The organism is Pseudomonas sp. FW305-28 (genome assembly GCF_017351395.1).
Lineage (GTDB): Bacteria > Pseudomonadota > Gammaproteobacteria > Pseudomonadales > Pseudomonadaceae > Aquipseudomonas > Aquipseudomonas fluorescens_AA.
The window spans coordinates 1-57,671 of record NZ_JACNDD010000010.1 but is presented as its reverse complement, the minus strand read 5'-3'; the positions used below and the strand labels follow the sequence as shown (position 1 = coordinate 57,671).

Annotated in this window: 44 protein-coding genes; 25 read left to right on the top strand and 19 right to left on the bottom strand. The window is 61.7% G+C overall.

Going from position 1 to position 57,671, the window contains the following annotated elements; genetic code table 11:
- Window positions 1-39 precede the first annotated feature (39 nt).
- Both J4E53_RS04405 and pgm read left to right on the top strand, forming a co-directional pair.
- On the top strand, window positions 40-1,437 hold the full coding sequence (locus tag J4E53_RS04405) for a PLP-dependent aminotransferase family protein (protein WP_103308103.1): 1,398 nt from the start codon (window positions 40-42) through the stop codon (window positions 1,435-1,437).
- A gap of 91 nt (window positions 1,438-1,528) precedes the next feature.
- Window positions 1,529-3,175: a phosphoglucomutase (alpha-D-glucose-1,6-bisphosphate-dependent) gene (pgm, locus tag J4E53_RS04400; protein ID WP_103308102.1), complete on the top strand. Its 1,647-nt coding sequence runs from the start codon at window positions 1,529-1,531 to the stop codon at window positions 3,173-3,175.
- Window positions 3,176-3,305: 130 nt separating this feature from the next.
- On the opposite strand, the gene J4E53_RS04395 is transcribed toward pgm, so the two are convergent.
- A complete protein-coding gene (locus tag J4E53_RS04395) occupies window positions 3,306-4,001 on the bottom strand; it encodes a pirin family protein (RefSeq protein ID WP_103308101.1) in 696 nt (231 codons plus the stop codon).
- Between the two features lie 233 nt (window positions 4,002-4,234).
- Between J4E53_RS04395 and J4E53_RS04390 the strand changes: the two genes are divergently transcribed.
- A complete protein-coding gene (locus J4E53_RS04390; RefSeq protein WP_103308100.1) occupies window positions 4,235-6,703 on the top strand; it encodes a UvrD-helicase domain-containing protein in 2,469 nt (822 codons plus the stop codon).
- A gap of 93 nt (window positions 6,704-6,796) precedes the next feature.
- Here J4E53_RS04390 and J4E53_RS04385 read toward each other — a convergent pair whose 3' ends face one another.
- Entirely contained in the window at window positions 6,797-7,075 is a 279-nt protein-coding gene (locus J4E53_RS04385) for a DUF1652 domain-containing protein (RefSeq protein WP_003201764.1), read from the bottom strand.
- A 193-nt stretch (window positions 7,076-7,268) separates the two neighbouring features.
- Window positions 7,269-8,726 (bottom strand): MFS transporter, encoded by a 1,458-nt coding sequence (locus J4E53_RS04380; protein WP_103308099.1) that lies wholly within the window; start codon window positions 8,724-8,726, stop codon window positions 7,269-7,271.
- 131 nt (window positions 8,727-8,857) lie between these two features.
- Between J4E53_RS04380 and J4E53_RS04375 the strand changes: the two genes are divergently transcribed.
- The 8 genes from J4E53_RS04375 (at window position 8,858) to J4E53_RS04340 (ending at window position 21,974) form a co-directional block, all read left to right on the top strand.
- Complete coding sequence (locus J4E53_RS04375) at window positions 8,858-9,754, top strand: LysR family transcriptional regulator (RefSeq protein ID WP_103308098.1); 897 nt, start codon at window positions 8,858-8,860, stop codon at window positions 9,752-9,754.
- Between the two features lie 340 nt (window positions 9,755-10,094).
- Window positions 10,095-11,549: a serralysin family metalloprotease gene (locus J4E53_RS04370; protein ID WP_060742413.1), complete on the top strand. Its 1,455-nt coding sequence runs from the start codon at window positions 10,095-10,097 to the stop codon at window positions 11,547-11,549.
- Between the two features lie 127 nt (window positions 11,550-11,676).
- On the top strand, window positions 11,677-12,099 hold the full coding sequence (locus J4E53_RS04365; protein ID WP_103308114.1) for an AprI/Inh family metalloprotease inhibitor: 423 nt from the start codon (window positions 11,677-11,679) through the stop codon (window positions 12,097-12,099).
- Window positions 12,100-12,240: 141 nt separating this feature from the next.
- Window positions 12,241-14,019: a type I secretion system permease/ATPase gene (locus J4E53_RS04360; protein ID WP_103308097.1), complete on the top strand. Its 1,779-nt coding sequence runs from the start codon at window positions 12,241-12,243 to the stop codon at window positions 14,017-14,019.
- The gene (locus J4E53_RS04355) at window positions 14,016-15,350 is read left to right on the top strand and encodes an HlyD family type I secretion periplasmic adaptor subunit (RefSeq protein WP_060742410.1); all 1,335 of its coding nucleotides are present in this window, start codon (window positions 14,016-14,018) and stop codon (window positions 15,348-15,350) included. The genes J4E53_RS04360 and J4E53_RS04355 overlap by 4 nt, the downstream gene beginning before the upstream one ends.
- 14 nt (window positions 15,351-15,364) lie before the next feature.
- Window positions 15,365-16,714: a TolC family outer membrane protein gene (locus tag J4E53_RS04350; RefSeq protein ID WP_060742409.1), complete on the top strand. Its 1,350-nt coding sequence runs from the start codon at window positions 15,365-15,367 to the stop codon at window positions 16,712-16,714.
- A 218-nt stretch (window positions 16,715-16,932) separates the two neighbouring features.
- A complete protein-coding gene (locus tag J4E53_RS04345; protein WP_371919203.1) occupies window positions 16,933-19,953 on the top strand; it encodes an autotransporter domain-containing protein in 3,021 nt (1,006 codons plus the stop codon).
- Between the two features lie 167 nt (window positions 19,954-20,120).
- A complete protein-coding gene (locus J4E53_RS04340) occupies window positions 20,121-21,974 on the top strand; it encodes a polyurethanase (RefSeq protein WP_103308095.1) in 1,854 nt (617 codons plus the stop codon).
- Between the two features lie 261 nt (window positions 21,975-22,235).
- Here J4E53_RS04340 and J4E53_RS04335 read toward each other — a convergent pair whose 3' ends face one another.
- On the bottom strand, window positions 22,236-22,460 hold the full coding sequence (locus tag J4E53_RS04335; protein ID WP_060743223.1) for a YgdI/YgdR family lipoprotein: 225 nt from the start codon (window positions 22,458-22,460) through the stop codon (window positions 22,236-22,238).
- 223 nt (window positions 22,461-22,683) lie between these two features.
- Between J4E53_RS04335 and J4E53_RS04330 the strand changes: the two genes are divergently transcribed.
- From J4E53_RS04330 to J4E53_RS04320, 3 genes are all read left to right on the top strand, one after another.
- Window positions 22,684-24,414, top strand: coding sequence for a VRR-NUC domain-containing protein (locus J4E53_RS04330; RefSeq protein ID WP_103308093.1), 1,731 nt, complete (start codon window positions 22,684-22,686; stop codon window positions 24,412-24,414).
- On the top strand, window positions 24,411-26,753 hold the full coding sequence (locus J4E53_RS04325) for an ATP-dependent DNA helicase (RefSeq protein ID WP_103308092.1): 2,343 nt from the start codon (window positions 24,411-24,413) through the stop codon (window positions 26,751-26,753). Before J4E53_RS04330 ends, J4E53_RS04325 begins: the two co-directional genes overlap by 4 nt.
- Window positions 26,754-26,866: 113 nt before the next feature.
- Window positions 26,867-28,795 carry a PAS domain-containing sensor histidine kinase gene (locus tag J4E53_RS04320; RefSeq protein ID WP_103308091.1) on the top strand — a complete coding sequence of 643 codons (1,929 nt, stop codon included), beginning with the start codon at window positions 26,867-26,869 and terminating at the stop codon, window positions 28,793-28,795.
- 121 nt (window positions 28,796-28,916) lie between these two features.
- Here the strand turns inward: J4E53_RS04320 and J4E53_RS04315 are convergent, their stop codons facing one another.
- Window positions 28,917-29,147 carry a hypothetical protein gene (locus tag J4E53_RS04315; RefSeq protein ID WP_060742403.1) on the bottom strand — a complete coding sequence of 77 codons (231 nt, stop codon included), beginning with the start codon at window positions 29,145-29,147 and terminating at the stop codon, window positions 28,917-28,919.
- A 153-nt stretch (window positions 29,148-29,300) separates the two neighbouring features.
- Between J4E53_RS04315 and J4E53_RS04310 the strand changes: the two genes are divergently transcribed.
- Window positions 29,301-29,837 (top strand): hypothetical protein, encoded by a 537-nt coding sequence (locus J4E53_RS04310; RefSeq protein ID WP_092199857.1) that lies wholly within the window; start codon window positions 29,301-29,303, stop codon window positions 29,835-29,837.
- A gap of 12 nt (window positions 29,838-29,849) precedes the next feature.
- Here the strand turns inward: J4E53_RS04310 and J4E53_RS04305 are convergent, their stop codons facing one another.
- Window positions 29,850-31,187, bottom strand: a complete 1,338-nt coding sequence (locus J4E53_RS04305) for a sodium:proton antiporter (protein ID WP_060742401.1) — start codon at window positions 31,185-31,187, stop codon at window positions 29,850-29,852.
- A 192-nt stretch (window positions 31,188-31,379) separates the two neighbouring features.
- Here J4E53_RS04305 and J4E53_RS04300 point away from each other — a divergent pair, with 192 nt between their 5' ends.
- Genes J4E53_RS04300 through ligD form a run of 4 tightly spaced genes read left to right on the top strand, consistent with a single transcriptional unit; the run spans window position 31,380 to window position 37,533 of the window.
- Window positions 31,380-32,765: an iron-containing redox enzyme family protein gene (locus tag J4E53_RS04300; protein WP_103308090.1), complete on the top strand. Its 1,386-nt coding sequence runs from the start codon at window positions 31,380-31,382 to the stop codon at window positions 32,763-32,765.
- A 10-nt stretch (window positions 32,766-32,775) separates the two neighbouring features.
- Window positions 32,776-33,789 (top strand): class I SAM-dependent methyltransferase, encoded by a 1,014-nt coding sequence (locus tag J4E53_RS04295; RefSeq protein ID WP_103308089.1) that lies wholly within the window; start codon window positions 32,776-32,778, stop codon window positions 33,787-33,789.
- The gene (locus tag J4E53_RS04290) at window positions 33,761-34,924 is read left to right on the top strand and encodes a carboxylate-amine ligase (protein ID WP_103308088.1); all 1,164 of its coding nucleotides are present in this window, start codon (window positions 33,761-33,763) and stop codon (window positions 34,922-34,924) included. Before J4E53_RS04295 ends, J4E53_RS04290 begins: the two co-directional genes overlap by 29 nt.
- Window positions 34,921-37,533 (top strand): DNA ligase D, encoded by a 2,613-nt coding sequence (gene ligD, locus J4E53_RS04285; RefSeq protein ID WP_103308087.1) that lies wholly within the window; start codon window positions 34,921-34,923, stop codon window positions 37,531-37,533. The genes J4E53_RS04290 and ligD overlap by 4 nt, the downstream gene beginning before the upstream one ends.
- 166 nt (window positions 37,534-37,699) lie before the next feature.
- Here the strand turns inward: ligD and J4E53_RS04280 are convergent, their stop codons facing one another.
- Together J4E53_RS04280 and J4E53_RS04275 are read right to left on the bottom strand one after the other, a co-directional pair.
- Window positions 37,700-38,311, bottom strand: coding sequence for a Yip1 family protein (locus J4E53_RS04280; protein WP_103308086.1), 612 nt, complete (start codon window positions 38,309-38,311; stop codon window positions 37,700-37,702).
- Between the two features lie 353 nt (window positions 38,312-38,664).
- Window positions 38,665-39,522: an SDR family oxidoreductase gene (locus J4E53_RS04275; protein ID WP_103308085.1), complete on the bottom strand. Its 858-nt coding sequence runs from the start codon at window positions 39,520-39,522 to the stop codon at window positions 38,665-38,667.
- 186 nt (window positions 39,523-39,708) lie between these two features.
- Between J4E53_RS04275 and J4E53_RS04270 the strand changes: the two genes are divergently transcribed.
- Window positions 39,709-40,113: a VOC family protein gene (locus J4E53_RS04270; protein WP_060742394.1), complete on the top strand. Its 405-nt coding sequence runs from the start codon at window positions 39,709-39,711 to the stop codon at window positions 40,111-40,113.
- Between the two features lie 60 nt (window positions 40,114-40,173).
- On the opposite strand, the gene J4E53_RS04265 is transcribed toward J4E53_RS04270, so the two are convergent.
- The gene (locus J4E53_RS04265; RefSeq protein WP_103308084.1) at window positions 40,174-41,322 is read right to left on the bottom strand and encodes a MalY/PatB family protein; all 1,149 of its coding nucleotides are present in this window, start codon (window positions 41,320-41,322) and stop codon (window positions 40,174-40,176) included.
- A 180-nt stretch (window positions 41,323-41,502) separates the two neighbouring features.
- Here J4E53_RS04265 and J4E53_RS04260 point away from each other — a divergent pair, with 180 nt between their 5' ends.
- Window positions 41,503-43,014 carry a methyl-accepting chemotaxis protein gene (locus J4E53_RS04260; protein ID WP_103308083.1) on the top strand — a complete coding sequence of 504 codons (1,512 nt, stop codon included), beginning with the start codon at window positions 41,503-41,505 and terminating at the stop codon, window positions 43,012-43,014.
- Between the two features lie 36 nt (window positions 43,015-43,050).
- Window positions 43,051-43,659 (top strand): hypothetical protein, encoded by a 609-nt coding sequence (locus J4E53_RS04255; protein WP_103308082.1) that lies wholly within the window; start codon window positions 43,051-43,053, stop codon window positions 43,657-43,659.
- A gap of 85 nt (window positions 43,660-43,744) precedes the next feature.
- Here the strand turns inward: J4E53_RS04255 and J4E53_RS04250 are convergent, their stop codons facing one another.
- Window positions 43,745-44,344, bottom strand: a complete 600-nt coding sequence (locus tag J4E53_RS04250) for a hypothetical protein (protein WP_103308081.1) — start codon at window positions 44,342-44,344, stop codon at window positions 43,745-43,747.
- 339 nt (window positions 44,345-44,683) lie between these two features.
- Here J4E53_RS04250 and J4E53_RS04245 point away from each other — a divergent pair, with 339 nt between their 5' ends.
- A complete protein-coding gene (locus J4E53_RS04245) occupies window positions 44,684-45,430 on the top strand; it encodes a YkgJ family cysteine cluster protein (protein ID WP_060742390.1) in 747 nt (248 codons plus the stop codon).
- 242 nt (window positions 45,431-45,672) lie between these two features.
- Window positions 45,673-46,581, top strand: a complete 909-nt coding sequence (locus tag J4E53_RS04240; protein ID WP_103308080.1) for an AraC family transcriptional regulator — start codon at window positions 45,673-45,675, stop codon at window positions 46,579-46,581.
- 46 nt (window positions 46,582-46,627) lie between these two features.
- On the opposite strand, the gene J4E53_RS04235 is transcribed toward J4E53_RS04240, so the two are convergent.
- The 3 genes from J4E53_RS04235 to J4E53_RS04225 all read right to left on the bottom strand — a co-directional run bounded on the left by J4E53_RS04235 (window position 46,628) and on the right by J4E53_RS04225 (window position 50,749).
- Window positions 46,628-48,871, bottom strand: a complete 2,244-nt coding sequence (locus tag J4E53_RS04235; protein ID WP_103308079.1) for a xanthine dehydrogenase family protein molybdopterin-binding subunit — start codon at window positions 48,869-48,871, stop codon at window positions 46,628-46,630.
- 12 nt (window positions 48,872-48,883) lie between these two features.
- On the bottom strand, window positions 48,884-49,357 hold the full coding sequence (locus J4E53_RS04230; RefSeq protein WP_060742386.1) for a (2Fe-2S)-binding protein: 474 nt from the start codon (window positions 49,355-49,357) through the stop codon (window positions 48,884-48,886).
- 183 nt (window positions 49,358-49,540) lie between these two features.
- Window positions 49,541-50,749 (bottom strand): MFS transporter, encoded by a 1,209-nt coding sequence (locus tag J4E53_RS04225; protein WP_103308078.1) that lies wholly within the window; start codon window positions 50,747-50,749, stop codon window positions 49,541-49,543.
- Window positions 50,750-50,901: 152 nt separating this feature from the next.
- Between J4E53_RS04225 and J4E53_RS04220 the strand changes: the two genes are divergently transcribed.
- The gene (locus J4E53_RS04220; RefSeq protein ID WP_060742384.1) at window positions 50,902-51,783 is read left to right on the top strand and encodes a LysR family transcriptional regulator; all 882 of its coding nucleotides are present in this window, start codon (window positions 50,902-50,904) and stop codon (window positions 51,781-51,783) included.
- Between the two features lie 118 nt (window positions 51,784-51,901).
- Here the strand turns inward: J4E53_RS04220 and J4E53_RS04215 are convergent, their stop codons facing one another.
- From J4E53_RS04215 to J4E53_RS04190, 6 genes are all read right to left on the bottom strand, one after another.
- Complete coding sequence (locus J4E53_RS04215; RefSeq protein ID WP_203225767.1) at window positions 51,902-52,603, bottom strand: YafY family protein; 702 nt, start codon at window positions 52,601-52,603, stop codon at window positions 51,902-51,904.
- Between the two features lie 3 nt (window positions 52,604-52,606).
- Window positions 52,607-53,539: an NAD(P)-dependent alcohol dehydrogenase gene (locus J4E53_RS04210; protein WP_103308077.1), complete on the bottom strand. Its 933-nt coding sequence runs from the start codon at window positions 53,537-53,539 to the stop codon at window positions 52,607-52,609.
- A gap of 180 nt (window positions 53,540-53,719) precedes the next feature.
- The gene (locus tag J4E53_RS04205; protein ID WP_103308076.1) at window positions 53,720-54,499 is read right to left on the bottom strand and encodes an SDR family NAD(P)-dependent oxidoreductase; all 780 of its coding nucleotides are present in this window, start codon (window positions 54,497-54,499) and stop codon (window positions 53,720-53,722) included.
- A gap of 59 nt (window positions 54,500-54,558) precedes the next feature.
- The gene (locus tag J4E53_RS04200; protein WP_103308075.1) at window positions 54,559-55,818 is read right to left on the bottom strand and encodes a TIGR02270 family protein; all 1,260 of its coding nucleotides are present in this window, start codon (window positions 55,816-55,818) and stop codon (window positions 54,559-54,561) included.
- A 19-nt stretch (window positions 55,819-55,837) separates the two neighbouring features.
- Complete coding sequence (locus tag J4E53_RS04195) at window positions 55,838-56,716, bottom strand: hypothetical protein (protein ID WP_103308074.1); 879 nt, start codon at window positions 56,714-56,716, stop codon at window positions 55,838-55,840.
- Between the two features lie 21 nt (window positions 56,717-56,737).
- Window positions 56,738-57,671 (bottom strand): PAAR-like domain-containing protein (locus tag J4E53_RS04190; protein ID WP_207268110.1); only part of this gene is annotated, 934 nt, incomplete at its 5' end.

Genomic DNA, 57,671 nt, shown 5'->3' with positions numbered 1-57,671 from the left:
GACCTGGCCGACTGCAATCCGTTCTCCTGGCGTGATCCCATGAAAGGTTGCCGGGAGACAGACTTCGCCTACCAGGCGGTTTATCGCTACCTGACCACGCTGATCAACGAACTGGAGGTTGATGCGCGGGTGCGCCTGCCTTCGTTGCGGCAATTGGCCGAGCGTCTGAACGTGTCGATATCGACCATCCAGTACGCTTATTCGCTGCTGGAGAAGGAAGGGCGGGTCTACTCGATCGCCAAGTCCGGTTATTACGCGCTGCCGGCGCCCAGCATGACGACCCTGGATGGCGGGGACGATTTGCTCGAGACTTTGTACGTCAATGCCCGGCGCCCCGGCATGCTGGTACTCAGCGCGGACGAGCCGGCGTCGATGCAGCCGTTGGACAGCCCGATGCTGTTGCTCGAGCGCGAGCTGCTGCGCCAGTATCCACGTTCCTCGCAGACGCCCTCGCAACCCTGGGGCGAGTTGGAGCTGCGTACCGCGCTGGCGGCCCGCTACACCTCTTCGCCGGCCCGTTGCTGGAATGCCGATGACGTCTATATCGGTGCCGATCTGCGGGGTGTCCTGGAGATCCTGATCGCCGTGCTGGCACTCAGGGGCGCCACAGTACTGATCGAATCGCCCTGCGACTGGGCCGTGTTGCGCCTGCTGCAAGCCGCCGACATCAACATCATCGAGCTGCCACTGCTGGCCGGCGGGGAAGTCGACATCGAGCAGTTGGAGCCACTGCTGGAGAGCGAAACGGTGCGCCTGGTGATGCTCTCGTCAGTCCTGAACATGCCAACGGGCTCGCTGGTTCCTGAAGAGAACCGTCGCGCCATCGCCCACTTGCTGGAACGGCATGGCACCTGGGTGCTGGAGAACGACAGCCATACAGACCTGGCGTTCGAGGCCGGGGCGACGCCTTTTCGGGACTTGCTCGACCCGGACCGGTTGATCGTCTACTCCACGTTCGAGAAGACCATCGGCCCAGAGGCGCCATATGGCTACGTGTTGTCGCGCCAGATGACCCTGCACCTGCAACGACATTTCCTGTTGCGCGCGTTTCGTCTGTCGCCGATTCGCCAGAAAGCCATCGCCCGGCTGTACAGCAACGGTCGGATTGACCAGCATTTGCTGGTGTTGCGGCGCCTGCTGCGCGAAAGCGCGGTTTCGACCGCACAATTGCTGCGCGAGCGGCTGGGCGATAGCCTGCAATGGGCAGAACCCCAGGGTGGTGCGACGATCTGGATGCGCTCGACGCGACAGGTTGATTTGCGCCGGGTTTTCCATCGGCTGCTGGCCCAGCGAATCGTCATCGCACCGGGGGAGTTGTTCAGCCTTCATGGCCTGTACGGGCAACATATGCGCCTGACCCATACGCTCAATGGGCCCCAGGACCTGGATGCCGCACTCTGCGCGCTGGCCGACGCCCTGAGGCTTGAACAATCGTAATCGGCGGCGATGGATCGAACCCGTCGCGCCATGGTCGAACTGTCAGTAAACTGCACCCCATTTCCCGAGCCACTCCACTCAGAGGTTTTGCATGACAGTCAGTCCATTTGCGGGCAAGCCGGCACCGGCAGAGTTGTTGATCGATATCCCGCGACTGGTGACGGCCTACTACACCGGCCGACCCGATGCCTCGGTTGCGACCCAGCGCGTGGCTTTTGGCACCTCCGGCCACCGTGGCAGCTCCTTCGACCTGGGCTTTAACGAGTGGCACGTGTTGGCAATCAGCCAGGCGATCTGCCTGTACCGTGAAGCCCAGGGCATCAACGGGCCGTTGTTCGTCGGTATCGATACCCACGCGCTGTCGACCCCGGCGGGTGCCAGCGCACTGGAAGTCTTCGCGGCCAACGGTGTGACCGTCATGATCGCCGAGGGGGATGAATACACCCCGACGCCGGCGGTTTCCCACGCCATTCTCTGCTACAACCGTGGCCGCACCTCGGGCCTGGCGGACGGTATCGTCATCACGCCGTCCCACAACCCACCGCAAAGTGGCGGCTACAAGTACAACCCCACCAACGGCGGTCCGGCCGATACCCATATCACCAAGTGGATCGAAGCCAAGGCCAACGAACTGCTGGCCAACCAGCTCGCCGGCGTCAAACGAATCAGCTACGAGCAGGCCCTGAAAGCCGATACCACCCACCGTCACGACTATGTCAACACTTACGTGGCGGACCTGGTCAATGTCATCGATTTCGATGCCATCCGCAGCGCCGGGTTACACCTGGGCGTCGATCCGTTGGGCGGCGCGGGCGTGCGCTACTGGCCGGCCATTGCCGAGCATTACCGCCTGGACCTGGACGTGGTGAACACCCACGTGGATTCCACCTTCCGTTTCATGACCGTCGACTGGGATGGACAGATCCGCATGGACCCATCTTCCAGCCATGCCATGCAAGGGTTGATTGGCCTGAAGGAGCGCTTCGACGTGGCCTTCGCCTGCGATCCGGACCATGACCGCCATGGCATCGTGACGCCGTCCGGCGGCCTGTTGGCGCCGAACAATTACCTGGCGGTGTCCATCGACTACCTGTTCCAGAATCGCCCGCAATGGCGCGCCGATGCCGGCGTAGGCAAGACGGTGGTCAGCAGTGGCCTGATCGATCGCGTCGCCAAGCGCCTGGGGCGCCGGCTCTATGAAGTGCCGGTGGGCTTCAAGTGGTTTGCCGACGGCCTGTTCGATGGCTCCCTGGGTTTTGGCGGTGAGGAAAGCGCCGGTGCTTCGTTCTTGCGCAAGGACGGCGGCGTCTGGAGCACCGACAAGGACGGCCTGATTCCGGCGTTGTTGGCGGCTGAAATGACGGCGCGCACCGGTCGCGACCCGAGCCAGGCCTACCGCGCCTTGACCGACGAGTTGGGCGAACCGTTCTCGGTACGCGTCGATGCCAAGGCCAACCCACAACAGAAGGCCCTGTTGAGCAAGCTGTCGCCGGATCAGGTGACGTCTACCGAACTGGCGGGGGAGAAGATCCAGAGCATCCTCAGCCATGCACCGGGCAATGACCAGGCCATCGGCGGCCTGAAGGTCATGACCGAAAACGGCTGGTTCGCGGCGCGTCCGTCGGGTACCGAGGATATCTACAAGATCTACGCCGAAAGTTTCATTGGCGATGCGCACCTCAAGCAACTGGTGGCCGAGGCGCAAACGTTGGTGGATGGGGCGATCAGCAGCAAGTGATACATGTGATGTGAGCTTGTGACGAGGGAGCTTGCTCCCGCTGAGCTGCGCAGCAGTCCCGCTCTTTTGGCGGTCGCGGCGCAACCGAGCGGGAGCAAGCTCCCTCGCCACAAGAGCAGCAGTGCAGGGTTTAGGCGAGGTCCACGAGCACGATTTCGCTGTCTTCAATCGCAGTGACCCGCAATATCCGTTCATCTTCAATCGCAACACCGTCTCGAGCTTGTGCGCGCAACCCATTGATTTCTATCAACCCTGTGGCCGGCACAAGATACGCTCGTCGTCCGACGTCCAGCCGGTATTCCGCACTTTCACCTGCCTTGAGATTGGCCGCTACCAGTCGCGCGTCGGCGCGAATCCGCAGGCTCTGGTCGTCGCCGGCCTTGCCACTGGCCAAGGTCACGAAGCCTTCGCGCGAGTCCTTGGGAAACGGTTTGGCGCCCCACGACGGTGCCAGACCTTCTTCGTTGGGAATGATCCATATCTGGAAAATGCGCGTGGCCGTCGACTCCAGGTTGTACTCGCTGTGGGCGATCCCGGTGCCCGCGCTCATGACTTGTACGTCGCCAGCCTCCGTACGGCCCTTGTTGCCCAGGTTGTCCTGGTGGCTGATCGCGCCTTCGCGCACATAGGTGATGATTTCCATATCCCGGTGCGGGTGCTGGGGAAAACCGCTGCCGGGGGCGATGACATCGTCGTTCCAGACGCGCAGGTTGCCCCAGTGCATGCGTTGCGGGTCGTAATACTCGGCGAACGAAAAATGGTGGTGGGCATCCAGCCAGCCGTGGTTGGCGGCGCCCAACGTGGCGAAGGGTCTGAGTTCGAGCATGTTCGTGTCCTTTTCGCTGAGCGAAAGCGATGGTTGATGGCGCTATTCTCGCGAAGGAACTAATCGATAAAAAGCGTAAAAAACGCGTCAAACCTATCGCCTAACTAGATATGAATTCGTGAGCCTACTTTCACTTCATCGCCTAAACCCATGACTTAAAAGCTTTTGGGTGGAACCTGGCGGAAAATCCAGACACCATAGCCGTCATGGTTCATGAACACGGAGTCCCCAGCGTGTCGCAACACACTCCCGATCTTCCCCCCGAGCTCCTGCCCCTGGCCCAGATGCCGTTGCTCAAGCGCCTGGCCGCCCGGCTCTTCGGCCATGGCCTGACGCGTCTGCGCGCCCAGCACCGAGCGTCTTGGTTGCACGGCCAGGCCGACGGCTTCCGCAGTGGCCATACCGCCGGTTTCGACTATGGCTATAAGGAAGGCAGGGCCGAAGGGCTCGAGGAAGGCCGCCAGGTCTTGTTGATCCGTGATTCGCGCAGCACAGAGCATCCGGCACCGCAGGTGGATGATTTGCTGTTCGATGACTGGCGCCTGCCGCTGACCACCGAGTTGAAGAAACGTATCAAGGCCGACGTGGCCCGATTGCTGCCGGCGCATGCGCAACCGAGTGCCACGCAATGGAAGATGATTTTCAGCGATACGCCGTCTACCTCGGTGGTCGCCGGGGCGGGTGCGGGTAAGTCGACGACCCTGGTGCTAAGGATTGTGTTGCTGTCCCACTACCTGGGCTTCGAACTGGACTCAATGACCGTGGTGACGTTTACCCGGGAATCGCGCAAGGACTTCATCCAGAAATTGATCGAGGTGTTTGCCCTGTGGGGGCGAACCGTCAGCCTCAAGGAAGCACGTGATCTGGTGCGCACCTTCCATTCGCGTATCTTGCCCATGGTCCGCAGCCTGCCCGGGTTCGAGCGGCTCCAGGCCTTCGAGACCCTGAGTCATCGCGCCGAAGCGGACGACGACGCCCAAGGCAATCCCTTTGAGTTACGCATCAACGATGTCCAGCGTCAGCAACTCAACGCCTGTTATTACAACCTTTACCAGCGAGATGCGCGTTTCCGTGAGCTGATCCAACCGTTGTCCCGCCATGCCCTGCAACTCAAGGAGCTGGAGCGCGATCACCCGGATGTGCAAAAACGCGTGGCCGTGACCGAACTGGCGGCCCAGCGCGACGAAGAATTGTGCGATGCCGTCGAAGACCTGTGGTTTCACGCCGGTGCCTGGCCAATCAAGGGGATCGAGCCAAAACGACAAACGTTCGAAATCAATGGTTCGACATTCCACTGCCATGGCTACGCGCCCTCACTGGATGCCTGGGTGATGCTGGGTTTCGATCCGCGGGAAGACGCCCGGCTCAGTCGTCCGGGTGCCAAGTTGAGTATCCGCGCGGAGTGGGCGGTAAAGCGCACCTTGTTTCAAGCTTTCTGCCGTAAGCCACTGATATGGCTTGAAAGTTACGAAGCATCAAAACGTGTGGTGGCATCCATGGCCGGCGATGCCAGTGCCGGCCCCGGGTTCGACTACAAGGTCAAGGGTGAACTGGGTTCGGCGCCATTGTTGGACTGTTTTGTCGCGGCGGCGGGCTTTATCGAGAACCTTGGCCTGGACGTCCCGGACGCCGTGGGCCGGATGGCCTTTGCCCAGGATGACCCCGATCGGTATTTCTTCGAGGCGCTGAGCCGTTACTGGCGGGCATTCGAAGACCATTTGCTCGATCAATCGCCGCCGATCATGACCTATAACCGTATGTTCGCCCTGTTCAGCGAACACTCGCCGGAAAATTTCAAGTTGCTGGGTGATGCCTTGCTCAGGCCGCTTTCGCACCTGATGATCGACGAGTTCCAGGACGTATCGCCGCAGATCGTCTCCTGGCTTCGCGCCAGTCTTCGGGAGGTCCGCAGCCGTGGTCCTGCGCTGCACGTGGGGCGCGGTGCCCAGCGTTCGTCCTTGTTGTGTGTCGGGGACGATTGGCAATCGATCTATGGCTGGCGCGGCAGTTCGCCGAGCTACTTCATGGCATTCAACAAGCAATTCCCGTCACCGGCGACAACTCGGGTGATGCTTACCGACAACTACCGCAGCCACCAACACATCATCGACGCGGCCGAGCACATCGTGCGTGCCGCTGCGGCTATCCCAGGCAAAAAAGCCAAGGCCAGTGGCGTGCCCCGATCACTGAGCCCGGTCAATGTGCTGGATCGAGACGACGAAGGGCTGGCCCTGCGACTGGAGGAGCACTATCGCAAGGGTGACTCCATCTTGATGCTGTATCGAAAAAGTAGCGATAAGCTAATGATAGAAAAGCATATTCAGCCAACAGTTAATGTCGATTCTAGCTTGCCGTACGACGCCCGGCGGCTCAGGCAAATGACCTACCACAGCGCCAAGGGGCTCCAGGCGGATGCGGTGTTCTTATTGGGCGACTGCCAGCACCTGAGCAGTTCGCCCTACAAGAATCAGGTCTATCGCATGGCCGGGTTAGGTCAGGATGGAGACGCCGAACCCTACGACACGGCGCAAAAAGACGAAATCCTGCGCTTGGCGTATGTGGGCATCACCCGCGCCGTGCAGCATTGTTATTGGTATGTCGATGGCCAGGATGGTCAGGCGGCCAATGCGCCTAAGGCTTCAGATCGTATTGCAGCGGACAAGCCCTTTTTCGCTGACCACCGTCGTGCCCGCAAAGGATGAAGCTGTGGCAAAAGCGTATTAAGAGGCCATAGAAAAACGGCGCCTTCCCTGGAGAGGAAGGCGCCGCTGTCAAATGATAAGCACTGTTCCCTGTCAGGAAGCGAACCGCCGCAACCCTACCGGTGGCACAAACGCTTCCAGCTCGGCCTCCACGGCCTCGATTATTCGTTCCACATCCGGCGCATTCATCACTGTCGCGCAGGGGATCCCCGCAATGGCAATCATCGTCTCGCCGCTGGCACGGTCAAATAGCCGGGCAACCATACTGCCAGGCGCATCCATGCTCGCTTCGAATCCCATGGGATGGAAGTGCCAGCGCATCAACTGGCAAGCGTTGGGGAACGTAACCTTGCTGAAAGATCCTTTATTCATGTGTTGCCCACCTTCTTCAATCGAGCGCTTCCTTTTGCTCATGTCAGGAAGGAAGAGCCATCATGGCTCTACCAGTGAGAACTAAAAATAGCACCTGAAAATGAACCTCATGTGGATTTTTTCAGTCCGTTTTGCGATTGGTTCACTTTTTTTGATTTGGATCATGACTTAAGCGGCGCTGCTCAGAATGCCACTACGCTTGGTCGGGCGTGTCCTCCACTTCGTTCAACCGCTCTGGCACGCGGCATCTCAAGGCGATGACCACGGCCAGGACCGCCATCGCCAGGGCGGCGGCGAAGGTGGTGTGCAGGCCGTTCGTCACGGCTTCGGGACTGGCGCGAGTGATGTCATTCGTCGCCGCTGCGCTCGCAAACACCGCGCCGAGCACGCAGGCTCCAGTGAAGAAACCCAGGTTGCGCGACAGGTTGAGCAGCCCGGCGATGACACCTCGCCTTTGGGCGGCCACATCGGCCATGACGGCCGTGTTGTTGGCGGTCTGGAAAAACGCGTAGCCCAGGGTTGTTACCACGATGGCGCTGATGTAGCCGGCGATGCCAAGGGCAGGGGGAACCAGTGACAGCATCAGGCAGCCGAGGGCCATGGTCGCCAGGCCGGCGAACCGCATGGGTTGCGCGCCGAACCGACCCGCCAGGCGTCCGGCAGGCACCCCGGCCAGCGCCGCGACGGTCGGCCCTGCCGCCAGCGTCAACCCGACGAAGGTCGCTGGTAGCCCGAGGGCGATGGACAAGTAAAAAGGCCCGACCAGTAGTGTCGCCATCATGATCGTTGCGACCAGGGCGCTCGTCGCCAGGCCCGAGACCAATGACTTGTCGCGAAACACGGCCAAGGGAATCAGCGGCGACACGGCCCGGGACTGGACCCGAACGAACAGCGCGCCGCCCACCAGCGCGGCCAGTAGCAGCGCAATGTTCAACCCGCCAAAGCTCCCGCGCCCGGCGGTCATGGCCAAGGCATAGGCGGCGAGCGTCAACGCCAACAGCACCGTGCCGGTGATATCGAAACGAATCGTTTCCGCTTTCGGCGGCACTTGCCGCACCGGTAGCGAGTACCACGCCAGCCATAACGTCAGCAGGCCGAGAGGGATGTTGACCAGGAACAAGGCCTGCCAGCCGAACCCACTGATCAGCAGGCCGCCAAAGGAAGGGCCAAGGGCCGTGCCCACCGCCGACAGCGTTGCCAGCAGCCCCATGGCGCTGGCGGTTTTTTCCTGGGCGACCGTTTCGCCGACCAGGGCCAGGGTCAACGTCATCATGATGGCGGCCCCCAGGCCCTGCAGCGCCCGGCCTGCAATCAGCAGCCAAAGCGAAGGCGCCAGGCCGCAAAGCAGCGAGGCCAAGGTGAACAAGGCGATGCCGGCCAACAGGAGCTTGCGACGGCCCATCAGGTCACCCAAGCGGCCGACGCTGACAATCAGCGTGGTCATGGCGAGCAGATAAGCCAACACCACCCATTGGACCTGCTGGAAGGAGGTATCGAGGGCCTGGGCCAGCGTCGGCAGCGCCACGGCGGCCACACTGGCGCCCAGGGAGGCCAACAGCGTCGAGAGTGCAAGGCTGGCCAGGGCCCAACGAGGTGAAGAGAACCGGCTCGCGGTTGCCGGCCGGCTGGGTTGCGTGTGGATGGGTTTCATCGTCTCACCTGTATCCGTGGCGCTCGAAATGGCGCTGTCGGAACGTTACAACCAGGCATAACATGGCGGAAGACGCAGCGTTTGCAGGTTATAGCTGCGCCAGACGCCATCTATTCAATCGAGCCTTCGCCATGTCTTCGCCTGATCTCAATCTACTCGTCACCCTCGATGTGCTGCTCTCGGAAGGCAGCGTGGCCCGCGCCGCCAGGCGGCTGCGGCTCAGTCCATCGGCCATGAGCCGGGCACTGGCGCGATTGCGGGAAACCACCGGTGACCCGCTGTTGGTTCGGGCCGGGCGCGGGCTGGTGCCGACACCCCGTGCGCTGGAGTTGCGTGAACAGGTCAGTCAGTTGGTGCAGCAGGCTCAGGCGGTACTGCGCCCGGTGACGACGCCGGATCTTGGACGCTTGAGCCGTACCTTCACGTTGCGCACCCGCGAGGGGTTCGTGGAAAACTTTGCCATCGACCTGATCGCCCGTATTCACGAGCAAGCGCCGGGCGTGCGGTTGCGTTTCGTGGAAAAGACCGACCGGGACAGCACCGCGCTTCGCGAAGGCACGGTGGATCTGGAGACCGCCGTCGTGGACAAGGACACCAGCCCGGAGCTGCGAACCCAGGCGTTGTTCAGCGACCGCTTGATTGGCGTGGTGCGCACGGGTCACCCGCTGAGCCATGCGGCGGTGAGCGCCGCCGGCTATGCGGCGGGTGGGCATGTCGGTGTCTCGATGCGCGGGTTGGACCATGGCCTTATCGACCAGGCCCTGGCGGCGCTGAACCTGGCCCGGGACATCGTGACCACCGTGCCGGGTTTCTCCTCGGCGCTGGGGTTGGTTCGCTCCAGTGACCTGATCGCCAGCGTGCCTGAGCGCTACACCACCAGCCTGCGGGTCGGTCTGCACAGTTTCGCGCTGCCGTTCGCGGTGCCAGGGTTCACGATCGCCATGCTCTGGCATCCGCGAATGGACGCCGACCCCGTACATCGCTGGCTTCGAGGCTGTTTGCGAGAAGTGTGCGCAAGTAAACCGTAGAGGTTTAGTAGATATTCATTAATAGCACTTCGCTGGCACTTAGTTGACGAAAGTGCGACGCCGCCGGCTAATGACTAGTTATCGCTATTTAATATTTAAATAGAGTTTTGTCCGACAATCTGCAACTCGGGCAGTTGAGTGCGCGCACTAGCGAGGCAGAAACCTATTGTTTATGGGCACTAAAGGGCAGGCCGTGAAATTGAACGAAAAAAATTGCTAGACGTTTGATTTCCAATTGTGTCAGGTTTCTTACGTCCTCATTGGGCGAGTGATAGGACGATCTCGCCAGAGATCGTCTGTCTGACTAAATTGTTCCATTTGCAAACAAGGAAGTGTGTTTATGTCGAAAGTCAAAAACAGCGCTATCGATTCTGCCGAACAACTGCTCTGGGCTCCGCAACTGGCGGCTCCCAGTAATGCGTTCAACCAGATCAATAGTTTCAGCCACCAATACGACCGCGGCGGTAACCTGACCGTCAACGGCAAACCGTCGTACTCCGTCGACGAGGCGGCCACGCAGTTGTTGCGCGACGGCGCGGCTTACCAGGACCGGGACGGCAGCGGCAAGATCGAGCTGACCTATACCTTCCTGACGTCTGCCTCTTCCAGCACCATGAACAAACATGGGATCAGCGGCTTCAGCCAGTTCAGCGCCCAGCAGAAAGGCCAGGCCGCCCTGGCGATGCAATCCTGGGCGGACGTGGCCAATGTCACCTTCACCGAGAAAGCCAGCGGTGGCGACGGTCACATGACCTTCGGCAACTACAGCGGCGGCCAGGACGGCGCGGCGGCGTTCGCTTATCTGCCGGGGACCGGCGCTGGCTATGACGGTACGTCCTGGTATTTGATCAACAGCAGCTACACCCAGAACAAGAACCCGGACCTGAACAACTACGGCCGCCAGACCCTGACCCACGAAATCGGTCACACCCTCGGCCTGGCCCACCCGGGCGACTACAACGCCGGCGAAGGCAGCCCGACCTACGATGACGCCACCTATGGCCAGGACACCCGTGGCTACAGCGTCATGAGCTACTGGAGCGAAAGCAATACCGACCAGAACTTCAGCAAGGGCGGCGTCGAAGCCTACGCCTCAGGTCCGCTGATGGATGACATCGCGGCGATCCAGAAGCTCTACGGCGCCAACACCACGACCCGTACCGGCGACTCGACCTACGGTTTCAACTCCAACACCGGTCGCGATTTTCTCAGTGCCTCTTCGTCGTCGGACAAAGTGGTGTTTTCGGTATGGGACGCGGGCGGCCGCGATACCCTGGATTTCTCCGGGTTCACCCAGAACCAGAAGATCAACCTCAATGACGCCTCGTTCTCTGATGTGGGTGGCATGGTGGGTAACGTGTCCATCGCCAAGGGCGCCGTCATCGAAAATGCCATCGGCGGCTCGGGCAGCGACCTGTTGATCGGCAACTCGGTGGCCAACGAGCTCAAGGGCGGTGCCGGCAACGATATCCTGTGGGGCGCCGGTGGTGCGGACAAGCTCTGGGGCGGTTCGGGTTCGGACACCTTCGTGTTCGCCGCCAGTTCCGATTCGCGGCCAGGGGCAACCGACCAGATCCTCGATTTCGTCAGCGGCCTGGACAAGATCGACCTGACCGGTATCACCAAGGGCGCGGGCCTGCATTTCGTCAGTGCCTTCACCGGGGCGGCGGGCGATGCGGTGCTGTCGACGTCGGGTGGCAACAGCCTGCTGTCGGTGGACTTCTCCGGGCACGGCGTGGCTGACTTCTTGGTCAGCACCGTTGGCCAGGCGGCGGCCTCGGATATCGTGGCGTAAGGCTAACCCCCTGTAGGCGCTGCCGCAGGCTGCGATCTTTCAAGTGGTAGGAGAAAGATCGCAGCCTCGCTTCGCGCGACGCGCCTGCAGGACCCCGGCCAGGATCAAGCGAATGCGTAGAAAATCGATGCCCTGTAGCGTTCAGGCAACCGTCGGGTTGCTCGCTACGCTGATGATGTTTTGTGGAGAAGTCGCCATGGCACGCAGCCTGTTGTTAGCAGAACCCTCGCAGTTGGCCGGCCAATGGCTGGCCGTTTTGTCGAGCCCGCAGGACACCGCGCAAAGCCAGGCGATGCAGGACAAACCGTCCAACACTTGCCTTGTCGAGCTCAAGGCAGACCAGACCCTCGGTGGGCAAACCGAGTGCCTGGGGCACTGGTTGGGGGATGAGCCGGTTCGTTGGTTTACCGAGCCCGACGGTCTTTCCCTGATCGGCAAGCAAGACTCCAGGACGCACCTGGGGTTGCGTCAGGAACATCATTACCAAATCACCTTGAAGTCCGGTTTGATACTTAGGCTTGAACGGAATAAGTCCCAGAGTGCTCATTAACGAGTTAGTACAGTTGCGCAATGATTGAAACACGCTTGTTCAAACAGGTGTGCGTGTCGGTGCGGACCGAATAAAGATTCAAAGATTGGTCAGTTGAACTAACGGCCAGTTCGCTGGCAAAGCCAACAACAAGGAAGGTTCATGAACAAGGCAAGGAGCGCTGCCTCGGCGCCGCTGTTTAAAGCGCTGGGCGATTATAAAAGTATTCTGATCAGTGTCGGTTGTTTTACCGCGCTGATTAACGTCCTGATGCTCGCGCCTTCGATTTATATGCTGCAAGTGTATGACCGCGGGCTGTCATCACAGAACGAAACCACCCTGGTGATGTTGTCGCTGATGGTAGTGGGTTTCTTTGTGTTCATCGGGCTGCTGGAAATGGTACGCAGCTTCGTGGTCATCCGCATCGGCAGCCAGTTGGAAAGACGCTTCAACCTTCAGGTGTACCGGGCCGCGTTCGAGCGCAATCTGCGCCAGGGTGAAGGCAACGCCGGGCAATCCCTGGGCGACCTCACGCATATTCGCCAATTTCTCACCGGCCCGGCGCTGTTCGCGTTCTTCGACGCGCCATGGTTTCCCGTCTATCTGCTGGTGATCTACCTGTTCAACGTGTGGCTCGGCGTGTTTGCCTCCGTCGGCACGCTGTTGTTGATCGGCTTGGCATGCCTGAACGAGGCCATGACCAAAAAAGCCTTGGGGCAGGCCAGCGTCTACTCGCAACAGTCCAGCCAATTGGCCACCAGCCATTTGCACAACGCCGAAACGATCCAGGCCATGGGCATGCTTGCGGCGCTGCGCGGCCGCTGGTTTGCCGTGCACTCACGCTTTCTCGGCCTGCAAAACCAGGCCAGCGATACTGGCGCGGTGATCAGTTCGCTGAGCAAGACCCTGCGTCTGTGCCTGCAATCACTGGTGCTTGGCTTGGGTGCATTGTTGGTGATCAAGGGCGACATGACCGCCGGGATGATGATTGCCGGGTCGATCCTGATGGGACGGGTGTTGAGCCCCATCGACCAATTGATTGCCGTGTGGAGGCAGTGGAGCGGCGCCAAGCTGGCTTACCGCCGTCTCGATGCTCTGTTGCAGGCGTTTGCGCCCCAGGACGACGGCATGACACTGCCCGCGCCCAAAGGCCAAGTGAGCTTTGAACAGGTGAGTGCCGGCCCACCGGGGCAACGCAACGCGACATTGCAGCAGGTCAGCTTCAGCCTGGCCGCCGGGGACGTGCTGGGCGTGCTGGGGGCGTCCGGTTCCGGCAAATCCACTCTGGCCCGGGTCTTGGTGGGCGTGTGGCCGACCCTCGCCGGGACGGTGCGCCTCGACGGGGCTGACATTCATCGCTGGAATCGCGACCAACTCGGCCCCTACATCGGCTATCTGCCTCAGGACATCGAACTGTTCAGCGGCAGCATCGCCGAGAACATCGCCCGGTTTCGCGATGCCGATCCGCAGAAAGTCGTCGCCGCCGCGCAACAGGCCGGGGTTCATGAGCTGATTCTGCGCCTGCCCCAGGGCTATGACACCGTGCTGGGGGAGGACGGCGGTGGATTGTCCGGCGGGCAGAAGCAACGGGTTGCGCTGGCCCGGGCGATGTACGACCGACCGAGCCTGGTGGTGCTCGACGAGCCCAACTCCAATCTCGACACGGTTGGCGAGGCCGCGCTCGCCGGTGCCATTGCGCAGATGAAGGCCCAGGGCACCAGCGTCGTGCTGGTCACCCATCGCTCCTCGGCGCTGGCCCAGGCCGACAAACTGCTGGTGCTCAACGAAGGCCGGCTCCAGGCTTTCGGGCCTAGTCAGGAAGTACTGCGGGCGCTGTCCGGCCAATCGGAGACACCACAACGGGACCGTCCCCAGGCAACCCCCAACGGGCTGAGCATGAGTCGCCAGTACCAAGCTGCCAACAAACCGGGTGGCGCATGAGCAAGGAATGCCAGATGAACCTCGAACAGGCTCAAGACGTTGAACGTCCGGAGCGCGACGCCCGTTTCTTCACCCGTATGGGCTGGGTGCTGGCGCTGGTGGGCGCCGGCAGTTTTTTCACCTGGGCCAGCCTGGCGCCGTTGGACCAAGGTATCCCCGTGCAAGGCACCGTGGTGGTTTCAGGCAAGCGCAAGGCGGTGCAATCGATGAGCAGCGGCGTGGTCAGCCGGATCCTGGTGCGCGAAGGCGAGGCGGTGAAGCAGGGCCAGCCGCTGTTCCGCCTGGACCAGACCCAGGCGGCCGCCGATGTGCAATCGCTGCAGGCCCAGTACCGGATGACCTGGGCCAGCCTGGCACGCTGGCAAAGCGAGCGGGACAACCTGTTGCAGGTGAGTTTCCCGGCGGAGCTGAGTCGCGATCCCGATCCACGCCTGGCCCTGGTGCTTGAAGGCCAGCGGCAACTGTTTAGCAGTCGCCGCGAAGCCTTCGCCCGGGAGCAGGCGGCGTTGCGCGCCAGCATCGAGGGCGCCACGGCGCAATTGGCCGGCATGCGTCGGGCCCGCGGCGACTTGACCGCCCAGGCCGAATCCCTGCGTCTGCAACTGGGCAACCTGCAGCCCTTGGCGGACAACGGCTACATCCCGCGCAACCGCCTGCTGGACTATCAGCGCCAGTTGTCGCAGGTGCAGCAGGAACTGGCGCAGAACAGCGGCGAAAGCGGGCGGGTGGAGCAGGGGATCGTCGAGTCGCGCCTGAAGTTGCAGCAGCACAACGAGGAATACCAGAAAGAAGTGCGCAGTCAGTTGGCCGACGCCCAGCTCAAGAGCGAAACCCTGCAACAGCAACTGAAATCCGCAGGGTTCGAGTTACAACACAGCGAAATCCTCGCCACCGCCGACGGCATCGCCGTGAACCTGGGCGTGCACACCGAAGGCGCAGTGGTGCGCCAGGGCGACACCTTGCTGGAAATCGTCCCCCAGGGCACGCGACTGGAGGTGGAAGGGCACCTACCGGTGCACCTGATCGACAAGGTCGGCCCGCATTTGCCGGTGGACATCCTGTTTACCGCCTTCAACCAGAACCGTACGCCGCGGGTGCCGGGGGAAGTCAGCCTGATTTCCGCCGACCAGATGCTCGATGAGAAGACCGGCGCGCCGTATTACGTGCTGCGCAGCAGCGTCAGCGACGTGGCGATGGACAAGCTCAACGGTCTGGTGATCAAGCCCGGCATGCCGGCCGAAATGTTCGTACGTACCGGCGAGCGCTCGTTGCTCAACTACCTGTTCAAACCGCTGCTCGACCGAGCCGGCTCTGCGTTGACCGAAGAATAAGGATGTCTGGCGGTATGAAGCGTTTCTATTGGATGGCCGTGCTGGCCGTTTCCGTGTGCGGCAACGCCTGGGCCATGGGGCCCTTCGAGTTCTACGAGCAGGCCCTGCGCAATGACCCTATCTACCTGGGCGCGATCAAGGAGCGCGATGCGGGCCTGGAGAACCGCGCCATTGGCCGTGCCGGGCTGTTGCCGCACTTGGGCTACAGCTACAACAAGGGCCGCAACCAATCCAAGGTCACCTACCTCAATGACCGTGGCGCCAGCCAGCATGACGATCGCAACTACAGCAGCTACGGCTCCAGCCTGACGTTGCAACAACCCTTGCTGGACTACGAAGCGTACGCGGCCTACCGAAAGGGCGTGGCCCAGGCATTGTTCGCCGACGAAAGTTTTCGGGACAAGAGCCAGGCGCTGTTGGTGCGGGTGCTGAGTCAGTACACCCAGGCACTGTTCGCCCAGGACCAGATCGACATTGCCCAGGCCAAGAAAAAGGCGTTCGAGCAGCAATTCCAGCAGAACGAGCAACTGTTTCGCCAGGGCGAAGGCACGCGCACCGACATCCTCGAGGCGCAGGCGCGCTATGAGCTGGCAATCGCCGAAGAAATCGAGGCGCGGGATGAGCAGGACGCCGCCTTGCGTGAGCTCGGCTCGCTGATAGGCGTCCCGGCCTTGGATATCGGCGACCTGGCGCCTTTGCACGACACCTTCCAGACCTTTGCCTTGCAGCCGGCCAGTTTCGACACCTGGCACGAACTGGCGGTGAGCAATAACCCCAGCCTGGCGTCCCAGCGCCAGGCGGTGGATGTGGCGCGCTTCGAGGTCGAACGCAACCGCGCCGGACACCTGCCCAAGGTCAGTGCCTACGCAACAATGCGCCAGAACGAATCGGAAAGTGGCAACACCTACAACCAGCGCTACGACACCAACACCATCGGCCTGGAAGTCAGCGTGCCGCTGTATGCCGGCGGCGGTGTCTCGGCGTCGACCCGCCAGGCCAGCCGCAACATGGAACAGGCCGAGTACGAGCTGGAGGCCAAGACCCGCGAGACGCTGATCGAACTGCGCCGTCAGTTCAGCGCCTGCGTGTCGGGGATGAACAAACTGCGCGCCTACCAGAAAGCCCTCAGCTCCGCCGAAGCGCTGGTGGTATCGACCCGGCAAAGCATCCTCGGCGGCGAGCGGGTCAACCTCGACGCGCTCAATGCCGAGCAACAGCTCTATACCACTCGCCGCGATCTGGCCCAGGCCCGCTACGACTACCTCATGGCCTGGACCAAGTTGCATTACTACGCCGGCACCCTCGGCCCGCAGGACCTGGCGAAGGTGGATGAGGCGTTTGTGTCCCGGGCGCCCATTCAATGAGCTGTGGCGAGGGGGCTTGCTCCCGCTCGAGTGCGGAGCGCTCGCAGGCTTTTTTGGGGCCGCTGCGCAGCCCAGCGGGAGCAAGCTCCCTCGCCACAGAAGCCAAGCAAACACAGGATTTTTGCAACAACTAAGGATGGTTCGTGATGAAAATCGATAACAAAAAACACCCCAGGCCGGCAGGCCGGCTGTTCCTGCTCAAGGCTCTCAATCACGCCATGCTCTGCGCACTGGCGACCTTGGGCACGGCCCAGGCGGCGCCTTATGTCGAGAGCGGCAGGGCGGGTGACCCGGACAGCTGGCGCAGCGGCGAATTCAACGCCGAATGGGGGCTGGGTGCGATCAACGCGCAGCAGGCCTACGCCGCCGGCTACACCGGCAAGGGCGTCAAGCTGGGGATCTTCGACCAGCCGGTCTACGCGGCCCACCCGGAGTTCTCCGGCACCGGCAAAGTCGTGACCTTGGTTACCAGCGGCATTCGTGAATACACCGATCCCTACATCCCGGTAAAGGCCGGTGATCCATTCCGCTACGACGGTTCACCCACCGTCGGCTCGGACGGTAAGCTGGGGTCCCATGGCACCCATGTCGGCGGGATCGCCGCCGGCAGCCGCGACGGCAGCCCGATGCACGGCGTGGCGTTCGATGCGCAGATCATCAGCGCTGACAACGGCGACCCGGGGCCCGAAGACGGTATCATTCGCGGCAACGATGGCGCGGTGTACAAGGCCGGTTGGGACGCGCTGATCGCCAGCGGCGCACGGATCATCAACAACAGCTGGGGCATTGGTATCACCGACCGCTTCGACCAGGGCGGTCGCGATCCGGCGTTCCCGCACTTCACCGTGCAGGATGCGCAACTGCAATTCGATCAGATCAAACCGCTGTTGGGCACCAAGCCCGGCGGCGCCTACGAGGGGGCCATCGCCGCGGCCCGCAGCGGGATCGTGACGATCTTCGCCGCAGGCAACGACTACAACCTCAATAATCCCGATGCCATCGCGGGCCTGGCGTACTTCGTCCCGGACATCGCGCCGAACTGGCTCACCGTGGCGGCGCTGCAGGTCAACCCGGACAGCGCCAGCGCCGATCCGTACACCATCAGTACCTTCTCGTCGCGCTGCGGCTACACCGCCAGTTTCTGCGTGTCGGCACCGGGCACCCGGGTCTACAGCGCGGTGATCGGCGGTACCCGTGCCGACGACCTGACCGTGGGCTACGCCAACAAGAGCGGCACGTCCATGGCCGCGCCCCATGTCGCCGGCAGCGTGGCGGTGTTGATGGAGCGTTTCCCCTATATGACCGGCGCCCAGGTCGCGAGCGTGCTGCGTACCACCGCCACCGACATGGGCGCGCCGGGCGTCGATTCGTTGTACGGCTGGGGCATGATCAACCTCGGCAAGGCCATCGACGGTCCGTCGATGCTGGTGACCGAACAGGACATCCCCGCGGAGTTTCGCATCGATGGTGCCTATGGCTCCGGTCAGTTCGTGGCGGACTTGCCGGGCATCGGCGCGATCATCGATGCCGGCAAACCCACGGAACGGGTGTGCAGCGGCATCCAATGTGGCCTGGACGTTTGGCGCAACGACATCGCCGGTCACGGCGGGCTGACCAAGGAAGGCATCGGCACCCTGGTGCTCACCGGCGAAAACACCTACAGCGGGCCGACCCTGGTCAATCAAGGGCGACTGGCGATCAATGGCTCGCTGGCGTCGGCGGTTACCGTCAACGACGGCGGTATCCTCGGCGGCAACGGGCGCATCGCCAGCCTGACCTCCAGCCGCGGCGGCAGCGTGGCGCCGGGCAACTCCATCGGCACTTTGCAAGTGGCCGGCGACGTGACGTTCCAACCCGGTTCGAATTACGCGGTGGAAGTCTCGCCTACCTCCAGTGACCTGATCGTGGCGGGCGGCAAGGCGTCCATTGACGGGGCGACGGTGTCGCTGTCATTGGAAAACAGCCCGACACTGCTGACGGCTGGCGAAGTGCAAAGCCTGCTGGGCAGGCAGTTCAATATCTTGCAGGCCGCCGGTGGCATTGATGGGCGTTTCGCTGAAGTCTTGCCCAACTACGCGTTTCTGGGGGGTGACCTGGCGTACAGCGCCAGCGGCATTCAACTGGCGGTCGAGCGTAACGACGCGTCATTTGCCAGCCTCGGCTTGACGCCCAACCAGCGCTCCGTGGCCACTGCCGCCGAGCAATTGGGCGCTGGCAACGGGTTGTACGAGGCCTTGCTGCTGGCGCCCAGCGCCGCCGTGGCACAGCAGGCGTTCCAGCAGTTGTCTGGTGAAATCCATCCGGCCATCGGCACGCTGCTGATCAATGACAGCCGTCAATTGCGCGACGCCGTGGGTGATCGCCTGCGCCAAGGCGCGCTCTACGACGCCGGTACGCCGACCGATGCCAGCAGCAATGCCTGGTTCAAAGTGCTGGGCGCTTGGGGCAAGAACGAGGGTGGACACGATCAAGCCAGTACCACCAGCTCCATCGGTGGGTTGCTGGCCGGTGTCGATGGCCTGATCGGCGACCAGACACGCCTGGGCGTCGTCACCGGCTACAGCGACAGTTCGTTGAGCATGGGCGATGGCACCCATTCCTCGGCCAAGGCCGACAGCTATCACTTGGGTGTCTATGTGGGGCATGAGATCGACGCGCTGCGCCTGACCGCCGGCGGCGCCCACAGCTGGCATCGCATCGACGTCAAGCGTGACCTGCAATGGGGCGACGTCAGTGGCCGGGAGAAAACCAAGCGCGATGCCCGGACCACCCAGCTCTTCACCGAAGCGGCGTATCGCCTGGACGGGCAAGCGGTGGCCCTGGAACCGTTCGCCAACCTGGCCTATGTGCACCTGGACAGCGACAGTTTCCATGAGAAAGGCGACAACGCGGCCCTGCACGGTGGCGACGACCGTCGCGATGCCGTGCTCTCGACCCTGGGCGTGCGGGCCAGCCACACCCTGGCGCTGTCGGATCAACAGCAACTGCAGCTGTCCGGCTCCCTCGGCTGGCAGCACAACCTGAGCCATACCACGTCCGAACAGGACCTGGCCTTCGCCGGCAGCAGCAACACCTTCGCGGTGCAGAGCGTGTCCATGGACCGTAACGCCGCCGTGGTCGGCGCCCGTGCCGGGCTCGCGGTCGCCAAGGATGTGCGGGTCAACCTGGACTACAACGGCCTGATCGGCTCCCGGGATAAAACCCACGGCGTGGGCCTGACCCTGGATTGGCAGTTCTGACCAAGAAGAAGGGCTGGACATACCCCTGTGGCGAGGGAGCTTGCTCGCGCTGGAGTGCGAAGCGCTCCCCAGGACGGCTGCTACGCACCCGAGCGGGAGCAAGCGCCCTCGCCACAAACTGTACCTCCCGGTTCTAGCATTCCAACAACAAAAAGAGAGCAACAAGCATGGGTATCTACGACTACAAGAACCTCGGCACCACCGAATCCAAGGCACTGGTCAGCGACGCAATGGCGATCATGCTGTACGCCTACCACAACCTCGACCACGGCTTTGCCGCCGGGTACCAGCACAACGGCTTCGGTGCCGGCCTGCCGGCGACCCTGGTCACCGCGCTGCTGGGGGGCACCGATTCCCAAGGGGTGATTCCCGGCGTGCCGTGGAACCCGGATTCGGAAAAACTGGCCCTGGAAGCGGTGCAGAAGGCTGGCTGGACGCCCATCAGCGCCACGCAACTGGGCTACGCCGGCAAGGTGGATGGCCGCGGGACGTTTTTTGGTGAGAAAACCGGCTACACCACCGCGCAGGTCGAGATCCTCGGCAAGTACGACAGCGCGGGTCACCTGCAGGAAATCGGTGTGTCGTTTCGCGGCACCAGCGGCCCTCGGGAAAACCTGATTGGCGATTCCATTGGCGACGTGATCAACGACCTGATGGCCGCCCTGGGGCCCAAGGACTATGCAAAAAACTACGCCGGCGAAGCCTTTGGCAACCTGCTGGGGGACGTCGCCAAGTTTGCCCAGGCCCATGGCCTGACGGGGGCAGACGTGCTGGTCAGCGGTCACAGCCTGGGCGGGCTGGCGGTCAACAGCCTGGCGGACTTGAGCCCCAGCCAATGGTCGGGGTTCTACGCCGATGCCAATTACATCGCCTACGCTTCGCCGACCCAGAGCAGTACCGATAAGGTCTTGAACATCGGTTACGAGAACGATCCGGTGTTCCGCGCCCTGGACGGCTCGACGTTCAACCTCGCGTCGGTGGGCGTGCACGATGGGCAACAGGAGTCGGCCACCAACAACATCGTCAGCTTCAACGACCACTACGCTTCGGCGGCATGGAACGTCTTGCCGTTTTCCATCCTCAACATCCCCACCTGGATTTCCCACCTGCCCAGCGGTTACAGCGATGGCATGGGCCGAATCATGAACTCAGCGTTCTACGACCTTACCGAAAAAGACTCCACCATTATCGTCGCCAACCTCTCAGACCCCGCCCGGGCCAATACCTGGGTGCAGGACCTCAACCGCAACGCTCAAACCCATACCGGCAGCACATTCATCATCGGCAGCGACAGCAACGACCTGATCCAGGGCGGCCAGGGCAACGACTATCTGGAAGGCCGCGCCGGCGACGACACCTTTCGCGATGGCGGTGGTTACAACGTGATACTGGGCGGGCAGGGCAGCAACAGCCTGCAACTGCAGCAGTCGGTGAAGGATTTCAGTTTCGCCCATGACGGGGCTGGGACGCTGTACCTGCGCGATGCCCATGGCGGGATCAGTATCACCCGCGACATCGGCACGCTGGTCAGCAAGGAGTCCGGGTTGTTCTGGGGGCTGCTCAAGGATGAGGTGAGCCACGGCGTCACCGTCAATGGCCTGGTGGCGGGCGGCAACCTGACGGCGTATGCGTCTTCGGTCAAGGGCAGTGCGGCCAACGACACCCTGGTGGCGAGCGCGAAGGGTGACTGGCTGTTCGGCCAGGACGGCAACGACGTGCTGGTGGGCGGCGCGGGTAACGACACCTTCGTCGGCGGTGCGGGCAACGACCTGATGCAATCGGGCGGTGGTAACGACACCTTTCTGTTCAATGGTGCGTTCGGCCAGGATAGGATCAGCGGTTATGAGGCGGGGGACAAGCTGGTGTTCCTCGGTGTACCCGGCGCCGGGGCAGCTCATGACTACAGGGAGCACCTGTCACAGGTGGGCAGTGACACGCTGCTCAAGGTCGGTGACAGTTCCGTGACCCTGGTGGGGGTTGCTATCGGTCAGGTTGGCGGCGAAGGGATCGTGTTCGCCTGAGATCGCTATCGCGAGCAAGCTCGCTCCCACAGTGGTTCACAGGTGTACGCAGGATTTGTGTTCACCACCGAACTTTGTGGGAGCGGGCTTGCTCGCGAAGGGGTCTGAACATTCAACATCATTGCAAACTGACCCACCGCTATCGCGAGCAGGCTCGCTCCCACAGTGGTTCACAGGTGTACGCAGGATTTGTGTTCACCACCGGACTTTGTGGGAGCGAGCTTGCTCGCGATGGCCGCCCGCCAGGCGAGTGACTGGAAATCAGTCTTCCTTGCGAATGGTTGCCACATCATCGGCGCGGACCCGGACTTTCCTGCCGGAAATATCCTCGAATTCGTAGAAGCCGTCGGCGGTACGGGTGTTAGGGGTGTCCTTGGTCAAATACTGGGTACCGTTTTGCAAGGTCACTACCGTGGGCGACGCGCAGCCAGCCAGAGCCATAAATGCCACGGCGACCAGGGGTACGCCCAGAAACCTGATGTTCATAACCATAACCTCTCAATCAAAAGGACACGGAGCAACTGATTCGACCGCGCCATCACATTAGCTAACCGCCATTGGTCTCGCTTGCCGTAGGAAAGTTCATCGCTAGGTGAAGGATTTCACCTTAAATATAGGAGACCGTTCATCTTTTGCGGTTGCCTGAGCGGTTTACAGCTGTTATCTGTATGCATAACCAGTACCTCCGACACCCTTGGCGTTTCTTCCCGTGGCAACCCGTTCTCTCGACGATCCGTATTACTACCTGAACAACTTCCAGCAAGTGCTCGCGTGGTTGAGCCAGCGTTATGCGGACGTGCTCAGCCACGAAGAGCAGCGCTTCATCGGCGCTTTCGCAGCGCTGCCCCGTGCCTCCCAAGGCTTGTTGGTGCGGATGGTGATGCGCAAGGGGCTGCGGTTTCGTCATAGTAAGCTGAGTTACCCGGAAATCGGCGACATTGGCGCCGCCGTCGCGCCGCTATTGGTCTTGGGATGGGTCGAGGAACAGGCCCCCATCGGGCTCGTTGAACTGTTCGACGTGCTGCTCAAGGCGGAAATCCTTCTATGCCTGGGTCACCTGATCGAACAGCCCAAGGCGAAAAAGGCCGAATGGCTCCAGGCCCTGGATAATCACCCCAGCCCGCTCCAGCCTTTTCGCACCTGGTGTCCGCAGCTTGACGAGCGCCTGTACAGCCTGACGATCATGCCTCTGTGCGACAGGCTGCGCTTGATGTTCTTTGGCAACCTCTACCAGGATTGGTCGGAATTCGTCCTGGCGGACCTGGGCATCTTCACCTACGAAACCGTTGAGTTCAGCGCCGAGTCACGGGGCTTGCGCAGTCGCGAAGACGTCGATGCCTGTCTGTTCCTGCACGACTGCCAGCAGCGCTTCGAAGCCGGCGAGCCCCTGGAAGATATCGTCGCCCAGGTCAACGAACTGTCCTTGGAGAATCCGTGGCTGGAGCGACGCCGGGGCAAGTTGTTGTTCCAGATCGGCCAGCATGGCGAGCGTATCGGCGATTTCGCCTTGGCCTTGTGCATCTACCGCGATTGCACCTACCCGGGCGCGCGGCTGCGGATGGTCCGGGTATTGGAGCGAATCGGCGAGTATGCCCTGGCCCTTGAACTGGGCGAGGCGGCGGCGCAGACACCACAGAGCGCTGCCGAAACCCAGGCCTTGCTTCGGATCGTGCCTCGCTTGCGGCGCAAGCTGGGCGGCCCGCCAGTGCCACGGGGCATGGCCCGGGAAGTGGAGCGCCTGGAACTGCATCTGCCGCGCGTCGAGCCGGGCCTGTCGGTGGAATACCACGTCCAGGCCCACCTGCACGATGAAACCGCGCCGGTGCATTACGTCGAAAACAGCCTGATCAATTCACTGTTCGGCCTGCTGTGCTGGCCGGCGATCTTCGCGCCGTTGCCGGGCGCGTTTTTCCACCCGTTCCAGCGCGGGCCGGTCGACCTGCTCAATGAAGATTTCCACGCCCGCCGCGCCGAGTTGTTCGCGGCCTGCCTGGCGGAGTTGGACGATGGCCGCTACCGGCAGACCATCGGGCGTCGTTACATTGAAAAGTGGGGCGTGCAATCGCCTTTCGTGTTCTGGGGCGCGTTGTCCGAGCCCTTGCTGGAACAGGCCCTCGATTGCTTGCCGGCCGAGCACCTCAAGCACTGGTTCCAGCGCCTGCTGCTGGACATCAAGGCCAACCGCGCCGGCATGCCGGACCTGATCCAGTTCTGGCCGCAGCACAAGACTTACCGCATGATCGAAGTCAAAGGCCCCGGTGACCGCCTGCAAGACAACCAATTGCGTTGGCTGGAGTTCTGTCACGAGCACCAGATGCCCGTCGCCGTTTGCTATGTGCAATGGGCAGAGTCTGCCATCGCGAGCGAGCTCGCTCCCGCAGAAGACGAGCCACCCCAGATCATCTATGGGAGCGAGCTTGCTCGCGATGGGCGCACATGAGCCCGACACCCGGCTACAGCATCGCCGTGCGGGCGCTGTGTGAATTCACCGCCAAGGTGGGCGACCTTGACCTGCGCTTCACCCCCTCGCCGACAGCCCTGGAAGGCATCGCCGGCCATCGCACCGTCGCCTCGCGGCGCACCGAGGGTTATCAGGCTGAAGTGGCCCTCGAAGGTCACTGGCAAACATTGACGGTCAAAGGCCGGGCCGACGGCTACGACCCGGTCCGCCAGTGCCTTGAAGAGGTGAAGACCTATCGGGGCGACCTGAGCAAGCAGCCGACCAACCATCGCCAGTTGCATTGGGCCCAGGCGAAAATCTATGGCTGGCTGATGTGCCAAAAGCTGCAGTTGCCGCACATCGACGTGGCGCTAGTGTATTTCGACATCGTCAGCGAAAAGGAAACCTGCCTCACCCAACGCTTCGAGGCGGCCCAGTTGCAAACCTTCTTCGAAGCACAATGCGCGCTGTTCCTGGCCTGGGCCGAGCAGGAAATGGCCCATCGGCAGGCGCGTAACCTCGGCGCGCAGGCCCTGGTCTTCCCCCATGCGGGTTTCAGGCCCGGGCAACGGCACTTGGCCGAGTCGGTGTTCAAGGCAATCAGTACCGGCCGCTGCCTGATGGCCCAGGCGCCCACCGGCATCGGCAAGACCGTCGGCACCTTGTTCCCGATGCTCAAGGCGTTGGCGCCCCAGCAACTGGACAAGGTGTACTTTCTCACGGCGAAAACCCCGGGGCGAAAGCTGGCCCTGGACGCGGCACGCGTGATTACCCACAGCGCGCCGTCGATGCCGCTGCGGGTGCTGGAAATGATCGCCCGGGACAAGGCCTGCGAACACCCGGACAACGCCTGCCATGGCGAATCCTGTCCGCTGGCCCGAGGTTTCTATGACCGCCTGCCGGGCGCCCGGGCGGCGGCAAGCAAAGTCTGCTGGCTGGATCAGGCGGCATTGCGCGACATTGCATTGGCCCATGAGGTGTGCCCGTATTACCTCAGCCAGGAAATGGCCCGTTGGGCCGACGTGGTGGTGGCCGACTACAACTATTACTTCGACTTCAGCGCCTTGCTCTTTGGCCTGGCCCAGGCCAATGGCTGGACGGTCGCAACCCTGGTGGACGAGGCCCATAACCTGGTGGAACGCGGGCGGCAGATGTACAGCGCGACCCTTGACCAGGCCACGTTGAGCAGCGTGCGCAAAACCGCCCCCGAACCGCTGAAGAAATCCCTGGAGCGGGTCAATCGCCAGTGGAACGCCTTGCATACGCCCCAGGTAGCGGCCTATCAGGCCTATGAAAAACTGCCGGAAAAGTTGCTCCAGGCCTTGGCCACCTGTACCACCGCCATCGGCGATTACCTCAACGATCACCCCCAGGGCCTGGACAGTGGCTTACAGGCGTTCTACTTCGACGCCTTGCAGTTCGGCCGGGTGGCGGAAGCCTTCGACGAGCACTTTCTGTTCGACATCCACAAGCGCGAACTCGGCCGCCAGCGCAGCCTGTCGACGCTGTGCCTGCGCAACGTGGTGCCGGCCGCGTTCCTGCGGCCCAGGCTGACGGCGGCCCGCAGCACCGTGCTGTTTTCGGCGACCCTGAGCCCTCGACATTACTACGCAGACTTGCTGGGAACGCCGGGCGATACGGTGTGGATCGATGTCGAATCGCCGTTCAAGGCCGAGCAGCTGGACGTACAGGTGGTCAGCCGCATCTCCACGCGCTTTGCCCATCGCCAGGCGTCCCTGGAACCGATTGTCACGTTGATGGCCCGCCAGTTCAGCGAGCGCCCGGGCAACTACCTGGCCTTTTTCAGCAGTTTCGATTACTTGCAGCAAGTGGCCGGGCTGTTTGCCGAGCGGCACCCGCAGATCGCCCTCTGGACGCAATCGCGGGGCATGGGCGAAGCCCCCCGGCAGGCGTTTCTCGAACGATTCATGGAACACAGCCAAGGCATTGGCTTTGCGGTGCTGGGCGGCGCGTTCGGCGAGGGCATCGACTTGCCGGGTTCACGCCTGATCGGTGCGTTCATCGCTACCTTGGGGCTGGCGCAGTTCAACCCGGTCAATGAGCAGATGAAGCAACGCATGGCGGCGATCTTCGGCGATGGCTATGACTACACTTACCTGTATCCCGGCTTGCAGAAGGTCGTACAGGCGGCAGGCCGCGTGATCCGTACCCAACAGGATAGCGGGGTGGTGATGCTGATCGATGATCGGTTCGGCGAGGCCAGGGTGCAGCAGCTATTGCCGCGCTGGTGGTCAGTTACCCAAGAGGCCCACAAATCCCCTTGTGGGAGCGAGCTTGCTCGCGATGGCAGACTGTCAGCCAGCATTGATGCAAACTGACCCACCACTATCGCGAGCAAGCTCGCTCCCATAGGGTGGAAGGCTTGAAGATTTTTCCTGGCACCCGACTTGTTCCATAATCCGTAAAAAATCCACACGGATGCCCCGGCCAGATGCTCGAGAACGCCCCCAAGATCCCGCTCATGAACGAAGAACAGCGCTTTCGCCTGCTCATCGACGCGGTGGTCGACTACGCCATCTACATGACCGACCCTTCGGGCATCATCACCAGTTGGAACTCTGGCGCCAGGCGTTTCAAGGGTTACGAGGAGTCCGAGATCCTCGGCCAGCATTTCTCCCGTTTCTACACCGACCAGGACCGCGCCGCCGGCCTGCCGCAACGGGCGCTGGATACGGCCCTGCATGAGGGGCGTTTCGAAGGCGAGGGCTGGCGGGTGCGCAAGGACGGCACGCTGTTCTGGTCCCATGTGGTGATCGACCCGATCATCGACAGCCAGAGTGGTACCTTGCTCGGCTTCGCCAAGATCACCCGCGACCTGACCGACCGCAAGATGGCCGAGGAAACCCTCAAGCAAAGCGAGCAGCAGTTTCGCCTGCTGGTGCAAAGCGTCACCGACTACGCCATCTACATGCTCGACCCGCAAGGTCAGGTCACCAACTGGAACCTGGGGGCGCAGCGGATCAAGGGGTATCTTCCGGTGGAAGCCATCGGCCAGCATTTCTCGATGTTCTACACCCCCGAGGATCGCGATGCCGGCGAGCCGCAGCGCGCGTTGAGCATCGCCGCCAGCGAAGGGCGTTTCGAGAAAAAGGGCTGGCGCATGCGCAAGGATGGCACGCGGTTCATGGCCCACGTGGTCATCGATGCGATTCGCAGCGATACCGGCGCGCTGCTGGGGTTTGCCAAGATCACCCGCGACATTACCGATGCCACCCAGGCCCAGCAGGCCCTTGAACAGGCCCGTGAGGCATTGTTTCAATCCCAGAAACTGCAAGCCATCGGTCAGCTCAGCGGGGGTATTGCCCATGATTTCAATAACCTGTTGACGGTCATCCTTGGCAACCTGGAAATCGTGCGCAAGCGCATGCCCAGCGAGCCGAAACTCACTCAGTTGCTGGACAACGCGACCCAGGGCGCGCTGCGCGGGGTTTCGCTGACCCAACGCATGCTGGCGTTTGCCCGGCGGCAGAAACTGACCTACGAATCGGTCGAGCTGTCGGCCCTGGTACAGGGCATCAGCGGCCTGCTGCAAAGCTCCCTGGGCCCGTCGATACACATCCAGACCCGTTTCGCCGAGGCGCTGTCGCCCGTGCTGGCCGATGTCAATCAACTGGAACTGGCGATCCTAAACCTGGCGACCAACGCCCGGGACGCCATGCCCCATGGCGGCCAGATCGTCATTGCCGCCGAGGAACGGCAAGGGGCTGATGCCGGACCGGACCAGCCGATGGCCCCCGGACGCTACATCTGCCTGGCGATGTCCGATGAAGGCGAGGGCATGGACGACGCCACGCTGGCCTCGGCCGTGGACCCATTCTTCACCACCAAGGGTGTCGGCAAGGGCACGGGCCTGGGGCTGTCCATGGTGCATGGCCTGGCGGAACAGTTGGGTGGCCGCCTGATACTCAAAAGCCAGAAAGGCCTGGGGACCACCGCCGAATTGTGGTTGCCAGTGGCCGGCGATGCGGCCCCTGGCAAAGTGGCGATCGAAGAGGCGGCGCCACCGGTCCACGAGTTGAAAGTGCTGGTGGTCGACGATGACAGCCTGGTGTTGACCAGCACTCGCTTGTTGATCGAAGACCTGGGGCATCGAGTCCTTTGCGCCCCATCGGGGGCTCAGGCGCTGGAGCTGTACGAGCGCAACCCGGACATCGACCTGGTGATCACCGACATGGCCATGCCGCAGATGGACGGTGCGCAGTTGGCGAAATTGTTGCGCGACCGCCAACCGACCTTGCCCATCATCCTGGCCACCGGCTATGCCGAACGCCTGGAAGGTTTCGCCACGCAACTGCCTCGATTGATCAAGCCGTTCAAGCAGATTGACCTGATGCAGGTCATTGGGCAGACGATGAAATAGTCAGCCTCCTGTGGCGAGGGAGCTTGCTCCCGCTGGGTCGCGCAGCGGCCCCTATGTCGCGAGCGCTTCGCACTCGAGCGGGAGCAAGCTCCCTCGCCACAAGAGCAGGCGCTTATGGCGTTTATTCAGTGTTCTTCTTGAACCCCCGCAAATTCATCGCACACAAGCAAAACTGCAACACGATCAATGCATACGCATGGGTATGCAGCCCCCAGACCACCCACAGAATATTGCTCGCGATAAAACAACTGAATCCCGCCACCCTGCGGCGGGGTTGGCGTGAGCCGATCAACCAGGCGGCCAGCACCGTGACGAGCATCGCCGGCCATTGCACCCATCCCAGATAATCCACGCAGCGGTCCTCTTGCCCTTTACACATAAAAGACCTTGGCGGTCGGACAGCGTTTCCTCGGACTTCGCTGCACCTGTGGTCCATTGGCTTGAACTTGCCACGCGCCGGGTTCTTCTAACGAGTCCGAATCATCATCGAGGCACCGCCTGCGCAATGCCCAGAATACTCACCGGGCCTACCCCGGAAGAAGAACTGACGGAACACAACGCCAAACTGTTCGGCTCGCCCAAGGAGCGACTGGACTTCTATCGTCGGGAGATCCAATACGAAACCAGCATCCTGGCCAATCGAACCGATGCTTACCTGGCGGCCCAATCCTTCCTGGTGATCGCCTTTGCCTCGTGCATGGCCAACCTGAACCCGGAGTGGGGCAAGTTGTTCACGCTGATCGTGCCGCCATTCCTGGCCTTGCTGGGATTCCTCAGCTCGCTCAATGCCTGGCCGGGGATCAAGGCGGCCTACGAGATCATCGATCACTGGCATTTCAAGCAGAGCGAACTGCTGCGCGCCGAACCCTTGATGGGCCTGGCCTACGACGAATCGCCGCTGTTCAGCGAGCGGGAATCGACCCACAAGGGCTACCGCAAGTCGTTGCTGTTTTCGTTGCGTACCCCTTGGATCTTCGCCACCTTCTGGGTATTGCTGGGGGCGTACTCGGTCTATATCCAGCTGAGCAACCCAGGCGGTTGAGGCACACTCGCCTCAACTCGACTGCTTACGGCGCTCATACCATGCCAACGTCGGCTGGGTCGTGATGCCATGCACCAGAATGCTCAAGGCCACCACCGACAGGGTGAGGTCGATGCACAGTTGCGCCACCGCTGGCGGCAGGTCATGGTTCAAGGCGAAGAACAGATAAAACAGGCTGCCGATCCCGCGAATGCCAAACCAGCCGATCAGCAGCCGTTGCGGTCCGTCGAGCAATCGCCGCCAGGGCACCACCAGCACACTCAGCGGGCGAATCACGAAAAACAGCAGGGCACCGATCGCCACGGCTCGCCAGTCCCAATGGTTGGCTAGCACGACCCCCAGCAGGGTCACCAGGAAGACTTCCATCGACCGCTCCACCAAGCTGCCAAACGCCAGCATGTCGCTCATCATCACCCCAGCGGCCAATTGACCATCGCCCAACGTCTCGGTATCGCCCACGACGGCCTGTCGGGGCTCGACGGTTTCGTGGCCCACCACCGGCTGCACCAGGTGTTCTGCCGGTAGCGCCCCTTCATCAGTGGATTGGACCTCGGCCTGACGCAGCCCCAAGCCGGCGGCGAACACCGAGAGAAAGCCATAGCCCTGGATCCACTCAGCCACGACGTAGGCCAGGGCAATCAGTGCCAGGGCCAGGTAATCATTGGGCGACAAGGTGCTGTCGGCATTCCTGATGCGCATCGACAGGGTCAGCTTGCCGATGCCGCGGCCCATCCAGTAGCCGACCAGCAACCCGGCCGGCACCGCCCACAGGACGTTGTGCAGCAGCCATTCACCGAGAAAACCGCTGCCGTCCTCCCGCAGCATCAACAAGCCGAGGATCACAAAGGGAAACGCCGTGCCGTCGTTCAGTCCCGCTTCGCCCGACAGGCCGAATCGCACCCGGTCGTCATCCCGGGCATCGTTGACCTGCACCAGTGCCGCCAGTACCGGGTCGGTGGGCGCCAGCATCGCGCCGATCAGCATCGACACGCCCCAACCCAGGCCCAACAGATAGTGCAACGCCAGGCACAGGCCGGCGATGCACAGGATCATCACCGGCCCGGCCAGCCCATAGGCCACGCGCCAGGTACGGTCCTTGAGAGGCAGGCGCAACTTGAGGCCGCTGACGAACAGCGAAAACACCACCGCGATTTCCGTGAGGTGTTCCATCCAGACCGACGAGTCGCTGATGTCCAGCTTCAGCACGTCCAGCCCCAGCGGCCCGATGGCGACACCCAGCACCAGGCACATCGCCGAGGTGGTGACCGGCATCCAGCGCAGATAAGAGGAGGTCAGGGCCAGGGTCAGCAACACCGCGCCGAGCACCGCTACCCATACTGTGAACGTCATCGTTGCTCCTTGGATAGCGACTGGTGGCTCTCAGTATTCGAGGCCCGGAGCGAAGCGAGGGTTCCCACCAAAGCAGCAGGCCTCCGTTTATCCGCCTGCCATTTAATCCAACGGAATTTTTCGCCGTTCCCCGCGCTCTGCAACAGAAGAGACGTTCTGATTCAGCGTCCGCCAAGAACCCGAGAGGCCCTTATGACTGCGCTGACACCCCTCCAATCCCAGCCGGCCACCGTGCACCCTGTCATCCATAATGGACAGGTGCGCCAATGCTATGAACGGCTGTTCCAGGGCCCCGACGATGCCGACAAGCAAGCCGTCGCCCAAACGTTCCTCCAGCAATGCATCGCCAAAGCCGAGGCGCTCCCCCAGCAGATGCCCTCTGATCCCATGGCGCTGCAGGCCTGGGTCGAACAACACAGCGCCGGCGTGGCCCGGCAATACGCTGACTACCTGGAGCGGCGCAAGAACGGCGGCCCGCGGGAGTTTTTCAGCGGCAAGGCCCATGCCCTGTACTTCATCCAGGCCGTGGCCCCGACCAAACGGGTGGACGGTGCCTGGCTGTATGGCGTGGTCAAGCACTGGCACGACCACCGTTTCGAAGGGTTGCTGTGCACCTACCTGGAAGAACTGGGGGACGGTCATCCCGGACAAAATCATGTGGTGCTGTATCGCAAGTTGCTCGCCGAATACGACCTGTCGGACGCCCCGGACATCGACGACGATCTGTATCTGCAAGGCGCCGTGCAATTGGCCCTGGGCTATGCCGGCGACGATTACCTGCCGGAGGTCATCGGCTACAACCTGGGCTACGAGCAATTGCCCCTGCATCTGTTGATCAGCGCCTATGAGCTGGGCGAACTGGACATCGATCCGTACTATTTCACCCTCCACGTCACCATCGACAACGCCAGCACCGGCCATGCCCACAAGGCCGTGCAAGCGCTGCTGCAACTGATGCCGATGGAAGCGGACCGCGAGGCCTTCTGGCAGCGAGTCACGCTGGGCTATCGCCTCAACGACCTGGGGCAGGGTAGCCGGGCCATCATCGGCTCGTTCGACCTGGAGCGCGAAGTGCTGGACATGCTCGAACGCAAACGCCCATTCGGTCAGCACATGCATTCCGATTACTGCAAATTCGAAGGCAAGACCGTCAACCAGTGGCTCTCGGCGCCGGGCCAGTTGGAGGGGTTCCTGACGGCCATGCAGAACAAAGGCTGGATCAAGCGCCATGAAGACCCGCAACACAGTCGCTTCTGGACGCTGATCGACGGCGCAGGCGCGGCCATGTTCGGGGTCTTCAGCCCCTACGAAAAACAGCTGCTGCATGACTGGATCGCCGGTGACTGGCTGGACGAGGGCGTGAAGTCCGGCGCCCGGCGTGCTCCGGTTGCGGCCTGCGCCCCCGCGACGCCGATGGACGATCCCGATGTGCAAAACCTGCAACAGGCGCTGCAAGGCCGCACGCCGGACGAGCAGATGCAAGTCCTGATGCCCTGGCTCTGTGCCCGCTGCCACAGCCATCCGGCGGGGCTGCTGGCGACTCGCCGGTTCATCGAACTCAAGTCCGCACTTCGCTAGGGAGCTCTGCATGAATGAAGAAGAACGCCTGTCCGAGCCGGATCTTGCATTGGTGCAACTGGGCCGACGCCTGCAAGCCGACGGTTATCGTTTCATCACCCCGACCCCGTTGACCCATGAACGGGTCAACCAGCGTCCCGGCAATGAGCGCGCCAAGACCTTGCGGGACGTGTTCGGCTGGTCGCGGCCGTTTGCGCCGGGGCTGATCAGCACCGACGAACAGCGGCAACTGCAAGACGCCCAGGTGCTGGAAGCACACGACGGTTTGTTGCGTAGCCGGGTGCGCTGGTCGAGCCTGGATGGCTTGCTGTTTGCCCATTCGCAGTTTCCCACGCAAGCCAGCGATGCGGTGTTCTTCGGCCCTGACAGCTATCGTTTCGCCCAACTGATCCATACTCACCTGCAACAGAACTTCACGGCCGTGCAGCGCGCCGTGGACATTGGTTGCGGCGCGGGTGTCGGGGCCATCTTGATTGCCCGCGCCCGTCGTGAAGCGCAAGTGCTGGCCGTGGACATCAACCCCCAAGCCCTGCGCCTGAGCGCCGTGAACGCCGCGCTGGCGGAGGTGGCCAACGTCGAGGTCGCCCGCAGCGACGTGTTGCAGGACGTGCCAGGCCAGTTCGACCTGATCGTCGCCAACCCGCCGTACATGGCCGACCCCTCCGAGCGCGCCTACCGCCATGGCGGCGGCACACTGGGCGCCGGGCTGTCGCTGCGCATCGTCGAGCAGGCTTTGCCCCGGCTCACACCTGGCGGCTCGCTGGTGCTCTACACCGGCGTGGCCATGGTGGATGGGCGCGATCCGTTCCTCGAAGCGCTGGGGCAATGGCGTGACTCGGCGGATTTCGGCTGGACCTACAAGGAATTGGACCCGGACGTGTTCGGTGAAGAACTGCTCACGCCGGGTTATCAGGACGTGGAAAGGATCGCCGTGGTGGCGTTGGTTGTAACCCGCATTGGCGCAGGTCTGGGCGGGGCTATCGGAGGGATTTTCGATGAACAGACGCATGAAATTCGGCGTTGAAGAGGAGTATTTCATCACTGACCTGAGCACCCGTTGCATGCCGGGTGAACCCCCTGCGGAGGCTGTCGCCGCGTGCCAGGCTGAGCTGGGCAAGCATTTCGCCCATGAAATGTTCCAATGCCAGGTGGAAATGGCCTCGCCCATCTTTCGCAGCCTGCCCGAGGCTGCCGACTACCTGAACCAAGTGCGTACGGGCCTGAACCAGCGCTTGGCGCCCTATGGCCTGGGCCTGCTCAGTGCCGGTTCACACCCGATGGCCACCCAGGTGCTGCAACCCACCGACGAGCTGCACTTCCAGCAACTGTTCGATGATTATCAGCGGGTGGCGCGGCGCAGCGTGCTGTCGGGCCTGCATGTCCACGTGGAAGTCCCGGCAACGCAGGATCGGGTGCGGATCATGAATGAGGTCCTGCCGTGGTTGCCGATGTTCCTGGCCCTGAGCGCGTCATCGCCATTCTGGAACGGTGGCTACAGTGGCTTCAGCAGCTATCGACAAGTGGCCTGCGATGAATGGCCGCGCATGGGGGTGCCGGAGTATTTCGAAGATGAGTCGGCGTTCGGCGGCTACGTCGACATGCTCATGCGCACCGGGTCCATTCGCCAGGCCAGCGATTGCTGGTGGGTGATACGACCTTCCTCACGTTATCCCACGTTGGAGCTGCGCATTTGCGATGCCTGTCCTCGGGCGGACGACGTCCTTTGTCTGGTCTCGCTGTTTCGCCTGATGGTGGCCCACGCCGTGACGCAGCGCCGGCCCGGTGCCCGCTACAGCCAGATGTCCCAGTGGATCCTCAAGGAAAACCGCTGGCGGGCCAAGCGCCACGGGATTCTCGCGGAGTTTATCGTCGAGGGGCAGGAACAGCCGATGCTGATCGGGGAATGGCTGACCCTGGCGGAGCAGACTTTCGGTGAAACCGCGGCCGAACTGGGCGTCCAGGACGTGTTCAAGCAGGCCCGCGCGATTGTCCAGGAAGGCACCAGCGCCGATCGGCAAATCGTGCTCTACGAACAAGGCCTGCTGCTGGGCGATTCGGTCGAACAGGCCTTGAGCCGGGTGGTCGATCAGTTGCTCGCGGAAACCGCCGGGAGGCCGGTTGCCGACCCAGCCTTGCAACAGGTCGCAGGTGGTCCATGAGCAGCAAGACCCTGGCTGACTACAACCGCATGCGAGATTTCGCCGCCACCCCGGAACCGGCGGCGAAACGTTCGCGCAAGTCGGCAAAAACCGCCCACGCCTTGCAGTTCTGCATTCAAAAGCACGATGCCTCGCGGCTGCACTACGACTTCCGACTGGAGTTGGACGGCGCGCTCAAGAGCTGGGCGGTGCCCAAGGGGCCGTCCCTGGACCCCAAAGCCAAACGTTTGGCCGTGCATGTCGAAGATCATCCGCTGGATTACGCCACATTCGAGGGCAACATCCCTGAAGGTCACTACGGCGCCGGTGACGTGATCGTCTGGGACCGGGGCGTCTGGATTCCCCAGGGAGACGCCCACGAAGCCTACGAAAAAGGTCGGCTCAAGTTCGAGTTGCAAGGCGAAAAGCTCAGCGGCCTGTGGAACCTGGTACGCACCCATATGCCCGGCAAGCAGGAGCAGTGGTTCCTGATCAAGCATCAGGACCAGGCCGCCCGCCCCGAAAGCGAATACGACGTGGTCCAGGCCGAGCCGGACAGCGTGCTCAGCGATCGTACCCTCGTGCCCAAGCGTCGAGGCAAGGCTGTCGCCAAAGCGGTGAAGCAACCGGAAAAAGCCGCGCGGCCGAAATCGCCGAAACGCGCCTCGAAAGGCACCCTCCGCGGTGCGGTCGCCGGGCCGCTGCCAGAAACCCTCAAGCCGGAACTGGCGACCCTGGTGGAAAGCGCGCCCGACGGCGAATGGCTCTATGAGATCAAGTTCGACGGTTACCGGGTCATGGCGCGGATCGAAAACGGCGACGTCAGGCTGCTCACCCGCAACGGCCATGACTGGACCCACAAATTGCCAAGACAGGCCGAGGCCTTGGCCGCGTTGGGGTTGGAATCGGCCTGGCTCGACGGCGAGATGGTCGTCGCCAACGAGCAGGGGGTGCCGGACTTCCAGGCCTTGCAAAACGCCTTCGAAGCCGGCAGCAGCGGCAAGATCGCCTATTACCTGTTCGACGTGCCTTATCTCAATGGCATGGATTTGCGCAACGTGCCGGTGCAAGAGCGCCGGGCCGCCTTGGCCGCCGTGTTGGAGCCCAATGAAAGCCCCTTGTTGCGCTTCTCCGATGCCTTCGAAGAAACCCCTGAAGCGCTGCTAAACAGCGCCTGCCAGATGCAGATGGAAGGGCTGATCGGCAAGCGCGTCGGCAGCACCTATGTGTCCAGGCGCAGCAACGACTGGATCAAGCTCAAATGCAAGAATCGCCAGGAGTTCGTGGTGGTGGGCTTCAGCGATCCCAAAGGCGCCCGCAGTGCTTTCGGTGCCTTGCTGCTGGGGCTACATGATACCGACAGCGGCCAGTTGCGCTACGCCGGTAAGGTCGGCACCGGGTTCAACGAAACCACCCTCAAAAGCATCTACCAGCAATTGCGGCCTCTGGAGACGAAAAAGGCCGCCGTGGTGAACCCGCCCACCGGCTACGAAGCCAAGGGCGTGCACTGGCTGGAACCGACGCTGCTGGCCGAAGTGGCCTTTGCCGAAATGACCAAGGAAGGCTCGGTGCGCCATGCGGTCTTCCATGGCTTGCGCAACGACAAGCCGGCCAAGGACATCACTCAGGAGCTTGCCAAACCCGTGAAGAAAACCACTGCGGCGAAAAAAACCAGCACCCAGGATGAACCCGACGCGAAACCGCACAAGGCAAAGACCAGGACAAAAGCCAAGGCCCCGGCCATGGACGGCAAGGTCCGCATCACTCACCCGGAGCGGGTCATCGACGCCAGCAGTGGCACCACCAAGCTGCAGTTGGCCGAGTATTACGCCAGCGTTGCCGAATTCATCCTGCCGGAACTGGAAGATCGCCCGGTCGCCTTGGTCCGGGCGCCGGACGGCATCGCCGGTGAGCTGTTTTTCCAGAAGAACCCCGAGCGCCTGGCGATTCCCGGTATCACCAGCCTGGACAAGGAACTGACCGGGCAACCAGTGATGATCATCAACAACGCCGAGGCGCTGATCGGTGCGGTGCAGATGAGCACGGTGGAACTGCACACCTGGAATGCCACGTCTGTCGACCTGGACAAACCCGACCGCTTCGTCCTCGACCTGGATCCGGACCCGGCACTGCCCTGGAAAAGCATGGTCGAGGCGACGCAGCTCACCTTGTCGGTGCTCGATGAACTAGGGCTCAAGGCGTTCCTCAAGACCAGCGGCGGCAAGGGCATTCATGTAGTGGTGCCGTTGACACGCAAACTGGGCTGGGACGAGGTCAAGGGCTTCAGTCATGCGATTGTCAGTCACATGGCCAAGCTGCTGCCGGACCGCTTTTCGGCGGTGTCCGGGCCAAAGAACCGGGTAGGGCGGATCTTCATCGATTACCTGCGCAATGGGCTGGGCTCCACGACCATCTGCGCCTACGCCGCCCGGACCCGGGAGGGGTTGCCGGTGTCGGTGCCGATATTTCGTGAGGAGGTGGCTGAGCTCAAGGGGGCGAACCTGTGGAATGTGCACAATGTTCATGAGCGTCTGGCGGAGGTGGGTCATGAGCCCTGGGCCGGGCTGAAGAAGACGCGGCAGAGTATTACGGCTGAGATGCGCAGGCGTATCGGTATGAAGAAAGTTTAAGGCGTCGCGGCTATACGCCGCAGTTCCTTTGTGGGAGCGAGCTTGCTCGCGAAGAGGCCAGCAAGCTCAATATCCATGTCACTGAACCACCGCCATCGCGAGCAAGCTCGCTCCCACAGATCATCTCAAGCCGCTGTCATCGGTAATCTGCCACCCGAAAACGCGTTCAGCCCACCGGGACACGCAAATATTCCGGCTGCAGGTAGTTGAACCAGAGCAGGATCATTTCCACCAGGATCGTCACCAATACCAGCAGGCCCACGCCCCAGACACTTGCCGAATACAGCAGGCCCTGTTCCTTCTTGAGGCCCATGAACTTGGGCAGCCCGACGAACAGCAGGAATGTCGAGTAGGCCGACGCCAGCAACAGCACTGCCACGGCCAGCCAGCGGCTCGGGTAAAGCCCGAAGATTCCGGCCAGGAAATATGGCGTTGCGGTATAGGCGGCGAAACCGATGCATTGGTTGACCGTCGGGCGCGCTTCGAAAGTGCGGGACATCCAGCGGATGAACAGCCCCATCAACGTGACGCCGACGACGATGGTCAGGTACAGCAGCACGCACAATTGAAGCGCGCTGGTGCTGCTGAGCCGAACCGTTTCGTTTTCGGCCAGGCTCCATCCGGTCCAGGTGGTGCCGATGAACAGGCACACCGCGGGAATCAGCGCGAGCAACAGCAAATGAGCCAGGTAATGGCGTGGATGTGCCTGTTCCTGCTCGCGTATGTCGGCCCAGGCGAATTCGGGCTGTGTGAACAGTTTGACGAAAGGTGCGGACATGACGACCTCCTGATCAAGACGGCCTCTGCATGAGGCCCTTACTGGGTTTGAGGTACAGAAAAAGACCGGGGTTTCATTTATTTCCTGTTCCTGGTGACCGACCGCTTCCGGTACGCGAAGACATGCGCTTCCTGCACAAGGTCTGGCGTTTCGAGCGAGTCGCTCGGATGCGTCATGGGCGACTGGCCGGGCACAGCCCACTGTGGGAGCGAGCTTGCTCGCGATAGCGGTAAACCAGCCCATTGATGTTGCCTGACCTGCCCCTATCGCGAGCACGCTCGCTCCCACAGGTATTAGGGGCAAGGCCCATTGGCTGAGTGCTCCCTCGCCACAGGTAAAACGCTGCGCCATGCTTAAAGCATCGGCTTGCCCCCGGTAATCCCATAACGGGCTCCGGAGATGTAGCTGCCTTCGTCCGAGGCCAGCAGCACATAGATCGGCGCCACTTCAACCGGCTGGCCGGGGCGGCCAAGGGGCGTCTGGGTACCGAAATTCTGCACTTCTTCCTCGGGCATGGTCGCCACGATCAGCGGCGTCCAGATCGGTCCCGGTGCAACGCTGTTCACGCGGATGCCCTTGGGCCCGAGCATCTGCGCCAGGCCACCGGTGAAGTTGGCGATGGCGCCTTTGGTGGCGGCATAGGCCAGCAGTGTCGGCTTGGGCATGTCGGAATTGACCGAGCTGGTATTGATGATCGAGCCACCAGGCTTCATGTGCGGCACGGCGGCCTGGCAGATCCTGAACATCGCCGTGATGTTGATATCGAAGGTACGCACCCATTCTTCGTCGGGAATGTCCTCCAGGTTATCGTGGGTCATCTGGAACGCGGCGTTGTTGACCAGGACGTCGATATGGCCGAAGCGGGCAACGGTTTCATCGACGATCTTGCGGCACAGGCCTTTGTCCGCCAGGTCACCGGGCAACAACAGGCATTGACGCCCGGCCTGCTCGACCCAGCGTGCGGTTTCCCGGGCGTCTTCATGCTCGTCCAAGTAGGCAATCGCCACATCCGCACCTTCACGGGCGAAGGCAATGGCAACGGCGCGACCGATGCCGCTGTCGGCGCCGGTGATCAGGGCAATCTTGTTCGCCAGTCGTCCGGAGCCGGTGTAGCTCTGCTCGCCGCAGTCCGGATAAGGGTCCATTTTGCGCTGGGTGCCGGGCACCGGCTGGCTTTGTTTCGGGAAAGGCGGGAAAGGGTAGTCGACCATCGTCGTTCTCCAGGTGGGTTGCGATGGAGGGTGGACTTTGGGTTTTCGGGCAGAGTTCGGTCCGATTGTCCGGCCAGTCGATGAGCGTGACGGTGGTCGTTTCGTCGGTGAAGGGTGGGCTGTGGCGAACATTGGACGAGCCTGTATTCTCCAATGTCAGTAGCGGTGTCGAGAAGGAGCAGGGCAATGTTCAGCCACATACAGATCGGCGCGCGCGACCTGCCGACAATGGTCGCTTTTTATGATGCCGTCCTCGGTTGCCTGGGGCTGGAGCGCATCGCGGGCGAAAACGATTCGGGCCCGCCGGGAGAAGGCTGGCGTCAGCCCGGCAAGTATTGGCCGCAGGTTTTTGTCCAGTTGCCTTTCAATGGCCTGCCCGCGACCTGGGGCAATGGCATGCAAGTAAGCTTCGCCGCCGATTCCCCGCAAACCGTCCGCGCTGCCTGGGAGCAGGCGATGGCCATGGGCGGTACCGACGAAGGCCCACCGGGTCCGAGGCCGCAGTATTGCGAAGGCTATTTCGGTGCGTATTGCCGCGACCCGGAGGGGAACAAGCTGTGCTTTGTCTATGCGCCGGATATGCATGAATAAAGCTCAAACCCTTGTGGCAAGGAGCTTGCTCCCTAACCACAAGGGGCATTGGCAGTTGAATCAGCCCCTGGCTTTCAGGCTGCGCTCCATCCGTGCGAGGCCTTCCTCCAGCAATGCCCGCGGGCAGCCGAAGTTCAGGCGCACGAACTGCCCGGCATCGTCAGCAAAATCCAGCCCGGCACTCAGCCCGACCTTGGCTTCTTTCAAGAAAAATCCTTGTGGGTCATCCAGCCCCAGCCCGGAGCAATCCAGCCAGGCCAGGTAAGTGCCCTGGGGCACGGTCATGGTGATGCCCGGCAGACGGGTGCTCACCGCCTCGACCAGGTAATCGCGGTTGGCTTGCAGATAGGCTTTCAAGGCCTCCAGCCATGGGCCGGCTTCGCTATAGGCCGCACGGGTCGCTTCCAGGCCGAAGGCATTGACGCTGTCGACCATGCCGGCCCGCGCGTTGTTGACCCGCTCGCGCAGCTTGGCGTTCTGGATAATGGCGAACGATGTTTTCAGCCCGGCGATGTTGTAGGCCTTGCTGGCGGACATCAAGGTGATGGTGCGCTCGGCAATCTCCGGGCTGAGGGAGGCGGTCGGAATGTGCACGCGGCCGTCGAAGCACAATTCGGCATGGATTTCGTCGGAGATGATCCAGGCGTCCTGCGCCAGGCAAATGTCCGCCACGGCCTTGAGTTCTTCGCGGCCAAACACCTTGCCCAGCGGGTTGTGAGGGCTGCTCAGCAACAGGGCGCCGCCGCCCTGCAATGCTTCGCGCAACGCGGTCAAGGGCGTATGGAATTCACCCTTGACCGGGGTGAACGGCAACTCCACTTTGTTCAACTGCCAGTGACCGGGGGCGTGGCGCAGCGGAGGGTAGTTGGGCACCTGCACCACGACATTCTGCCGGGGTTCCACCAGGGCACGCAGCGCCATATTGAAACCCGGCTCGACGCCAGGCAGGAACACGATCTGCTGAGGCTCGACGCGCCAGGCGTACTTGCTCCACAGGTCTGCCACGATGGCCGCGCGCAGATTGTCCTGGGCGACGCTGTAGCCCAGCATCGGATGCTCGAGGCGCTTGTGCAGCGCGTCGATGACCACCGGCGGGGCGGGGAAATCCATGTCGGCCACCCACATTGGCAGCACATCGGCCGGGTAGCGGCTCCATTTGGTACTGCCGGTGCCGTGGCGCTCCACTACGGTGTCGAAATCGAAAGTCATGGGGGTTCCATCAGTCAGTCATGAGATGGCGCACATCATAAAGCAAAGACCGCCGAGAAAAGCTTGATGGCGCAGTGCCACCAATTGATGATAATCAGTTAAAGTTCAGTCTCGAAACGCCGCTAAGCCGTTAGCGGCACTCGGTAACGGACCTCCAAGTCTTTGAAAAGGACGACCCCCATGACATCGCCCGTGCGCTTTAACGATCACCACCGTAAAGCCGACCGCATCATGCTGGGGCTACTCTGGCTCACGTTGCTGTATTCCCTGAGCCTGGCGTTCCTGCATTCGACGTTCACCCAGGCGCTGCTGGTGGGGGCGACCACCTGCGTGGCGAGCACCACGCTTTATCGCGTCCTGGCCGGCACCCGGGCCATGCGCTGCGTCATCGCGGTGGCGCTGATGGTCATGGCGGCCTTGCACATCAACCAGACCCACGGCGTGATCGAATTCCACTTCGGGATCTTCGTGCTGCTGGCCGTGTTGACGTTCTACCGTGACTGGCTGCCGATTGTCGTTGCCGCCGCCACCATCGCGGTTCATCACCTTGGTTTTCACTGGCTTCAACACCAGGGTTATCCGGTATTCGTCATGGACACCCACGGTGGCTGGTCGATGATCTTTCTTCACGCGTTCTACGTGGTGGTGGAAAGCGTGATCCTGATTTACCTGGCGAACCAGAGCCTGGCCGACGCCACGGAAAACCAGGAGGTGCTCGATAAGGTGCTGGCGGCGGCCGCGCAGTTGAGCAACGACGCCGACAGGCAGCGCAGCGACGGCGTCAAGGTCTCTTCGAGTGAGCGTTTCGATCATTTCCTCCAGCAGGTCACCCAACTGGTGGACGGCGTGGTGCGCGACACCCGCAACCTCTCGGACCTGGGCCAGGACCTGTCCCAGGTTGGCCAGACCCTGGAAACCGGTGCCCGTCACCAACTCGACGAAGTGGCACAGATGAGCGGTGCGATCAGCCATCTGGTCGAGGCCATGGAAAACATCGCCGGCCATGTCGACCAGACCCTGCAGCGCGCCGGCCAGGCCAACGAGCAGGTCAACCGCGGGCGCACCACGGTTGACCAGACCCGGGAGGAGATTGTCGAGCTGGCAGGGCGCATCAACCTGACCAACGAAACCGTACAGGTCCTGGCCGACCAGGCACAACAGATCGGCCAGGTGCTGGATGTGATCAACGGCATTGCCGAGCAGACCAACCTGCTGGCCCTCAACGCCGCCATCGAGGCGGCCCGGGCTGGCGAGCAGGGCCGCGGGTTCGCGGTGGTGGCCGACGAGGTCCGCACCCTGTCACAAAAGACCTCGACGTCCACCACCGAGATCCAACAGATCATCACCAAGCTGCAGCAAGGCAGCCGCCAGGCCGCCGTCGCGATGCAAGACAGCCGCGATGGGGTCGAGCGCTGCGTCTCCGCCAGCCAACTGGCTTCGCAACTGTTGCACGCCGTCGTCGAAGACATCGCCGTGATCAATCATTTCAACGACCTGATCGCCAGCACCACCCAAGAACAATCCAAAGCGTCGATGGGCATCAACCAGCGCCTGCAAAGCGTGCAGGCCGTGGCTGAGCGCAACGCCGACAACATTGGCATCCTGACTCGCAGCAGTCAGTGCTTGCCGCCGTTGGCAGAGCGGCTGGCGGTGTTGGGGCAGGCGTTTCATGGAAAGGGCGGGGTGGTCTGAAAAGGCCTATGAATCCAAGTATGGATAAAAAACGTTATGAAAAATTTCAAATATTTTGCGTTGATGTATCTAAATGATTGGCACCAGTGGGATCAACCCTTCTCGGAGCGTATATTTTCTAGCAATAAGACACAGAGTCTCCAAGCGTTCCACCACGCAGCAAAGTACTACAAGGTAACCCGAAATTTCCGCATCGATAAAACTGAAAGTCGTCTGCAAGGAGCGCTGGACTTGGTCAGGTCTGGCCGAGGAAAACTGACCGAAAAGAACGTATGCGAAAAAGTTAATCAACTCGCCCTTGCGTTTGAAAAACGCTATGGAAAAAACGCCGTATCCGCGGCCTCGAAATTTCTTTGGTTGCGCTACAAAAGCCCGGTCGTGATCTTTGATTCCCGAGCCAAGCAATGGCTAAACAAGAATGGCTACAAAGTGCCTAACCATTACGAGGGATACCGGGAGCAATGGCTCGCCGCGTTTTCTGACCACAGCCTGCAAATAGAACGAGCGTGCGCGGCATTGGTGAACGCACACGACTTTTCGATGGCATTTGAAAGCAGTCCCAAGGAAATCGTGCCCATCACGACATCGCTCTGGTTCAAGGAGCGAGTGTTCGACAAATACTTATGGTTCAACGCTGGGAACTGACGCAGCACCAGTGGCTGCGAACAGGAGGACGCGCTGGGTGTGAACTCAGCGCGCGTGACATCGAATGTGTCAGTGGCTAAACAAGCTAGAGTTGCTTCACCACGATAAAAACGAGCAGAGCGGTGGCAATCCCATAGACGATGGAAAGCGCAAGCGGATTGTTCGTGCATGTCGTCAACGGTGTAGGTGCACTGCGCCTGACGAAAAAGTTAATTGCGCCGATCCCGCCAATCATCATGATGGCCGTCGCTATGAACACGCCCAGCGGAAGGTAATCAGAAGATTTGAGCTCTACGATCGTGGCGACCAGGAGGAAGGAGGACGACAAGGTGATAATGGCGCCCAACGTCCACAACGAAAGATCGCCCGCCAGCCGGCGGACTACTCCTGCAAAACAGCCACCCATGAAGGCCTTACGTCTCGGATTCTTTACGCTGGCCTCGAGGTCCTTGAACATAAGCGCTGGTAGGCAGAGCAGGATCGACACGCTGCCCAGGCTATTCACCAACCGGCCCAGTGATTTACCCATTCGGTCCAGGTAGTCCAAAGGCGGAATGTTCAGCGTATGAATCGCAAAATAGGCCGCGATTATCGAAATGATTAACCAGACCAGCGCCCTGAATACGAGATCACGAACGAGATTTTGCTTTAGCCAGTCGTCAAACCGGTTTTTATCGGTGGACATAAAAATCCTTTTTAAATAGCGCTCATATGAGTGAAGGCCTAATGATATCAGCTGACGATGATGATACGGCTGTGACTGTTCGGACATTTGTGATGAGCACGGCGCAGTCATGATGCCGCGTATCCGGCATCTGCAGTGAAGGGTTGCCTGGAACAACGATTTTCCTGCCCGGGTCTATCCCCTGAAAACACCTTGGATCAGGCAACTATGTCGGCGGATCCGGCAAGCGGATTGGCGTTTCGCTCCACATACTCTCGCGGCCCGGAGGCCCTGCCACAGCTGTATCGCAGTGGCGGAGCCTGCCGAAGGCGGTCGAAAACATGTGTGCGAGTGCTTGATATGGAAAACAACACGGTCCGGTTTGCCTGCAACGGCTGCGGGATTTGCTGCAAAGGTCGGCTGATTCCACTGACGTTGGACGAGACGAGGCAATGGTTGCAACGCGGACATGAGGTGGCGGTCGTGCTGGAGGCGTTCGATGAGTCGAGCTGGCCTTCGGAGCCTCGACAATTCGCCCACAGCGCCCAAAGAGCCGTGGAAGTCACCAGTGGCGATGCCCGGATCCGAGTCGTTGCGGTGTTGGCCGGCAATGCCCTGACCCAGTGCCGCAATCTCGGCGACGACGGTCGTTGCGGCATCTATGAAGAGCGGCCGTTGGTCTGTCGAATCTACCCGATGGAAATCAATCCGCTCATTACCTTGCGTCCAGCCGACAAGGTCTGTCCTCCCGAGGTCTGGGAGACGGGGGAGGTCTTGTTTACCGACCGCGTCGTCGATCCGATCCTGGCCGATCAGATCGAACGTTCCCGCCAGGCGGACAGGGACGATGCCCAGGCCAAGATTGCGCTGTGTGAAGCGCTGGGTATGAACGTCGCCGCCTGGAAGGGCAATGCGTTGGCCGTTTACTTGCCTGATCGGGCGCAATTGGCTGAAGCAATCGTTCGCTACGACCGCGCCCCGGAGGCACCGACTGGCCTGGACTGGAAAGTGCGGGTCGAAACGCCGGCCCTGGCCCAACGACTGCTGCAAGCAGGTGTCGCGTTGGATGATCAACGGTCAACCGGCTATATCTTCCAGGGACTTTAGTTTTCGAGTCCAGCCATCACTTTGTGCATTTTCAGCCCACGAAACATCTTGCAATACATAGGCTTGGATGACCTGCGCCGGTTGTGGCTCGTTGAATCGTGCAAGAATTTGCGCCAATCAGGCAAACGATCCGAACCGCCGACCCAGCATACTGCGTCCATATTGATCAACGATTTGCGGTGATGCCGAGCAGTGTTCGGCATCACCGCAAGTCGTGGGCCCGATCTTTCAAGGAGTGAAGTGTGCACACCGATTTCAAAAGCGACACGGCCGCCCCAGACCTCAGTCGCCTGGCCGGCTCGGTCAGCCAGCTTGTGCCCGGCGAGGGTGACCAGATGACTGCCATCGCCGGTTTGAGCCTGCATCGGCGCAAGGCAATCACCGCGCCCATGCACTGCATCTACGGCCTGGGCATTGGCGTGACCTTGCAAGGCCGCAAGCAAGCCATGATCGGGGACGAGATCCTGACCTACGCTCCCGGCCAGTCCATGGTGACTTGCGTGGACCTGCCGGTCATTTCCCACGTCTCCCAGGCCAGCGTCGCCAAACCGTTCCTGGGCCTGATGCTGAGATTCGACAGCACGATGGTGATGCAAGTGGCCGAGCGCATGCAGCTGTCACAACGCATGAAAGACGACGCGTTTCGACCGATTACCGTACAGGCGCTGGATGCCGGGGTGCTGGATGCCCTGAGGCGTTTGATAGACCTGCTGGACGAGCCGCAGTTACTTGAGACCGTGGCCCCGCTGATCAAGGAAGAAGTTGTCGCTCGCCTGCTGAACGGTGCCCATGCGCCGCAGTTGCTGCATGTCATCGCCGCCGGTTCACCCAGCCAACACATTGCCAAGACGGTCGCCTGGCTGAAACTGAATTTTCGCCAGGCGTTGCGCATGGACGACCTGGCGGCGCAAGCGCACATGAGTCCTTCCACTTTCCGCCAGCATTTTCGGACCGTGACCGGGATGAGCCCGTTGCAATACCAGAAGCAACTGCGGCTGCAAGCTGCTCGGCAATTGATGTTGAGCCAGAAGGTCGACGCGAGCAGTGCAGGGGGGCTGGTTGGCTACGAAAGTGCCTCGCAGTTCAGCCGTGAATACAGCCGCCTGTTTGGAGAGCCCCCGCAGCGGGATATCAAGCGGATTCGCTTGTGATCGTGAGGCTTGCCTGGCATTGCGGCCAGGCAGCCTCAAGCGCCGCTCACGCCAACTTGAACGGCAATTCACGCATGGGTTTACCGGTCAGGCTCGCCACCGCGTTCGCAAACGCCGGGGCTAACGCTGGCAGGCCGGGTTCGCCCATTCCCGTGGGCGGCTCGGCACTGGGCACGATGTGGACAGCGAATTCCGGCATGTCGGTAATGCGCGGCACGCTGAAGTCAGCAAAATTGCTCTGCTGCACGACGCCGTCTTTCAGGGTGATGGCACCACCGGGCAGGCACATCGACAGGCCCATCAGCGCCGCGCCCTGGACCTGGGCCTCGACACTGCGTGGGTTGACGGCCAGGTTGCAGTGCACGCCAGCGGTCACGTTGTGCAGCACCGGACGGCCATCCTGCACCGAGGCTTCGACCACATAAGCCACCACCGAACTGAACGACTCGTGGACCGCCACGCCCCAGGCACGGCCCGCCGGTAGCTGGCGCTTGCCGTACTCGCTCTTGTCCACGGCCAATTGCAGCGCCGCGCGATGGCGTGGGCTCTGGTCGCCAAACAGCTTCATCCGGTAGGCCACCGGATCCTGTTTGGTGGTGCGGGCGATCTCGTCGATCAGTGTTTCCATCACAAAAGCCGTATGGGTGGAACCGACGCTGCGCCACCACAGTACGGGGACGTTGAGTTTCGGGTGATGCACCGTCAGCCGCATGGGCAGCGGATACGGGTCGCGCAGGCCCTCGGTGGCGGTCGGGTCGATGCCATTTTTCACCCGCCCGCCAAACACGGTACCGGTGATGATCGATTGGCCAACCAAGGCGTGGTCCCAGGCGAGAACCTTGCCACTGTCATCAAAACCGATGCGCGCACGGTGCAGGTGCATGGGGCGGTAGTAGCCGCCCTTGATGTCGTCTTCCCGGCTCCAGAGTGTGCGGATAGGCGCATCGACCCCAGCGGTGCGGGCGGCCTTGGCCACTTCGCAAGCCAGTACCACGAAATCGTTGGTGGGTACGCCGCGCCGGCCAAAACCTCCACCAGCGGTTTGTACGTTCACCTGGATCTGCTCGGGCTTGAGGTCCAGCACCTTGGCGGCGGCCGCCGCATCGCCGCCCGGGAATTGCGTGCCGACCCACAACTGAGCGCCATTTTTGCCGGCAAGCTGCACGGTGCAATTGAGCGGTTCCATGGGGGCATGGGCGAGGTAGGGGAACAGGAACTCGGCCTCCAGTCGATGCGGCGCCGTGGCGAGTGGCGTCATGTCGGCATCGAAGTGCAACGGGCCGGGCTGGCTGGCCAGTTCGCGGTATTGGGCCAATTGTTTTTCGCTGTCCACCTTTTCCACGGCGGACGCATTCCATTCCACCTTCAGTGCATCGCGTGCCAGCTTCGCCTGCCAGTAACTGTCGGCAACCACCGCGACACCTTCGGCGCCGCCATCCAGCGGTACGCGCAACACGGCCTTCACGCCTTTGGTGGCCCGCGCCGCGCTGTCGTCCAGAGCAGCGATTCTGGCGCCGAACACCGGTGGCCGGGCGACGACCGCCGTGAGTTGCCCCGGCAGGTGCATGTCGATACCGAAATCCTGCTGGCCGCTGCTCTTGGCCTTGGCATCGATGCGTGTGGTGGCCTGGCCGATGATGCGGAAATCCTTGGGGTCCTTGAGCGTGATCTGCTCGGGTACAGGCATCGCCATCGCCGCTTGCGCCAGTTCGCCGTAGCTCGCTTTACGGCCCGCCGGGCCGAGCACCATGCCGGCCTGGGTACTCAGGCTCGCCACGTCCACGTTCCAGCGTGCGGCGGCCGCACTCAGCAGCATGGCGCGCGCACGGGCGCCAAGTTCGCGGTACTGGGTGTAGCTGTTCTTGATCGTGTTGGAACCACCCGTGAGGTGGATGCCGAACGCCGGGTCCATGTAGGCCGCGTCGTTGCTGCCGTTGCGACTGCGCACCAGGCTCCAGTCGGCATCCAGTTCTTCGGCGAGAATCATGGGCAGGCCGGTCTGCACGCCCTGGCCGAATTCCAACCGATTGATGGTGACCGTGACCTCGCCATTGGGCGCGATCTGCACGAAGGCGGAGGGTTGCTGGGTCGGTTTGAGCGGCGCTGCGACGGCGCCATTGGCTTCCTGCGCCAGGGCCAGGTGTGGAAACGCCCCCAAGGCCAGCCCGCCGATGCCGACGATCTTGAGGAAGCTGCGCCGGGGCAGGGCAGCGGGGCCGTCAGCCTCGTCACGTTCAAGCATATGTTGCAAGGCGCGGGGGAGCTCGTTCGGGAAGATCTCGTTCAGCATGGTCAGCTCCGATCAGGCAATGGCTTTGGCGGCATCAGCCACCGCGGCGCGGATTCGGGCGTAGGTGCCACAGCGGCAGATATTGCCGGCCATGGCCGAGTCGATCTCGGCCGCCGTGGGCTGCTTGCCCTTGGGCTGGGCCTTGAGAAAAGCCGTTGCGCTCATGATCTGGCCACTCTGGCAGTAGCCGCATTGCGCCACGTCGTGTTTGACCCACGCCTCGTGCACGGCGCTGCCCACCGGATCACTGCCGTCGGTTGCCGCTTCGATGGTGGTGATCTTCTTGCCGACGGCGGCGGCGATGGGCGTCACGCAGGAACGAATGGCCTGGCCATCCAGGTGCACGGTGCAGGCGCCACACAGCGCCGCGCCGCAGCCGAACTTGGTGCCGGTCATGCCCAGCGTGTCGCGCAGGGTCCAGAGGATAGGGGTGCCAGGGTCGACGTCGACCGTGTATTCACGGCCGTTGATGTTCAGGGCGCTCATAGGGGGACCAGCTCCAGATGGTTTGGCTCTGGTTAACTATAGGAAGGAATGGTTGGAGTGGGTTGCACGATTCGGGCTGATTATTGCCTGATCATGCGAATCAGCGTGCCCCGTGGAGGTGCACGCTGTTGTTGTCAGTGACTGATGTCTATCGTTGATGGCTATTCATGAGCGCATGCATGTTCAGCGCAGGTTTGCTGTAAACCCGTACTGCCTGGCCGACCACACCACCGCCAACGTCAGCAGCAGGAGAACGACCAGGACCGGCGCAAACGCCACGACCCCCAGGTGGTCGAGTAGGATGCCGCCGACGATCCCGCCGCCGGCAATGGCCAGGTTCCAGGCCGTGACCAGCATTGACTGGGCCAGATCCGCCGCATCTCCGGCTGTCTTGGCGATGGCCGTCTGGAACAGCGTCCCAGCCCCTCCGAAAGCGATTCCCCAAGCGGCCACGGCGATATACACCGCCGCAGGTCTGTCGCTCATTGCCCCTAGCATCATTGCCGAGAGGGCGAACAGCACCGTACCTGCGAGCGTCAACGCCCGCAGATGGCGATCGATCAGCACGCCGACCACCCAGATCCCCAGTAACGACGCGACGCCAAAGACCAACAGGACCAGATCCGTCCGCTCGCCCAGGCCCGCCGCCGTCAAAAACGGAGCGATGTAGGTAAAGAGAATGTTGTGCGCCAGGACAAAAGCCAGTACCACGAACAACACCGAGCGAACGCCTGGCAGAGTGAAGACCTGGCCCAAGGCAAGACGTTTGTTGGAGGCCTGTCCTGGAAAGTCAGGCACCTTGAGTCGTACCCAGACCATCAAGGCCACGGCGAACAGGCTCATGATGGCGAAGCTCATTCGCCAGCCGACCAGGTTGCCGAGCAGCGTGCCAGCCGGCACGCCCAGGGACAACGCCAAGGGCGCGCCCACCATGGCGATTGCAATCGCTCGACCTTTCTGGCTTTCGGGCACCATGCGGGCGGCATAACCGGCCAACAAGGCCCACAGCAGCCCCGCCGATACGCCACCCAGCAAGCGCGCGACAATCGTCAAACCATAATGGGTAGAAAACGTCGTGACGGTATTGGCAACAGCGAAACCGGCGATTGCCGTTAGCAAGAGCGATCTGCGTCGCATGCCTTGGGTCGCGGCGGTCAATGGAATGGCCGCCAGCAAGGAGCCTATCGCGTAGACCGTTACCAGTTGGCCGGCAAGGGCTTCGGAGATCGCCAGCCCTTCGCTGATCTGTGAAAGAAGCCCGGCGGGCAAGGCCTCGGTGAGGATGGTCACGAACGCCGCCAGTGCGAGGGCAAACAGTGATCCGATGGGGAGCGGCGCAGTGTCTTGAATGACCTCGGCATCGGCATCGATAGGGGGGTTGGCAATCGTCATGTGTCACCTGCTGGAGCGCTCCTGACCCGCCGGGACGACGCGGTCAATCGCAGATTGATAAGTGTCGACTACGGTAGGTGCCCCTCTTTGTCGAGACAAGAATGCTAGAGTGCACAACACATCGGAAAAAATGTCCGCAATGGGAGGCTGGCGTGGAATCACTGAGCGGGATTGATTTTTTTGTGCGCGCGGCCGAAACCCGCAGTTTTTCAGAGGCGGGCAGGGCGCTGGGCATTTCGTCTTCGGCGGTGGGCAAAAGCGTCGCCCGGCTCGAGGAACGGCTGGGTGTGCGGCTGTTTCACCGCAGCACGCGAAGTATCACGCTGACGGCCGAAGGAGCGCTGTTTCTCGAACGTTGCCGGCGCATTCTCTGCGAAGTCGAAGCGGCCGAACAGGAACTGTCGCAAACCCGCAAAGCGCCACGGGGCAAACTGCGCGTGAGCCTGCCCCTCGTTGCGGACCTGGTCATGCCGACGCTGATCGCCTTCATGCGGCGCTACCCCAGTATTGAACTGGACCTGGATTTTTCCGACAGGCTGGTGGACATCATCGAGGAGGGTTTCGATGCGGTCATTCGGACCGGAGAGCCGAACGACTCCCGGCTGATGTCCCGTCCGTTGGGCCCGTTCAAGCTCGTTGTGGTCGGTTCGCCCCGGTACTTCGCCGAACACGGCACACCGCACGTACCGACGGATCTTCTGCGCCATGCCTGCCTGTTATACAAGTTTCCCAGTACTGGCAGGATGCAAGTCTGGCCGGTAAACGGGGACGGGGAGCCGGAACTCAACCTGCCGGCGAACCTGGTCTGCAACACCACCGAGGCGTTGCTGCACGTGGTGCATGATGCGCTGGGGATTGCCTGCGTGCCGGACTTCACTGTGCGTGAGGCCATCGCGGCCGGTGAGCTGGTCACCGTCCTGGACGACTTCAACAGGCATCAGAGCACCTTCCGCATGCTCTGGCCCTCAAGCAAACACCTGGCGCCGAAACTGCGGGTGTTCATCGATTTCATGAGCAGTGAGTTATTCAAGTGACTGAACCATCGCCATCGCGAGCAGGCTCGCGCCCACCTTCAATCTTCAGCAGGCACAACACTCATGTCCACCTCCAGCCCCACAGGGGAAATGTGCTGGCCATAGAGCAAGTGGGCTGCTAGCTGCAGTCTTTCTGTTTGCACGGGTGCGCGTCCCGGGAGCGCCATTCCTTGACCAGCTGTTGCCGGGGACGGGCGTAGCGCTCCTCCAGGAAACCCACCTCGACGATCCGGTCCGTTCGGAACAAACGATAGTCGCCGCGCAGTTCGCACCAGCCTGCGATATACCGCTGCGCCTCGACGAACCCCAGCATGATCGGCCAGAGGGTTCGTTGCGTCTGCTCCCCATTTTCGTCCTTGTAGACGATCTGCATTTTGCGTTGTTCGCGAAGCGCCAGCCGGACCTGCGCCAGATCCAGCGCCGCCGGGGCGCCTTGATTGCGACTGACGTAAATCGTGTCGTTGTCCAAGGTCCGCCGCATGTGTGGCGGCAGGACGCTGTCGATCTTGGCCAATGCGTTTTGAACGGCGTGGGCCAGGCCTTCATCGGTTTGGCGGCTGACCCATTGCGCGCCGGCCATCAGTGCCTGAATTTCTTCCTCGGTGAAACTCAATGGCGGCAACAGAAAACCCGGACGCAAGATGTAGCCAACACCGGGCTCGCCAACGATGTCCGCCCCCATCGACTGCAGCGTGATGACGTCCCGTCGGATGGTACGCAATGAGACATTCAGCTCACGGGATAGCGTGACACCGGAAACCGTTCCGCGATGACGCCGAAGCACTTGCATGAGGTCGAATAATCTATGGCTTCTTGACACGCTTCAGTCCATGGCTACAAGGGCCTTGCCACGCAGCTTCCTGCCTCCCTCGATGGCCGCGACAAGCTGGATCGCATCGTCAAGAGGCACCACTTGCGCCACAGGAAGCCGGAAGCTGCCATTCTGGGCGGCTTGGGCGAGCGTGTCGAGGACCTCGGGGCGCGGTGTGCAGATGATGGGTTTCAGGCGCTTATCAAAAAAGGAGCGAATGAATTTGCCGGGGCTTGGATTCAGATCCAGCAGCACGCCGCCTTTACGCAGCAGGTTGAGGCCGACCGGCAGGGCCATGGTGGCTGCCGTGTCATACACCACATCAAAACGTTCAGGCAGCCTGGACAGATCGGTTTTGCGATAGTCGTGAACCGTATCGACCCCCAGTTGCCGCGCCCGCCCTAGCGTCTCTTCACTGCAAGAACCGGTGATAGTGGCCCCCACCATGCGCGCTATTTGCACGCAGGCTTCACCGACCGCGCCACTGCAACCGTTGATGAAGACGCGCTGGCCCGCGGTCAGCCCGGCCTTGTCCCGCAATCCGTTCCAGGCTGTCGTTCCCGGAGTCCCGAGGCAAGCGGCTTGTTCAAAGGAGACATTCTCGGGTTTGCTGGCCAGCAGCGATTCCTTGGTGACCACGGCTTCTGCCAGCGCACCACTTTCCTTGAAGCGAGCGAGACCAAAAACAGCATCACCCACTTTAAACCGCGTCACGTTGCTGCCCACCGCCATGACGACGCCGGAGAAATCCATGCCCATGGCCCGGGGGAAGGACCTGCCCGTAACGATCTTCATCTGCCCGCTGCGCAACTTCCAGTCGATAGGGTTGATGGCGGCGAATCTGACTTTCACAGCGACTTCGCCTTGACCCGGTGAAGCCAACGTAAAGGCTTCGAGCTTCATCACCTGCGGCCCGCCGTAATTGTGATACTGGATACGCTTCATAGCCGACGCTTACTCTGGATGATTGGTGAGGTAGAAACAGGGATGGGGCAGGGGGCGTTGTTTCCAGCGCATCGTTTCCTGCGGTCAACCATTTCACTCTAACCATCGACAGGGTCAGTTTCTGTCACCATTGTTTTGCCAGGCTATAAGCACGAGCGGCCGCTGGGGCCCACGTTCAGATCAAGGGGCCTTGTTCTCCACCAGGCAGTTTCCGCCATCCACCACGATGACTTCGCCCGTGATGTAGCTCGCCTCTGAAGACGCCAGAAAAGCCACCAGTGCCGCCACCTCTTCGGGACGTCCCGCCCGGCCCATCGGCGTGTAGCCTGCCGCCTTGGCTTCCTCGGCAGTGGTCGAACCCGTGCTGATCCAGCCGGGAGCGACGCTGTTTACAGTCACTCCTTGCTTGGCGACTTCCAGCGCCAGGCTCATGCTCATTCCGACCATCGCGGCCTTCGCGGCGCTGTAAGCCGCTTCACCGGGGTTACTGCAGCGGGTGCCGGTCGTGGAACTGATGTTGACGATGCGCCCGTATCGGCGCGCCCGCATGCCGGGCAGAACAGCCCGTGTCAGCAGAAAAGCCGTGGTGAGATTGCGCGCCAGTGTCAGGTTCCAGGTGTGCAGGTCCATGATCGCCAGCTCGGAAAAGCACTCCGGACTGCCTTGCATGGCCATGCCCGCGTTGTTCACCAGAATATCGACCTGCCCCCAGACGGACTCTGCCCACACCATAAACTCACGCACCTGGTTTTCATCGGTAAGATCGATGGCCCGCCCTTCGACTTCGAACCCTTCGGCACGCAACTGCGCGACGCGCTCAAGGATGCGTGCACTGCTCGCGGTGATAATCAATCGGGCGCCGGCGGCGCCCAGCCTGCGCGCGATCGCCATGCCGATGCCGATCTCACTGCCAACCCCACTGATGAGTGCCACAGGGTTCTGTCCAGTTGCGCTTGGCATGGTGCCTCCAGAGGGGATAAGTGATTGCCAGGTGTCGGAGCGCTATATAAACATCCTGATCAACGCCCGAACAGCGCCGTCATTCCCAACAAGCGCTTTTGCCGCCAAGCCGGTGCGCTGGTAGGGAAAAGCACTTCGTCTGGCCGGAAGCGGGCGAGACCGCAGGCCGCGGCGATGCGCTGGCGCTGCTGGCCGCGGACAAGGGCTTGCTGGAAGCTGTGTTCGCTATGGGCCAATCCCAGCATGTAACGAGTCCCCACCTGAAAGTGTCCGCCGTTGGCTTGCCACCATCGTTCGATTGCCTGCGGGTCGGGCCAAGGCAGGTTTTCATCGGGGTCCATGGCGACATTGGGATCTTCAGGGTTGTCGTTCGGGCCTGCATCGAAATCCGGCAGGTCCTGCAATTCCAGATCAAGCAACGCCAGGTCAGCGCCGCTGATCAGGCTGAAGGCTTCACCGGCGACGCGGGCGTAGGGCAGGTCGCTCATCTGCTGGATCAACCAGGGCAAGCAGACCGGATCGCCCAGCAATCCAAGGGCCTGGAGGCCGATGCGCCGATCCCGGGGATCCTGTACCAACTGCCGTATCCAGGCGATGCTGGATTCGCGTTCTTGCCAAGCCAGCAGTACGCAGAGCGCGCGGTACTGGAACTCGCCCGGTTGCTCGGCGAATGAGCGTAGAGGCTCCAACGCCTGCTGGTCGCCCATTTGGACAGTGGCCCAATTGGCCCAGAAGCGCGTGGCGGCGTCCTCATGCTGGCGGTGGGCACGAATCGTCGGGAACAGGTCACGCCGGCGCAATTCGCCAACCGTGCGGGCGGCACGTGCCAGCACGCTCGGGTCGGCATCGGAAAGTCCGGCCAGCAGGGCGGGGCCGGGGTCGCGGCGATGCATGCCGCAGGCCGCAAGGCCGAGACGGCGAAACAGCGGCTCGGGGGAGGCGAGCATACGTTCTATCCACGGAGACACCCGTTCCCAGTCGAGCCAGCCCAGGGCCATCAGGTAACCGCGCTCCGTTTCCAAGGCTCTGCGCAACTGCTCGCTGAGCCGCGACAGCACTTTGCCGTTGGCCGCCTCGAAAGCCAGCACCACGCTGGCGAACATCTCGCCGATGGCGTGTGGGCCGAGTTGGCCCAGCAGCGCTTCCAGCCCCGCTGGGCCGGCGATACGCAGGCCATCGAGATGGGCGTCGATGCGGTTGTCGAGCGTGCCGAGGTGGTCCAGATCGTAGTGTGGCGCACGTACGGCATAGTCCCTTAGGACCGCGAGGAAACTGGCCTCTTCGGTATGTTGGTCGAGAATCGGTGACAAACTTTCCATGTATTTCTCTGCATTCGTCTCAAGGACTGGGTATGCGTGTCCAATTCGCTCCGTCAAAAGCGGCAAGGTGTCGTTCACCGGATGACCATAGGCACTGCTCATTCGCGTCGAGGTATCTGAAGGTCTGATCGCCGGGAAGTCCTGTCTCGACCTTCTCCAGCTTGTCGCCTTGTAGCGTATAGAGGGCTTTGGTGGTTGACAGCCAGAGTTGATCATTGAACCAGGCCATGTCCCAGAAGGTATCTTCAGTGAGCTCATGCTCAACGAGCTCCCAGCGGTCGAGACGACCTCGCATGACGATGCCCAACTGGCCGGAGATGTAAACCACGCCATCGGGCGCGCAGAGAACGTTTTCCAGAATGATGTTGGTCGGGCTTTCGCTGCGCTGCCAGGTACCCTGCCAGCGGTACCAGATTTCGCCCTGGTTACCGGTGGCATAGATTTCATCCTCATTAAAACCGTCGATGGACTCGAAGCCACTGAGGCTGTCGGCGGTCGGGTTTTCGACCACCCCTTTGTCGCAGCGCTGCCAGACTCTGTCCTTTCGAACATAGACTTGGCGGCCGAAGCCGGTGGCGTAGACATTTGCACCGATAGGGCGGATGTCGCGCAGCAAACCGTGCTTGCTGGGTTTTTCCGCGACGATATCCTCGTAGGCTTGCCCGTCAGGCGCAGCGCGATGAACGCGACCATCGGCACACAGCGTCAGGATTTCGGGAGGTGCGCCGCGAACGGCGCAGATACCGGCGCAGATCCCTTGAACATAATAGTTGTCCCATCCTCCGGTCCATCGAAAAACGCGGGTGCCGGGCTCGCGTTTGGAGTAGGCGAGTACATAGACGCGGTTTTTATCAAAGACCGCTACTCGGCTCAGCGTCCAATCCAATGTTTGAGTCATGTCGTCCCTGCTCCAATTGAGCTACCAAGCACTGATAGTGACCTCTGGGATCATTTCGTGGGCCAGCTCTTTCTGATTGTCTTGAAGGTTGGGGGTGTGAGTCCTCACTGGGGTTTTGTCCCTGACTCCCACCGTATTCTTGTGGTAAGCGTCTAGCTGCGCTTCCAGGCATTTCTTTGAGCATTTCGATTTCGGAAAGGTTTGCTGGAGCGCTCGCACGCCCGCTCCACGGGATTGGCCATAGTTCCAGGCGTAATCCTTTTGAGCGGGCGGCGCGCGCTCTATCGCGGCCTGTTCCAGCTTGCCTTGGGCTGCATGCATGAAGCCATGATCCCCTTCATAACGTCCGCTTCCGTCCTGAGGGCATTGCACGCAAATGCACGGTGCGTCTTTTTCGTCGTAGTTGGGGAATTGAGGAAGCGGCGTCTGGCGATTCGTGCCTGGCACTGTAAAACTGTGAGCTTCAACGAGGTGGTGGCCGGTTTCGCCAGGACAACAGGCTACTTCACTGTTCTGCGCCTTGGAGTCCGCCTGTTTCTTGGAGACCAGCAAACACTTTTTTGCGGCCGTACAGGCCTTGTCGCCACACCGTTCGGCTTTGGTCTTCAACTCCCCACATGCCTTGTTTTTCCTGGCGACTTCTTTCTTGCAACGCTCCACGGGCGCCGTCGCAGAGGCATCGGTATAAGCCCATGGAGGCGTATTTCCGGGTTTGGACGCATGGTTGTGAGTCATCAAGTCTAAATGCCTGACGACATTTTCCCCTTCGAACTTGACGTCCATCGACCAGGCAATGAAGTACACCTTTCCCTTGATCTTGCTGGTCACCACGCCTTTCTTCGGCGTATTCCCGGCTTCATCTCCCGTACTGGTCTTGAAACAACTCTTGTCTTTGAGCATCACCTCTTTGCCGGTGATTTTGACCGTTCGTGTCCCCCTGGTCGTATCCTTCGCC

Bases quoted from the DNA above. Each gene is read 5' to 3' on its own strand.
- J4E53_RS04310 (WP_092199857.1), top strand. From the start codon at position 29,301: ATGCCCAGAATACTCACCGGGCCTACCCCGGAAGAAGAACTGACGGAA.
- J4E53_RS04350 (WP_060742409.1), top strand. From the start codon at position 15,365: ATGAAGCGTTTCTATTGGATGGCCGTGCTGGCCGTTTCCGTGTGCGGC.
- J4E53_RS04280 (WP_103308086.1), bottom strand. From the start codon at position 38,311: ATGTCCGCACCTTTCGTCAAACTGTTCACACAGCCCGAATTCGCCTGG.
- J4E53_RS04375 (WP_103308098.1), top strand. From the start codon at position 8,858: ATGTCTTCGCCTGATCTCAATCTACTCGTCACCCTCGATGTGCTGCTC.
- J4E53_RS04370 (WP_060742413.1), top strand. From the start codon at position 10,095: ATGTCGAAAGTCAAAAACAGCGCTATCGATTCTGCCGAACAACTGCTC.
- J4E53_RS04275 (WP_103308085.1), bottom strand. From the start codon at position 39,522: ATGGTCGACTACCCTTTCCCGCCTTTCCCGAAACAAAGCCAGCCGGTG.
- J4E53_RS04320 (WP_103308091.1), top strand. From the start codon at position 26,867: ATGCTCGAGAACGCCCCCAAGATCCCGCTCATGAACGAAGAACAGCGC.
- J4E53_RS04360 (WP_103308097.1), top strand. From the start codon at position 12,241: ATGAACAAGGCAAGGAGCGCTGCCTCGGCGCCGCTGTTTAAAGCGCTG.
- J4E53_RS04210 (WP_103308077.1), bottom strand. From the start codon at position 53,539: ATGAAGCGTATCCAGTATCACAATTACGGCGGGCCGCAGGTGATGAAG.
- J4E53_RS04305 (WP_060742401.1), bottom strand. From the start codon at position 31,187: ATGACGTTCACAGTATGGGTAGCGGTGCTCGGCGCGGTGTTGCTGACC.
- J4E53_RS04250 (WP_103308081.1), bottom strand. From the start codon at position 44,344: ATGTCCACCGATAAAAACCGGTTTGACGACTGGCTAAAGCAAAATCTC.
- J4E53_RS04405 (WP_103308103.1), top strand. From the start codon at position 40: ATGAAAGGTTGCCGGGAGACAGACTTCGCCTACCAGGCGGTTTATCGC.
- ligD (WP_103308087.1), top strand. From the start codon at position 34,921: ATGAGCAGCAAGACCCTGGCTGACTACAACCGCATGCGAGATTTCGCC.
- J4E53_RS04225 (WP_103308078.1), bottom strand. From the start codon at position 50,749: ATGACGATTGCCAACCCCCCTATCGATGCCGATGCCGAGGTCATTCAA.
- J4E53_RS04395 (WP_103308101.1), bottom strand. From the start codon at position 4,001: ATGCTCGAACTCAGACCCTTCGCCACGTTGGGCGCCGCCAACCACGGC.
- J4E53_RS04245 (WP_060742390.1), top strand. From the start codon at position 44,684: ATGGAAAACAACACGGTCCGGTTTGCCTGCAACGGCTGCGGGATTTGC.
- J4E53_RS04195 (WP_103308074.1), bottom strand. From the start codon at position 56,716: ATGACTCAAACATTGGATTGGACGCTGAGCCGAGTAGCGGTCTTTGAT.
- J4E53_RS04205 (WP_103308076.1), bottom strand. From the start codon at position 54,499: ATGCCAAGCGCAACTGGACAGAACCCTGTGGCACTCATCAGTGGGGTT.
- J4E53_RS04295 (WP_103308089.1), top strand. From the start codon at position 32,776: ATGAATGAAGAAGAACGCCTGTCCGAGCCGGATCTTGCATTGGTGCAA.
- J4E53_RS04230 (WP_060742386.1), bottom strand. From the start codon at position 49,357: ATGAGCGCCCTGAACATCAACGGCCGTGAATACACGGTCGACGTCGAC.
- J4E53_RS04290 (WP_103308088.1), top strand. From the start codon at position 33,761: ATGAACAGACGCATGAAATTCGGCGTTGAAGAGGAGTATTTCATCACT.
- J4E53_RS04255 (WP_103308082.1), top strand. From the start codon at position 43,051: ATGAAAAATTTCAAATATTTTGCGTTGATGTATCTAAATGATTGGCAC.
- J4E53_RS04340 (WP_103308095.1), top strand. From the start codon at position 20,121: ATGGGTATCTACGACTACAAGAACCTCGGCACCACCGAATCCAAGGCA.
- J4E53_RS04380 (WP_103308099.1), bottom strand. From the start codon at position 8,726: ATGAAACCCATCCACACGCAACCCAGCCGGCCGGCAACCGCGAGCCGG.
- J4E53_RS04300 (WP_103308090.1), top strand. From the start codon at position 31,380: ATGACTGCGCTGACACCCCTCCAATCCCAGCCGGCCACCGTGCACCCT.
- J4E53_RS04385 (WP_003201764.1), bottom strand. From the start codon at position 7,075: ATGAATAAAGGATCTTTCAGCAAGGTTACGTTCCCCAACGCTTGCCAG.
- J4E53_RS04335 (WP_060743223.1), bottom strand. From the start codon at position 22,460: ATGAACATCAGGTTTCTGGGCGTACCCCTGGTCGCCGTGGCATTTATG.
- J4E53_RS04260 (WP_103308083.1), top strand. From the start codon at position 41,503: ATGACATCGCCCGTGCGCTTTAACGATCACCACCGTAAAGCCGACCGC.
- J4E53_RS04270 (WP_060742394.1), top strand. From the start codon at position 39,709: ATGTTCAGCCACATACAGATCGGCGCGCGCGACCTGCCGACAATGGTC.
- J4E53_RS04235 (WP_103308079.1), bottom strand. From the start codon at position 48,871: ATGCTGAACGAGATCTTCCCGAACGAGCTCCCCCGCGCCTTGCAACAT.
- J4E53_RS04265 (WP_103308084.1), bottom strand. From the start codon at position 41,322: ATGACTTTCGATTTCGACACCGTAGTGGAGCGCCACGGCACCGGCAGT.
- pgm (WP_103308102.1), top strand. From the start codon at position 1,529: ATGACAGTCAGTCCATTTGCGGGCAAGCCGGCACCGGCAGAGTTGTTG.
- J4E53_RS04345 (WP_371919203.1), top strand. From the start codon at position 16,933: ATGCTCTGCGCACTGGCGACCTTGGGCACGGCCCAGGCGGCGCCTTAT.
- J4E53_RS04325 (WP_103308092.1), top strand. From the start codon at position 24,411: ATGAGCCCGACACCCGGCTACAGCATCGCCGTGCGGGCGCTGTGTGAA.
- J4E53_RS04355 (WP_060742410.1), top strand. From the start codon at position 14,016: ATGAGCAAGGAATGCCAGATGAACCTCGAACAGGCTCAAGACGTTGAA.
- J4E53_RS04365 (WP_103308114.1), top strand. From the start codon at position 11,677: ATGCCCTGTAGCGTTCAGGCAACCGTCGGGTTGCTCGCTACGCTGATG.
- J4E53_RS04200 (WP_103308075.1), bottom strand. From the start codon at position 55,818: ATGGAAAGTTTGTCACCGATTCTCGACCAACATACCGAAGAGGCCAGT.